Origin of the sequence: Bradyrhizobium sp. WSM2254 (genome assembly GCF_000472645.1) — a bacterium.
GTDB lineage: Bacteria > Pseudomonadota > Alphaproteobacteria > Rhizobiales > Xanthobacteraceae > Bradyrhizobium > Bradyrhizobium niftali.
On the sequence record NZ_AXAB01000032.1, the window covers coordinates 1 to 56,421 of the forward strand.

At 65.3% G+C, this 56,421-nt stretch carries 56 protein-coding genes (1 of these 56 only partly in view); 41 read left to right on the forward strand and 15 right to left on the reverse strand.

Annotated elements, in window-relative coordinates; all coding sequences use genetic code 11:
* The coding region (locus A3M7_RS50285) for a hypothetical protein (protein ID WP_210164299.1) at positions 1–203 on the forward strand (203 nt) is incomplete at its 5' end.
* A 366-nt stretch (positions 204–569) separates the two neighbouring features.
* Here the strand turns inward: A3M7_RS50285 and A3M7_RS0123370 are convergent.
* From A3M7_RS0123370 to A3M7_RS0123390, 5 genes are read right to left on the reverse strand one after another with little or no spacing between them, the layout of a single operon-like run.
* On the reverse strand, positions 570–1,799 hold the full coding sequence (locus A3M7_RS0123370) for a Gfo/Idh/MocA family protein (RefSeq protein ID WP_027546067.1): 1,230 nt from the start codon (positions 1,797–1,799) through the stop codon (positions 570–572).
* A 33-nt stretch (positions 1,800–1,832) separates the two neighbouring features.
* Entirely contained in the window at positions 1,833–3,449 is a 1,617-nt protein-coding gene (locus A3M7_RS0123375) for an ABC transporter ATP-binding protein (RefSeq protein ID WP_027546068.1), read from the reverse strand.
* Positions 3,450–3,494: 45 nt separating this feature from the next.
* Positions 3,495–5,090 (reverse strand): gamma-glutamyltransferase, encoded by a 1,596-nt coding sequence (gene ggt / locus A3M7_RS0123380; protein WP_027546069.1) that lies wholly within the window; start codon positions 5,088–5,090, stop codon positions 3,495–3,497.
* Positions 5,087–5,863 (reverse strand): glucosamine-6-phosphate deaminase, encoded by a 777-nt coding sequence (nagB, locus tag A3M7_RS0123385; protein ID WP_049823641.1) that lies wholly within the window; start codon positions 5,861–5,863, stop codon positions 5,087–5,089. Before nagB ends, ggt begins: the two co-directional genes overlap by 4 nt.
* Positions 5,860–7,068: an ROK family transcriptional regulator gene (locus A3M7_RS0123390; RefSeq protein WP_027546071.1), complete on the reverse strand. Its 1,209-nt coding sequence runs from the start codon at positions 7,066–7,068 to the stop codon at positions 5,860–5,862. Before A3M7_RS0123390 ends, nagB begins: the two co-directional genes overlap by 4 nt.
* Positions 7,069–7,304: 236 nt before the next feature.
* Here A3M7_RS0123390 and A3M7_RS0123395 point away from each other — a divergent pair, with 236 nt between their 5' ends.
* Genes A3M7_RS0123395 through A3M7_RS0123405 form a run of 3 tightly spaced genes read left to right on the forward strand, consistent with a single transcriptional unit; the run spans position 7,305 to position 10,684 of the window.
* On the forward strand, positions 7,305–8,816 hold the full coding sequence (locus tag A3M7_RS0123395) for an ABC transporter substrate-binding protein (protein WP_049823642.1): 1,512 nt from the start codon (positions 7,305–7,307) through the stop codon (positions 8,814–8,816).
* A 57-nt stretch (positions 8,817–8,873) separates the two neighbouring features.
* A complete protein-coding gene (locus A3M7_RS0123400) occupies positions 8,874–9,815 on the forward strand; it encodes an ABC transporter permease (RefSeq protein ID WP_027546073.1) in 942 nt (313 codons plus the stop codon).
* Positions 9,812–10,684 (forward strand): ABC transporter permease, encoded by an 873-nt coding sequence (locus A3M7_RS0123405; RefSeq protein WP_027546074.1) that lies wholly within the window; start codon positions 9,812–9,814, stop codon positions 10,682–10,684. The genes A3M7_RS0123400 and A3M7_RS0123405 overlap by 4 nt, the downstream gene beginning before the upstream one ends.
* A 223-nt stretch (positions 10,685–10,907) precedes the next feature.
* Here the strand turns inward: A3M7_RS0123405 and A3M7_RS0123410 are convergent, their stop codons facing one another.
* A complete protein-coding gene (locus A3M7_RS0123410) occupies positions 10,908–12,695 on the reverse strand; it encodes a peptide ABC transporter substrate-binding protein (RefSeq protein ID WP_027546075.1) in 1,788 nt (595 codons plus the stop codon).
* A gap of 189 nt (positions 12,696–12,884) precedes the next feature.
* A complete protein-coding gene (locus A3M7_RS0123415) occupies positions 12,885–13,553 on the reverse strand; it encodes a TetR/AcrR family transcriptional regulator (protein WP_027546076.1) in 669 nt (222 codons plus the stop codon).
* A 123-nt stretch (positions 13,554–13,676) separates the two neighbouring features.
* Between A3M7_RS0123415 and A3M7_RS0123420 the strand changes: the two genes are divergently transcribed.
* The 8 genes from A3M7_RS0123420 (at position 13,677) to A3M7_RS0123455 (ending at position 22,303) form a co-directional block, all read left to right on the forward strand.
* On the forward strand, positions 13,677–14,522 hold the full coding sequence (locus A3M7_RS0123420) for a sugar phosphate isomerase/epimerase (RefSeq protein WP_027546077.1): 846 nt from the start codon (positions 13,677–13,679) through the stop codon (positions 14,520–14,522).
* A 16-nt stretch (positions 14,523–14,538) separates the two neighbouring features.
* Entirely contained in the window at positions 14,539–15,639 is a 1,101-nt protein-coding gene (locus A3M7_RS44850; RefSeq protein WP_049823643.1) for a Gfo/Idh/MocA family protein, read from the forward strand.
* Between the two features lie 100 nt (positions 15,640–15,739).
* On the forward strand, positions 15,740–16,408 hold the full coding sequence (locus tag A3M7_RS0123430) for an amino acid ABC transporter permease (protein WP_027546078.1): 669 nt from the start codon (positions 15,740–15,742) through the stop codon (positions 16,406–16,408).
* A gap of 6 nt (positions 16,409–16,414) precedes the next feature.
* Positions 16,415–17,056, forward strand: a complete 642-nt coding sequence (locus tag A3M7_RS0123435) for an amino acid ABC transporter permease (RefSeq protein WP_027546079.1) — start codon at positions 16,415–16,417, stop codon at positions 17,054–17,056.
* Positions 17,057–17,101: 45 nt separating this feature from the next.
* Positions 17,102–17,944: a transporter substrate-binding domain-containing protein gene (locus A3M7_RS0123440; protein ID WP_027546080.1), complete on the forward strand. Its 843-nt coding sequence runs from the start codon at positions 17,102–17,104 to the stop codon at positions 17,942–17,944.
* 16 nt (positions 17,945–17,960) lie between these two features.
* Positions 17,961–18,731 (forward strand): amino acid ABC transporter ATP-binding protein, encoded by a 771-nt coding sequence (locus tag A3M7_RS0123445; protein ID WP_084302433.1) that lies wholly within the window; start codon positions 17,961–17,963, stop codon positions 18,729–18,731.
* A gap of 199 nt (positions 18,732–18,930) precedes the next feature.
* Positions 18,931–20,001 (forward strand): HoxN/HupN/NixA family nickel/cobalt transporter, encoded by a 1,071-nt coding sequence (locus A3M7_RS0123450; RefSeq protein ID WP_027546082.1) that lies wholly within the window; start codon positions 18,931–18,933, stop codon positions 19,999–20,001.
* On the forward strand, positions 19,982–22,303 hold the full coding sequence (locus A3M7_RS0123455; protein ID WP_027546083.1) for a TonB-dependent receptor: 2,322 nt from the start codon (positions 19,982–19,984) through the stop codon (positions 22,301–22,303). Before A3M7_RS0123450 ends, A3M7_RS0123455 begins: the two co-directional genes overlap by 20 nt.
* Positions 22,304–22,353: 50 nt before the next feature.
* On the opposite strand, the gene A3M7_RS0123460 is transcribed toward A3M7_RS0123455, so the two are convergent.
* Complete coding sequence (locus tag A3M7_RS0123460; protein ID WP_027546084.1) at positions 22,354–23,241, reverse strand: hypothetical protein; 888 nt, start codon at positions 23,239–23,241, stop codon at positions 22,354–22,356.
* A 162-nt stretch (positions 23,242–23,403) separates the two neighbouring features.
* On the opposite strand from A3M7_RS0123460, the gene A3M7_RS0123465 reads away from it, so the two are divergent.
* Complete coding sequence (locus A3M7_RS0123465; RefSeq protein WP_027546085.1) at positions 23,404–24,591, forward strand: CaiB/BaiF CoA-transferase family protein; 1,188 nt, start codon at positions 23,404–23,406, stop codon at positions 24,589–24,591.
* Between the two features lie 19 nt (positions 24,592–24,610).
* On the opposite strand, the gene A3M7_RS0123470 is transcribed toward A3M7_RS0123465, so the two are convergent.
* Complete coding sequence (locus tag A3M7_RS0123470; RefSeq protein WP_027546086.1) at positions 24,611–25,189, reverse strand: TetR family transcriptional regulator; 579 nt, start codon at positions 25,187–25,189, stop codon at positions 24,611–24,613.
* Between the two features lie 142 nt (positions 25,190–25,331).
* On the opposite strand from A3M7_RS0123470, the gene A3M7_RS0123475 reads away from it, so the two are divergent.
* From A3M7_RS0123475 to A3M7_RS0123515, 9 genes are all read left to right on the forward strand, one after another.
* The gene (locus tag A3M7_RS0123475) at positions 25,332–26,807 is read left to right on the forward strand and encodes an MATE family efflux transporter (protein WP_027546087.1); all 1,476 of its coding nucleotides are present in this window, start codon (positions 25,332–25,334) and stop codon (positions 26,805–26,807) included.
* Between the two features lie 215 nt (positions 26,808–27,022).
* Positions 27,023–27,817: a MetQ/NlpA family ABC transporter substrate-binding protein gene (locus A3M7_RS0123480; protein WP_027546088.1), complete on the forward strand. Its 795-nt coding sequence runs from the start codon at positions 27,023–27,025 to the stop codon at positions 27,815–27,817.
* Between the two features lie 126 nt (positions 27,818–27,943).
* Positions 27,944–28,981 carry a putative FMN-dependent luciferase-like monooxygenase gene (locus A3M7_RS0123485; RefSeq protein WP_027546089.1) on the forward strand — a complete coding sequence of 346 codons (1,038 nt, stop codon included), beginning with the start codon at positions 27,944–27,946 and terminating at the stop codon, positions 28,979–28,981.
* A gap of 32 nt (positions 28,982–29,013) precedes the next feature.
* A complete protein-coding gene (locus A3M7_RS0123490) occupies positions 29,014–29,613 on the forward strand; it encodes a CMD domain protein (RefSeq protein WP_049823649.1) in 600 nt (199 codons plus the stop codon).
* 11 nt (positions 29,614–29,624) lie between these two features.
* Positions 29,625–30,209: an alkylhydroperoxidase domain protein gene (locus A3M7_RS0123495; protein WP_027546091.1), complete on the forward strand. Its 585-nt coding sequence runs from the start codon at positions 29,625–29,627 to the stop codon at positions 30,207–30,209.
* A 59-nt stretch (positions 30,210–30,268) separates the two neighbouring features.
* Positions 30,269–31,426: an ABC transporter substrate-binding protein gene (locus tag A3M7_RS0123500; RefSeq protein WP_027546092.1), complete on the forward strand. Its 1,158-nt coding sequence runs from the start codon at positions 30,269–30,271 to the stop codon at positions 31,424–31,426.
* Positions 31,427–31,561: 135 nt separating this feature from the next.
* Complete coding sequence (locus tag A3M7_RS0123505; RefSeq protein WP_027546093.1) at positions 31,562–33,385, forward strand: ABC transporter permease; 1,824 nt, start codon at positions 31,562–31,564, stop codon at positions 33,383–33,385.
* Positions 33,385–34,233 (forward strand): ABC transporter ATP-binding protein, encoded by an 849-nt coding sequence (locus A3M7_RS0123510; protein WP_027546094.1) that lies wholly within the window; start codon positions 33,385–33,387, stop codon positions 34,231–34,233. Before A3M7_RS0123505 ends, A3M7_RS0123510 begins: the two co-directional genes overlap by 1 nt.
* Positions 34,230–34,970: an ABC transporter ATP-binding protein gene (locus A3M7_RS0123515; RefSeq protein ID WP_027546095.1), complete on the forward strand. Its 741-nt coding sequence runs from the start codon at positions 34,230–34,232 to the stop codon at positions 34,968–34,970. The genes A3M7_RS0123510 and A3M7_RS0123515 overlap by 4 nt, the downstream gene beginning before the upstream one ends.
* 3 nt (positions 34,971–34,973) lie before the next feature.
* On the opposite strand, the gene A3M7_RS0123520 is transcribed toward A3M7_RS0123515, so the two are convergent.
* Positions 34,974–36,485 (reverse strand): ATP-binding protein, encoded by a 1,512-nt coding sequence (locus tag A3M7_RS0123520; RefSeq protein WP_027546096.1) that lies wholly within the window; start codon positions 36,483–36,485, stop codon positions 34,974–34,976.
* A gap of 292 nt (positions 36,486–36,777) precedes the next feature.
* Complete coding sequence (locus A3M7_RS49815; protein WP_027546097.1) at positions 36,778–37,842, reverse strand: ketopantoate reductase family protein; 1,065 nt, start codon at positions 37,840–37,842, stop codon at positions 36,778–36,780.
* 806 nt (positions 37,843–38,648) lie between these two features.
* On the opposite strand from A3M7_RS49815, the gene A3M7_RS50290 reads away from it, so the two are divergent.
* Positions 38,649–38,852: a hypothetical protein gene (locus tag A3M7_RS50290; RefSeq protein WP_156936970.1), complete on the forward strand. Its 204-nt coding sequence runs from the start codon at positions 38,649–38,651 to the stop codon at positions 38,850–38,852.
* 143 nt (positions 38,853–38,995) lie between these two features.
* Here A3M7_RS50290 and A3M7_RS0123530 read toward each other — a convergent pair whose 3' ends face one another.
* The 4 genes from A3M7_RS0123530 to A3M7_RS0123545 form a co-directional block, all read right to left on the reverse strand.
* Entirely contained in the window at positions 38,996–39,643 is a 648-nt protein-coding gene (locus A3M7_RS0123530; RefSeq protein ID WP_027546098.1) for a MarR family winged helix-turn-helix transcriptional regulator, read from the reverse strand.
* A 774-nt stretch (positions 39,644–40,417) separates the two neighbouring features.
* The gene (fliI, locus tag A3M7_RS0123535) at positions 40,418–41,743 is read right to left on the reverse strand and encodes a flagellar protein export ATPase FliI (protein ID WP_027546099.1); all 1,326 of its coding nucleotides are present in this window, start codon (positions 41,741–41,743) and stop codon (positions 40,418–40,420) included.
* A gap of 36 nt (positions 41,744–41,779) precedes the next feature.
* Positions 41,780–42,508 (reverse strand): flagellar basal-body rod protein FlgF, encoded by a 729-nt coding sequence (flgF, locus tag A3M7_RS0123540; protein ID WP_027546100.1) that lies wholly within the window; start codon positions 42,506–42,508, stop codon positions 41,780–41,782.
* A 3-nt stretch (positions 42,509–42,511) separates the two neighbouring features.
* On the reverse strand, positions 42,512–43,300 hold the full coding sequence (locus A3M7_RS0123545) for a DUF1217 domain-containing protein (RefSeq protein WP_027546101.1): 789 nt from the start codon (positions 43,298–43,300) through the stop codon (positions 42,512–42,514).
* Between the two features lie 143 nt (positions 43,301–43,443).
* On the opposite strand from A3M7_RS0123545, the gene motA reads away from it, so the two are divergent.
* From motA to A3M7_RS0123640, 18 genes are all read left to right on the forward strand, one after another.
* On the forward strand, positions 43,444–44,340 hold the full coding sequence (gene motA / locus A3M7_RS0123550; RefSeq protein WP_027546102.1) for a flagellar motor stator protein MotA: 897 nt from the start codon (positions 43,444–43,446) through the stop codon (positions 44,338–44,340).
* Positions 44,337–45,278 carry a flagellar motor switch protein FliM gene (locus A3M7_RS0123555; protein WP_027546103.1) on the forward strand — a complete coding sequence of 314 codons (942 nt, stop codon included), beginning with the start codon at positions 44,337–44,339 and terminating at the stop codon, positions 45,276–45,278. The genes motA and A3M7_RS0123555 overlap by 4 nt, the downstream gene beginning before the upstream one ends.
* Complete coding sequence (locus A3M7_RS0123560) at positions 45,259–45,573, forward strand: hypothetical protein (RefSeq protein ID WP_027546104.1); 315 nt, start codon at positions 45,259–45,261, stop codon at positions 45,571–45,573. Before A3M7_RS0123555 ends, A3M7_RS0123560 begins: the two co-directional genes overlap by 20 nt.
* A gap of 76 nt (positions 45,574–45,649) precedes the next feature.
* Positions 45,650–46,024, forward strand: coding sequence for a flagellar motor switch protein FliN (gene fliN, locus A3M7_RS0123565; protein ID WP_011089617.1), 375 nt, complete (start codon positions 45,650–45,652; stop codon positions 46,022–46,024).
* Between the two features lie 2 nt (positions 46,025–46,026).
* Positions 46,027–47,067 (forward strand): flagellar motor switch protein FliG, encoded by a 1,041-nt coding sequence (locus tag A3M7_RS0123570; protein WP_027546105.1) that lies wholly within the window; start codon positions 46,027–46,029, stop codon positions 47,065–47,067.
* Between the two features lie 13 nt (positions 47,068–47,080).
* On the forward strand, positions 47,081–48,166 hold the full coding sequence (gene flhB, locus A3M7_RS0123575) for a flagellar biosynthesis protein FlhB (RefSeq protein WP_027546106.1): 1,086 nt from the start codon (positions 47,081–47,083) through the stop codon (positions 48,164–48,166).
* 65 nt (positions 48,167–48,231) lie between these two features.
* A complete protein-coding gene (gene flgB / locus A3M7_RS0123580) occupies positions 48,232–48,633 on the forward strand; it encodes a flagellar basal body rod protein FlgB (protein ID WP_049823646.1) in 402 nt (133 codons plus the stop codon).
* Between the two features lie 11 nt (positions 48,634–48,644).
* Positions 48,645–49,061 (forward strand): flagellar basal body rod protein FlgC, encoded by a 417-nt coding sequence (gene flgC / locus A3M7_RS0123585; RefSeq protein ID WP_027546108.1) that lies wholly within the window; start codon positions 48,645–48,647, stop codon positions 49,059–49,061.
* Between the two features lie 2 nt (positions 49,062–49,063).
* Positions 49,064–49,393 carry a flagellar hook-basal body complex protein FliE gene (locus A3M7_RS0123590; RefSeq protein WP_027546109.1) on the forward strand — a complete coding sequence of 110 codons (330 nt, stop codon included), beginning with the start codon at positions 49,064–49,066 and terminating at the stop codon, positions 49,391–49,393.
* Positions 49,394–49,410: 17 nt separating this feature from the next.
* Positions 49,411–50,199 (forward strand): flagellar basal-body rod protein FlgG, encoded by a 789-nt coding sequence (flgG, locus tag A3M7_RS0123595; RefSeq protein ID WP_011089611.1) that lies wholly within the window; start codon positions 49,411–49,413, stop codon positions 50,197–50,199.
* Positions 50,200–50,212: 13 nt separating this feature from the next.
* Positions 50,213–50,689, forward strand: a complete 477-nt coding sequence (gene flgA, locus A3M7_RS0123600) for a flagellar basal body P-ring formation chaperone FlgA (protein ID WP_198033806.1) — start codon at positions 50,213–50,215, stop codon at positions 50,687–50,689.
* The gene (gene flgI / locus A3M7_RS0123605) at positions 50,686–51,816 is read left to right on the forward strand and encodes a flagellar basal body P-ring protein FlgI (RefSeq protein WP_027546111.1); all 1,131 of its coding nucleotides are present in this window, start codon (positions 50,686–50,688) and stop codon (positions 51,814–51,816) included. The genes flgA and flgI overlap by 4 nt, the downstream gene beginning before the upstream one ends.
* A 67-nt stretch (positions 51,817–51,883) precedes the next feature.
* Positions 51,884–52,651 carry a MotE family protein gene (locus A3M7_RS0123610; protein WP_027546112.1) on the forward strand — a complete coding sequence of 256 codons (768 nt, stop codon included), beginning with the start codon at positions 51,884–51,886 and terminating at the stop codon, positions 52,649–52,651.
* Positions 52,652–53,347, forward strand: coding sequence for a flagellar basal body L-ring protein FlgH (gene flgH, locus A3M7_RS0123615; RefSeq protein WP_027546113.1), 696 nt, complete (start codon positions 52,652–52,654; stop codon positions 53,345–53,347). It abuts the gene before it with no gap.
* 42 nt (positions 53,348–53,389) lie between these two features.
* The gene (locus A3M7_RS0123620) at positions 53,390–53,833 is read left to right on the forward strand and encodes a flagellar basal body-associated FliL family protein (protein ID WP_027546114.1); all 444 of its coding nucleotides are present in this window, start codon (positions 53,390–53,392) and stop codon (positions 53,831–53,833) included.
* The gene (gene fliP / locus A3M7_RS0123625; RefSeq protein ID WP_027546115.1) at positions 53,830–54,570 is read left to right on the forward strand and encodes a flagellar type III secretion system pore protein FliP; all 741 of its coding nucleotides are present in this window, start codon (positions 53,830–53,832) and stop codon (positions 54,568–54,570) included. Before A3M7_RS0123620 ends, fliP begins: the two co-directional genes overlap by 4 nt.
* A gap of 265 nt (positions 54,571–54,835) precedes the next feature.
* Positions 54,836–55,777: a flagellin gene (locus A3M7_RS0123630; protein WP_027546116.1), complete on the forward strand. Its 942-nt coding sequence runs from the start codon at positions 54,836–54,838 to the stop codon at positions 55,775–55,777.
* A 278-nt stretch (positions 55,778–56,055) separates the two neighbouring features.
* Positions 56,056–56,421 carry the beginning of a flagellin gene (locus A3M7_RS0123640; RefSeq protein ID WP_027546117.1) on the forward strand. Its footprint extends 582 nt past the window's final position, so 366 of the gene's 948 nt are visible here — the first part of the coding sequence; it begins with the start codon at positions 56,056–56,058; its stop codon lies beyond the right edge, outside the window.

The window sequence follows — 56,421 nt, forward strand, 5'->3', positions numbered from 1 at the left end:
GTTTCCGGCTCCGTCGACAGGGCTGGAAAAACCGCGGCGAAATGGCGAGCCGTGCGTACGGCAAAACCGTGTGGTCCTGGCCGTCGTTGCTACGGTCAAGCTCTTGCGGAGGCGGCAGTCGCGTCAACCGGCGCGGCGTCGGTGAATTCCGCGAAGGCGAGGGAGGCCAGAAGGAACTCGGCTCCCGGGAGAGCACGGCATAAGCCGTCCAACCACTGCGCAGGGAAGGCCGAGTGATTGGCTACACCTGTATGCTGCTGTGCGGTTCTTCCTGCGTGTGCTTTTCGCGCAGCGGACCGCGGGTGCCAGGTCAGCACCCGGCCTTCCCTGCGCCCTCTTGGCTTAGAGGGTGGAGCGACGAAGCAAAGCTCGGGCGAAATGCGCCGCGAGAACGGAAAGGCGTGTCCGCTGTTTGACAGGTCGATGCTCCGCGCCACTTGCGGACCGTCGAAACAAAAAGCGAGTGGCGGGTCGGGCGCGATCCAGTTTCGCAAGCCATCCATCGTGCGACATCCGTTCGCAGAGAAGCAGCTGACGGACAGGAAAGGCGCGGACAGGGCTTCACGCCGTCAGCGCGCCACGAGAGGCACATAGTGTTCGAGTTCGGGATCCGGGAAATGGATGGTCCGGCCAAGCTCCGCCGAGCGATAGAGTCCCATGAGCATTTCCATGACGCCGACCCCGTCATCGAAGGTTTCCGCCGGGCTCAGGCCTCGCCTGAAGGCCTCCACCATATGGCGGTTCTCGTCGGTGTAGCCGTAGATGCCGGCTTCGTCCTCGACGACCGGCATCAGACCCTGCTCGGAATTCTGCTTCTCGACGAGGTCCTCGCCTTCTGATCCGCGGATCGCGCGGGAGAGAAAGACCTTGAGGCCGGTCGAGAGCGAGGAGAACTCCATCGAATATTCGGGACCGAGCAATTCAAGCTGGATGCGCAAGCCGGCGCCGACATACGCCCATGAGGTCGTCGCCTCGATCATCAATTGATGGCCGTCGGCATCTTCCAGCGTGAGCATCCCGCGCGCGAAATCTTCGACCGGACGCTTGGTGAAATCGACCCCCATTCGCGTCTTGAGATCGGCAGCGTAGCGGGGGCGCGTCCATTTGAGATTGGCCGTCGTGGCGCTGGCGCTGAGCAGCCGCAAGGAGTCGCGCTTTGCGCCGGGCGCGGTCAGCATAAAGCGTGCGACCTCGACCGAATGGCACATCATGTCGGAGAGTACGCCCCCTCCCTGTTTGTCGCCCTGCCAGAACCACGGCTCGTGCGGTCCTGAATGCTCCTCGGCGGCACGCGCGAGATAGGGGCGCCCGCTTCCGGGTACGGCTCGCCGCCAGATGATGTCCTTGCCGCGCATCACCGCGGTCGAGAACAGCTGGTTCTCCAGATAACCGTGAAGCAAGCCCGCGTCCTCGACGAGCCTGCGCATTTCCCGTGCTTCGGCCAGCGTGCGGGCGAGTGGCTTTTCGCAGGCGATGGCGCGCAGGGGAGCCCCGGCCTTGGTCACGCGGTGGATCTCGCGCATGATGTCGAGACGGCTGTCGTTCGGCGTCAGCAGCCAAAGCGCATCGACCTCGCCGGACATCGACATCGCCTCGATACTATCGAACACACGCGCCGGCCCGAGGCCGAGACTGCGCGCCTTGTCGGCGATGCGCGTGCGCCGCTCGGCAGAGCGGCTGTAGACGCCGCCGACGCTGACGTTGCGCACGCCGAGCATGGATTGCAGATGGAACGCGGCGATGAAGCCGCTGCCGACAAGGCCGATGCGCAGCTGTGGAAGTTCCGTAAGCTTCTGCATGTCAGAGACCTCCTTCAATGAGAATGCGGCGGTTCAGAGGGACGTGGGCGTTCTGCGTTGCCTGCCCGGGATCGCGGCCAGCAGGGCCTGTGTATAGGGATGCTCCGGTCGTTTCAGCAGATCCGCGGTTGGCTTGATCTCGACGATCTCGCCGAGGCGCATCACTGCGATCCGATCGCAGACCTGGGCGGCGACGTTGAGATCGTGGGTGATGAACAGCACCGCCAGCCGCAGCCGCGCTTTCAATGACTCGAGCAAGGCGAGCACCTGCGCCTGGACCGAGACGTCGAGCGCCGACACCGGTTCGTCGGCCACCAGCACCTCCGGGTCGAGCGCCAGCGCGCGCGCAATTCCGATCCGCTGGCGTTGCCCTCCCGAGAATTCATGCGGAAAGCGTCGCGCGGCGCTTGGGTCGAGACCCACGAGCTCGAGCAGTTCCTCGGCCCGCGCGTAGGCCTGCGCCTTCGGGACGCCATGCGCGATCGGTCCGTCGGCGATGATCCGCCCGACGCGGCGACGCGGATTGAGCGAGGCGAAGGGATCCTGGAACACCATCTGGACGTGCTTGCGGGCGGCGCGCAGGCGCGCCCCGCGGGCCTCGGAGAAATCCAGATCGCCGATGCGGACCACGCCCGCGTCGGCGTCGGTCAGGCGCATCACCAGCCGGCCGATCGTGCTCTTGCCCGAGCCGGACTCCCCAACCAGGCCAAGCGTCTCGCCGCGCCTGATTTCGAAGTGCACGTTCTTCACGGCCGCGACCTCAGTCCGCGAGCTGAACCAGTCGTTGCCACGATAGGTCTTCGCAAGTCCGCTCGCCGCGCAGGCGATCGGTTCGTCCGCGATCTCGGCCCGGACCGGCGGGGTCCCGCCGGGCACCGCGGCGAGCAGCCGACGCGTATAGGGATGCTGTGGGCGTTCGAGCACGTCCTCCATTGGCCCCTGTTCGACGACGCGGCCCTTCTCCATGACCGCGACGCGGTCGGCGATGTCGGCGACGACGCCGAAATCATGCGTGATGAACAGCACTGCCATGCCGCGCCGCCGCTGAATGTCCCGGATCAGCCGAAGGATCTGTGCCTGTGTCGTGACGTCGAGTGCCGTGGTTGGTTCGTCCGCGACCAGGATCGATGGTTCGAGCGCGAGTGCCATTGCGATCATGGCGCGCTGACGCTGGCCACCCGACAATTGGTGCGGGTAGCTGCGGATGATCCGCTCCAGATCGCGCATGCCGACCTCTTCGAGGAGGGCGCGCAAGTGGGCGTGCCGCTCGGTTGGCGTGAGCTGGCCGTGCGCCTCGAACGCTTCCATGATCTGGTCGCCGATCCTGATCACGGGATTGAGCGCCGTCATCGGTTCCTGAAAGATCATCGCGATGCGTCGCCCGCGCAGCGTCCGCCATTCTGCTGCCGGGAGGTTCAGCAGATCGCGTCCCTCAAAGTGAATGGCCCCTGCAACGGGACGAATGGCCTGGGGCAGCAGGCCCATCACGGCAGCGGCGCAGACCGATTTGCCGGAGCCGGATTCGCCGACGACGCAGAGGATCTGCCGCGGATACAGGGCAAGTGAAACGTCCTCGACCGCAGAGGCACGATCCGCGCCGGCGGGCAGCGCCAGCGTCAGCCGCTCGATCGTCAGGATCGCCTCTGCCATCTCGCTCATGCTGTCCGATCCGACATCACGTCTCTCTCATCCTGGTCACGCCGCCAGTGCAATGCCGTCCTTGCGATGGTCCGACGCGCCGAAGATGACGCCCCGGGAAGGATCGACGTGTACGGCTTGACAACCTCCAAGCGGTTCGTCCGCCCAGACCACGCGATGACCGCGCGCAATCAAGTCGTCGGCGACAGCCCCGGGAATCGTGGGTTCGAGCGTCAGGGCGCCATCGAACGCAAAGCTGCGCGGCACGTCCGAGGACTGCTGAATGTCGAGCCCACGATCGAGCACGCCGCCCAGGATCTGCATATGTCCCGCCGCCTGGTATTGTCCACCCATCACGCCAAAGGCCATGATCGGCTTGCCACGCTGCGCCAGCAGACCCGGAATGATGGTGTGGAAGGGACGCTTTCGCGGCGCAATGGCATTGGGATGTCCTTCGACGAGGGAGAATCCCGAACCCCGGTTGTGCAGCAGCACGCCCGAGCGAGGGGCGTAGATGCCGCTGCCGAAGGCGGAGAACAGCGAATTGATGAAAGACACCATGTTGCCGTCGCGGTCGGCGACGGCAACGTAAGCCGTGTCACGATGAACAGGCATGTCGAACTCGGCCGCTGCGCTGGCGCGCTTCCGGTCGATGGCGGCGCGCATGGCCGTGACCGACGCCTCCGAGAGCAGCGCCTCGACATCGAGCGGACGGAATGCGGGATCGGCGACCAGCGCGTCACGCTGCCGGTAGGCCGTCTTGGTTGCCTCGGCAAGGAGGTGGACGCGATCGGCCTCGCCGAGCGCCGGGTTGGCCATGTCGAAGCCGGCAAGGATGCGGGCGATCAGCAGCGCCGCGACGCCCTGTCCGTTGGGCGGGCATTGCAGGATTTGATGATCGCGGTAGTCGGCGCTGATCGGCTCAACGTACTCCGATCGGGCATTTGCCAGATCTTCAAGCTGCATCACCCCGCCCAGCGCCTTGAGTGTTGCGACGATTTCCTCGGCGACCGCCCCCTCGTAGAAAGCGGCGCGTCCCTCGCGTGCAATCCGGCGCAGCGTCGCGCCGAGCGCGGGATGACCGAGCCTGCTGCCGACGGCGGGCGCAGCGCCACCGGGCAGATAGACCGGTACGCCAGCCTGATGTCGTTCGATGCGATCGCCGTAGCGGGCCCAATCCAGCGCGGCGCGGGGCGTGACCACAAAGCCGGTCTCGGCCGCGCGGATCGCGGGCGCCAGAACCTCGTCGAGGCCTTTTGAACCATGCTCGGCAGAGAGGCGGCACCAGGCATCGACCGCTCCCGGAACCGTGACTGCATGGGGTGAGTAGTCAGGGATCGACGCTAGCCCCCGTTGCCTGAACCAGCCGAGTTCGGCCTTCGCCGGTGCTCGGCCCGAGCCGTTGACGGCGACAGGTTTGCCGGAGGCCGGAGCATAGATCGCAAAACAGTCGCCGCCGATGCCGGTCATATGCGGATCGATGACACCCTGGAGGGCGATCGCGGCAATGGCGGCATCGACTGCATTGCCGCCACCGCGCAGGATCTCGACCGCGGCGAGCGTGACGGCCGGATGAGAGGTCGCGGCCATGCCCCGGTCGCCCACCGCCAGCGAGCGTCCCGGCACCATGAAATCGCGCTGTCCCCAGCTCATGCCCTTCTCCGATTGTTGTTGTGGGGCCGCGAGGTGAGGGCTGCGGCGGCCGGTTCATCGCAAAGGATATCGACGTTGCCGTGCAGGCGGAGCGCCGAGGCAGGACAAGCTGCCGTGATCGGCCCCTCGATCGCGGCTGCGATCGCGGCTGCTTTCTCCGCTCCCCTGGCGACAAGGAGGATGTTCCGAGCCTCCAGGATTGTCGCGATGCCCATTGTGATCGCACGTTCGGGAACCGACGCCCGATCGGGAAAATTGACGGCATTCGCGATGCGGGTTGCTTCGTCGAGTCTGACCTCGCGGGTACGTGAGGCGAAGTCCGAGCCTGGCTCATTGAAGCCGATATGGCCGTTGGCGCCGATGCCGAGGATCAGCAGGTCGATGCCGCCGGCAGCCGCAATCTGCGCCTCATAGCGCGCGGCCTCGGCGGCGACGTCGTCGGCCGAACCATCGGGGATCTGTGCCCGACCGGCTTCCATATCCACATGCCTGAACAGATGCTGCTGCATATAGGCATGGAAGCTTCCGGGCGATTGGGGTGCGAGGCCCACATATTCATCGAGGTTGAAGCTCGACACCGTTCGGAACGAGATGAGGCCGGCGCGGGTCGCGGCGACAAGGCGGGCATAGAGCGGCGTCATCGTCGCTCCGGTCGCAAGACCGAGGGTAATCGGCCGCCGATCGCGCAGCCGGGCGATGACATGTGCGGCTGCGCGCTCGGCAAGGGCACTCACATTGCCTGCAACCTCAATTCTCGGCGCGTGCTCTGTCATGCCGCGACATCTGCCGCCGCGGCGGGAAGCGCCAACGGGCCGGCATCCCTGCCGATGCCGAACTGCGAGCGATGCACGAGGTCGATCGCGCTGCCGATCGCGCCGATCAGTGTGGCACGATTGCCGAGCGCGCTCAGCTCGATACGAACAGGCTCGCGCATGCAGCGTCCCAGATGTTCGTCGATCCGGAGCTTCAATTCGGGCCGTGCACCGATGCTGCCGCCCAGGATGATGATCTCCGAATCGAGGATGCTGTGCACGGCCAGGATCGCGGTCGTGAGAATCCGGCTGACCTCGTCGATCGTGATCCGTGCCGCCTCCTCGATTTCGAGCCGATCGAAGACATCGCGCACCGTGCTGCCGGGGCTGCCGCCGAGCCCGAGATAGCGTTCAACGATGCCGGCGCTGCCGATGGCGGTTTCCAGGGTGCCGAAGCGAAGGCCGCGCGCATCGTAGGGATCGCCCCCAAGCGGCAGGTAGGCGATCTCGCCGGCCGCCCCGCGTGCACCGCGCACGAGATAGCCGTCCGAAAAGATGCCCATGCCGATGCCGGTGCCGACTGCGATGAAGGCGAAACTGCGCGCCCTGCGGCTGTTGCCGCGCCAATGCTCCCCGATTGCCGCGAGATTGACGTCATTCTCGATGGTGATGTCGATCCCGAGCCGTTCGCGCAGCGCGGCCCTCACGTCCAGGCTATCCAGTCCGGGGATATTGGGCGCGATGACGATGCTGCCCGACGCCGGGTCGACCATCCCCGGACTTCCCATCACGCCGCCGCGCAAACGTTGCGCCGATACCGACGCATGCTGAAGCAGGGCATCCTTCATGCGCTCGATCTGTGCGACCACGGCAGCGCCGCCGTCGCCGGATGTAGGTTCAATGCTCTCGGCGACGATCTCTCCGTGCAGATCGGCAAGTGCGATGTGCAGTTTCGTGCCGCCAAGGTCGATGCCCAGCACGAAGGCGGCGTCCGGCCGGAGCGCATAGGTGACGGCGCTTCTCCCCACGCTGCCCTGAATTTGGCCGTCCTCGTGGACCCAGCCGTCGCGTTCGAGATCGCGCATCACTTCAGAGATGGTCTGCTTGGACAGGCCCGTGCTGCGGGCGATTTCGGCGCGCGATACCGAGCGGTCACGCAGCAGGCGCTCAACCACGAGGCGAACGGATTGCTGTCGCGCAACGGGCGATGAGGGGGCGTCTTGCATGAGCCTCGATCCAATTAGTCAATATGTCGAACTAATACATCGCTGAGCTTGCAGTCAAGGGGCGCGGTTTGTGGATTTTGCCCGTTAATGAGGCGAGATATTGTAACTTAATTGCATGTCGTAGGGAGATTTGTTCGGGATATTTACAAATTCGATTGGGCGTGCTTGTCTTGCCCTTCCACAGCAGAGCCTTGGACGAAGCTTTGGACGAAGCCTTGGGACGAAAGGAATTCCGTATGAAGCGGATCGGCACGGCGTTGGCGGCCATTCTGATGATCGCATCGGGCGTTGTCTCGGCGAGTGCCGTGACATTGCGGGTCGGTGTTCAGGACGATCCCGATGCGCTCGACCCGGCGCTCAGCGGCACTTACGCGGGCCGCTTCGTGTTTGCGGCGCTGTGCGACAAGCTCGTCGATATCTCCGCCGACCTCAAGATCGTGCCGCAGCTGGCAGAGGCATGGGAATGGGCCGCGGACGGCAAGTCGATCACCTTTACGCTGCGCAAGAACGTCACGTTCCACGATGGCACCGCGTTCGATGCGGCGGCAGTCAAGTTCAATATCGAGCGCATGAAGACGATGCCGGATTCCAAGCGCAAGGCCGAGCTGGCGCCGATCGCGAGCGTCGAAGCGCTTGCCGCGGACAAGGTGAAGTTCAACCTGTCGGAGCCGTTCGTTCCGCTGCTGGCCAATCTCAGCGATCGTGCCGGCATGATGGTCTCGCCCAAGGCCGCCACGGAGAAAGCCGGGGAATTTGCCGCCGCGCCGGTCTGTGCCGGTCCGTATCAATTTGTTGAGCGCAAGTCGCGCGACCTCATTCGCGTCAAGAAATATCCCGGCTACTGGAACGCTGCACAGGTCGGCTATGACGAGGTCGTCTACTACTACGTTCCCGACTCGACCGTGCGGTTGTCGCGTGTGCGGGCGGGCGATCTCGATCTCGCGGAGCGTATCGCGCCGACCGATCTCAAGACCGTGCGCGACGATCCCAACCTCGCCCTGCATTCCGGCCAGGGACTTGCCGTCTCGCATCTGATGTTCAATGTCGGCGCCGGCGCGAAGGCCGATACGCCACTCGGCAAGAACGCGACGCTGCGTCAGGCCTTTGAGCTGGCGATCGATCGCAATGTCATCAATCGCGTTGCCTTCAACGGCGAGTTCCTGGCGGATAACCAGATGATCCCGCCGTCATCTCCGTTCTACGATGGCGCGCGCAAGGCGCCGGCTCGCGACGTTGCCAAGGCCAAGGCAATGATTGCCGCCGCCGGGATGACTCGCGTGCCGGTCGAGCTCCAGTACGAGAATACGGCCGGCGATTCCCGGGTCGCACAGATCATACAGTCGATGGCGGGCGAGGCCGGTTTCGACGTCAAGCTGCTGCCCATGGAAACGACCACTGCTATCGAGCGCTACTTGAACGGCAATTTCGAAGCCTATATCGGCAACTGGAGCGGCCGCGCCGACCCGGACCCGACGCTGGTCGCCTTTTTCAGCTGCACGGGCTCCCAGAACGTCAACAAGTATTGCAACAAGGATCTCGATGCGATCCTGAACCAGGCCCGGGGCGAGGCTGACGAAGCCAAGCGCAAGGCGCTCTACGCCAAAGCGACGGACATTTACCTGACGGCGCTCTCGTCGATTCCCCTTCATCACCCGAACTGGTTCTTTGCGGCCCGCAAATCGGTCGGCGGTATCGTCATGGTGCCGGACGGTCTCTTGCGTCTGGTCGGTGTCAGGCCGGTGAATTGATGCGCAACGCCACGCGCCCGCCGGCGCGCTTGCCCTGGTGAGGACCAGTCTGCCCCGATGAAGACCCTGCTTCTGCGCCGGCTTGCCGTCCTGCTGCCGACCCTGTTGCTGGTGTCGATGATGGTGTTCGGTCTGCAGAAACTGCTGCCCGGCGATCCCGCGCTGGCGCTCGCCGGAGAAGAGCGTAATCCCGAAGTGGTTGAGTATCTTCGCCACAAGTATCGCTTCAACGATCCGATCCCGGTGCAGTATGCCGTCTGGCTGAAGGCCCTGGTGCACGGCGACTTCGGCACGTCGGTACGCACCCGATTGCCGATCGGCACCATGCTGGTGGAAAAATTGCCGGTGACCATTGAGCTCGCGATACTCTCGATGCTGGTCGCGCTGCTCGTCGGGTTGCCGATCGGGATCTTCGCGGCGCTGGGGCGCGGGACGCCCTTCGACTACGGCGCCAGTCTGTTCGGGCTTGCCGGACTGTCGATCCCGCATTTCTGGCTGGGGATCATGCTGATCCTTCTGTTCTCGGTGAATCTCGGCTGGCTTCCGGCCGGAGGTTTTGTTCCGCCGTCTGAAAGCGTGGGAGGCAACCTGCTTTCGATGCTGATGCCCGCTCTCGTGCTCGGCACGGGCACCGCTGCGATCATGATGCGCCATGTCCGCAGCGCGATGATCGAGGCGATGAAGCAGGACTACGTGCGCACTGCCCGCGCGAAGGGCGTCCGCGAAAGCACCATCGTGCTGCGTCATGCGTTGCCGAACGCGCTGACCCCGGTGGTCACGCTGGGTACGCTGCAATTTGGCGAATTGCTGGCCGGCGCGGTGTTGACGGAGCAGGTCTTTTCCATCCCGGGTTTCGGCAAGATGGTCGTCGACGGCGTGTTCAGCCGCGATTATGCCGTGGTTCAGGCAGTAGTACTCTGCACAGCGGCCTTATTCCTCCTGATGAGCCTGATTGCCGACGTCGCCTATGTGCTGCTCAATCCGAGGCTCAGGCCATGAGCTCGATTGAGACGGCACCGGTCGCAAGTCAGGCGCGCGCCGCCGCTCCTTCCGAAGTTCGACGCCTGTTGCGCGAACCATCCGCCGTCATCGGGGCCACGATCATTCTGTTCTTCGTCGTGCTGGCGATGTTTGCCTCGTGGATTGCGCCGTACGATCCAAACTCGCCGGACTGGATGGCGATTCGTGCGGCACCCGGTGCGGCACACTGGTTCGGCACCGACGATCTCGGTCGGGACGTGCTGTCGCGCGTGATCTTCGGCACGCAGGCCTCGCTTGCCGCCGGCATGATATCCGTGACGGTCGCGGTGCTGATCGGCCTCCCGTTTGGTCTCATCGCCGGCTATTTCGGCGGCCTCACCGACATGGTGATCTCGCGCCTCGCCGATGCGCTGCTCGCGTGCCCATTTCTGGTGCTGGCGATTGCGCTCGCCGCGTTCCTGGGCCCCAGCCTGCAAAACGCGATGATTGCTATCGGCATTTCCGCCGTGCCGGTCTTCGTGCGTGTTGCGCGCGCCGAGACGCTGGTTGTCTGCACCGAGGATTACATCGCGGCGGCCCGATCCCAGGGCCTCGGCCATCTCGCCATCCTGACCGGACAGGTGCTGCCGAACGTGCTCGCGCCGACGATCGTGCAGGCGACGCTGACCATGGCGATTGCAGTTCTCGCCGAGGCGAGCCTGGCCTTTCTGGGGCTTGGCCAGCTTCCTCCGGCCCCGTCATGGGGCGCCATGCTCGACGTTGCCAGGCAATTTCTCGGCGAGGCGCCATGGATGGCATTCTGGCCCGGGCTCGCGATCATTGCGCTCGTCATCGGCTTCAACCTGATGGGTGACAGCCTGAATGATGCTCTCAATCCCAGGCAGTAGATGGAAGGCGCGACGATGTGGGAAGAGCGTGCGCCACTCCATCACCGTCACCCTGAGGTGGCCGCCTCTTCGGCGGCCCTCGAAGGGCGACGGCCCGGCTGCATCGGGGCCGTGCATCCTTCGAGGCTCCCATTGGACGCGTTGCGTCCCGTGCTCGCACCTCAGGATGACGGATTTTAGAGCGTTGCGAACTCGCAAAGACGACGGCGAGAAGCGTCCCCCCTCAACTCCGATACCAGCTCGCCAAATTCCACGTCGTGACGTCCCAGCCCGAGATGTCGCTCATGAGGCTGTTGACGGAGCCGCCGACGATGTTGCGCGAGAGCAGCGGCACGAGCACGTTGGCTTCGCAGAAGATCTCGTTGACCTTGATCAGCAGCGCGGCGCGCTTGACCGGATCGAGCTCGCTTTGCGCGGCCTTGTAGGCCTTGTCGGCCTCGGGATCGGACCAGCGCGAGACGTTGCGGCCCAGCCACTTGTTCTCCTTGGACGAAATCTCCCAGGAGACGCACTGGTTCAGGAAGCGCTCGGGATCGGGCTGCGGCTGCGTCGTGTTGTACATCTCCATGTCGCAATACAGTTTCGAGTAGGTGTCGGGGTTGCCGACGTCGGACGAGAAGAACACCGATCCGGTGACCGACTTGATCTCGATGTCGATCCCGGCCTTCTGGCAGGCCTGCTTGATGATGGCCTGCGTCTTTTGCCGCGGGGCGTTGATCGAGGTCTGGAAGACGTATTTGAGCTTCTTGCCGTCCTTCTCGCGAATGCCGTCAGCGCCCATCTTCCAGCCGGCCTCGTCGAGGATCTTGTTCGCCTTGTCGATGCTGAATTCGTATTTCAGCTTGCTCGACTTGAACTGGCTGGGCTGGTTGACGAAGCTTGCCGTCGCGACGGCGGCGCGGCCGTAGATGAATTTCTGGACGGCCTCGCGATCGACCAGCAGGTTGAACGCCCGGCGAACGGCCGGATCGGACAGCGTCGGATGCTTGGTCTTGGCGTTCGAACGCTCGCCGTCGACCTCGGTCCACGGGTCCGTCGTGTTGAGGATGACGAACTCGACGCCGCCGGAGAGCGTGAACTCCACCTTGCCTTTCCCGCTGGCTTCCATGCGCTTGAGGACTTCGTCCTCCACCAGCAGGTTCCAGGCGTAGTCGTATTCGCCGGTCTGCAGCACGGCGCGCGCCGCGGAGACCGCATCGCCGCCGCCCTTGACCTCGAGCGTGTCGAAATGCGGCTGGTTCTTGACGTGATAGTCGGGATTGCGTTCGGCCAGGATCAGATCGCCCGGCTTGAACTCGACGAATTTGTACGGGCCGGTGCCGACCGGCTTCAGATTACCCGGCGCATCGCGCGACTTGGCGCCGGCATAGTCGCCGAAATGATGCTTTGGCAGGATCTGGCCGACCGAGCCGACGAAGGGGTCGGCCCAGAACGGGGTCGGAGCCTTGAAGATTACCTTGACGGTGTGGTCGTCGATCTTCTCGACCTTGATGTTCTGGTAGGACCCCGTGGTGTAGGCCGCGGTCGCCAGATCCGCGGCATATTGCCAGGTAAAGACGACGTCGTCGGCGGTGAAGGGCTTGCCATCATGCCACCTCACGCCCTGCTTCAGCTTCCAGGTCACGCTCGTGCCATCCGGAGAGAGGCCGCCGTTCGCCTTGGTCGGAACCTCGGCGGCGAGGCAGGGGATGAGGTTGCCCTCCTTGTCCCAGCCGGCAAGCGGCTCGAAGAAGATGCGCGAGGCGACCTGGTCCTTGGTGCCGAGCGCGAAATGCGGATTGAGCAGAGTGGGGGCCTGCCAGATCAGGATCTTGAGCGGGCCGCCGCCGCCGGCCTTGGTCGGCTTGTATGGCAAGGTGGCATCCGCCATCGCCACGTCGTTCCAGAGCAGGATCTGGCTCGCAACGGGCGCCGCGATCCCGACCGCGGCCATTGTCCGGATGAACGAGCGCCGCGACAGCGTGCCGTCCTTCACCTCCGCGATGGCCTTGCGGATTTCGTTCTCGTTCATCGGATGAGCTCCACCTTCGCGCAGAAAAGTCGTCACCGGCGGCCCATCATGTTGCATCGCGGGCAAGGCGGCAATGCCGACAAGGCGGGGAACGCCTGCGGCGAAATGACGAAGGTGCGTATGGCGCGGTCGTGCCGCAGCGACGATGCATCGAGCCCAGCCCGGCGGGGCATCGTCAATTCGCCTTCGCTAGTCGCTCCGCACGTAGCGCCAGAGCAGGTCGGCGATTTCGAGCCGCCGCTGTGCCTTCGCCTTCTGCGAGGACATGTCGGTGGCGAATTGCGCCTCGAACGTATGCCGGTTCGCAACCGAGAAGAAGCAGAGCGCGTTCAGCGACATGTGCAGTTCGATCGGATCGATGCCGGGCCGGATCGCGCCGGCGCGAATGCCCCGGTCCAGCACCGCGGCGATCTGGCTGACGATCGGCCGCGTCATCTCCTTGAGCTTCTTGCTGCCGCGGATGTGCCGGCCGCGATGGATGTTCTCGATCGTGACCAGCCGGACATATTCCGGGTTGGCCTGGTCGAAATCGAAGGTGAACTCGGCCAGCCTGCGAATCGCGGCCTCCGGCTCGAGCGCTTCGAGGTGAAGGTCCTGCTCGGCAGTGCGCATCTTGGCGTAGGCCATCTCGAGCACGGCCGTGAACAGCTCTTCCTTGGAGTTGAAGTAGTAGAAGATCAGCCGCTTGGTGATGTTGGCGCGCGCGGCGATGGCATCGGTATTGCCGCCGGCGAGGCCGTTCTCGGCGAATTCCGCAAATGCGATCTCCAGGATCTCGCGCTTGGTGCGCTCCCGGTCGCGCCGCCGCACCGGCGGCTGCTTCGCGTCGTCCGCGACGGGCTTTTCCTTGGGTCTCATCCGGCGGTTCGGTCCTTTGCATCCGGCCAGGCCTGCTTGCCCCTCCATCCATAGCGCAATCGGCGGTCCTTGACAGCAATTATCCCGTGGGTTAATTGTAATTAACCTACGGATTAATTAGCCATGACGGATACCGGCCTTGCTCATCTGACGGCACTGGACCTTGCGCCTGTCGCGCTTGTGGCCGAGGCCGCGCGTGCCGGCTTCAGCTTCATCGGCCTGCGCGTGATCCCCGTGACTGCCGGCGGACCTGCCTATCCGACGCGGGTGGGAACGGACGCGCACCGTGAGCTCAAACGGTCTCTCGCCGGCGAGGGGGTGCGCCTGAACGAGATCGAGTTCGTTCAGCTCACACCTCGCGTCGACATTCCGGCGCTCGCGGGCCTGTTCGAAGCCGCCGCCGACCTTGGCGCGGTGGCGGTCATTGCATCGGGGGATGACGACGATCCGGCCCGCCTCACTGCGCATTTCGCTGATCTCTGCGACCTCGCGCAGCAATTCGGCCTGCGTGCCGATCTGGAGTTCATGCGCTGGCGTGCGATTGGCTCGCTGCCGCAGGCCGAGGCGATCGTGCGTGGCGCCGGCAAGGCCAACGGCACCATTCTCGTCGATGCGCTGCATCTCCATCGTTCCGGCGGCAAGCCGGGCGATTTGATCTCGATACCCGCGCACCATTTGCGGGCCGTGCAGATCTGCGACGCCGTCGCGGACATGCCTGCGAGCGATGCCGCCATCATCGCTGAAGCGCGCGAAGGCCGGTTGCCGCCGGGCGAGGGCGCCTTGCCGCTCGGCGAGCTCCTCGAAGCGCTTCCCGCGGACGCCAGCCTCAGCGTCGAGATGCCGCTGCCGGCCTTGGCGGTGCGGGCCCGGCTCGCCACGGCGTTCAACGCCACGAGGCGCCTGCTCGAGCATCGGTCGCGCGGAGCGTCGCGGCCAGACCATCGCCGCGAAGCCGGAGGCCCAATCTAGATATGGACGACGTGAGATGAAGAACATCACGATAGGTGTCATCGGCGCGGGACTGATCGGACGGAAGCATCTCACGAAGCTTGCCGAGCGAGACGACTATGACCTCGTCGGCATCGCGGATGTGAACGCCGATCGGGTCGCAGCCGATTATCCCGGGACCCGTGTCTTCGCCGACTACCGGAAACTGCTCGACGAGGCGCGGCCGGAGGCCGTGATCATCGCCTCGCCCAACCAGCTTCATGCCGAGCAGGGCATCGAATGCGCCAGGCGCGGCATTCACATCCTGATCGAGAAGCCGGTCACGGATACGGTGGAGACCGCGGCAAGCCTGATCGCCGAGGTGCGCAAGGCCGGCATCCAGTCGCTGGTCGGGCATCACCGCCGCCACCATCAGCAGGTCAGGACGCTGAAAGCGGCGTTGGGGGAACGGCGGATCGGCGATGTCGTCGGGGTGTCGGCGATCTGGGCCACCCACAAGCCGGCCGCTTATTTCGAGATCGCGCCGTGGCGCTCGCAGGCCGGCGGCGGACCGATCCTGATCAACCTCATCCACGAGATCGATTTCCTGCGCTTCACCGTGGGCGAGATCGTCGCCGTGGAAGCGATTGCGTCGAACCGCCAGCGCAGCTTTGCGGTCGAAGATACCGCCGCGGCGCTGATCGAATTCGACAGCGGCGCGCTCGGCACCTTCTTCATCAGCGACAGCGCCGTCTCGCCCTGGACGTCCGAGCAGGGGCTCGGCGAGGCCCCCGAATTCCCGTTCAGCGGCGAGAGCAGTTATCGCTTCCTCGGCCGAGCCGGGTCGATCGAATTTCCGGCACTCGTGCAATGGTCGCAAGCCGGCGGCGCGCAGGACTGGAACAAGCCGATCCAGGCCCAGCGCATCCATGCCTCTTCGGTTGACCCCTACGTCGCCCAGCTCGACCATTTCCGCGACATCATTCGCGGCAACGCGCGGTCATTGCAGCCGGTCGAGGACGGCGCGCGAAGCCTGATCGCGACCCTGGCGGTCGCCGAGGCAGCCGCCGGTGGACGACGCGTCGACCTGCGCCATCGCTACGAAACGCTCGCAAGTCCGGTCGTGCCGGCAACGCCAGACAAGCAAAGGACTTCCTGAGCGCAAACACATTTGCCGCCGCTCGGCGGACCAGGATGGGCAGAGCCGCGGCGCGATCTCAACGACGCCGGCAAGACGGCCGCCCGGAGGGAGGAACGAGGTGAACTACACGTTCGATTTTAGCCCCGTGCTGGACGGACTTCCGGACCTGTTGTGGGGCTGTGTCGGCACGCTGGAGCTTGCGTTGTCCGGCATGGTGCTGGCGCTTGCGATCGGGATCGGCGGCGTCGTGCTGCGCGAATCCCGCGTCTCCGCGCTGCGCTGGCTCGTCATCGCCTTTGTCGAGGCGATCCGCAACACGCCGTTCCTCGGGCAGATCTATTTCATATTCTTCGCGCTGCCGCTGGTCGGCGTTCGCCTCGATCCGACACTGACCGCGATCATCGCGCTCGGTGTCAACGGCGGGGCCTATGCGATCGAGATCATCCGCGGTGGTGTGCAGTCGATCAACAAGGGGCAGGTGGAAGCCGGTCTCGCTCTCAGCCTGAGCCGGGCGCAGGTGTTCCGCCTGATCGTGCTGAAGCCGGCGCTGCGTGCGATCTATCCGTCGCTGACCAGTCAGTTCATCATGCTGACGCTGACGACCAGCATCGCGTCTGCGATCTCGGCCTACGAACTGACCTCGGTCGGGCAGACGATCGAGACCAATACCTTCCGCAGCTTCGAGGTCTATGGCGTCGTCACGCTGCTCTATCTCGTCATGTCGTGGATGCTGATGCAGATGTTCGCGCTGATCAACGCGCGTTACTTCAGCTATCCCGTGAAGTGAGGGGCCATGGACCGGAATCAGTTCCTGTTTCTGCTCGGCGGCCTCAAATGGACACTTGCGCTGTCCGCGATCGGCTTCGTGGTCGGTTCGATTGCCGGCCTCGGCGTGGCGCTCGCGCGCACGTCGGGCCATCGCGCGCTGGAGCGCGGCGCGGCCGGCTACATCGCCCTGTTCCAGGGCACGCCGCTCCTGATGCAATTGTTCGTGGTCTATTACGGGCTGGCGCTGGCGGGCCTCAAGCTCGATGCCTGGGTTTCGGTCTCCATCGGCTTCACACTGCATTCCGGCGCGTTCCTCGGCGAAATCTGGCGCGGCGCGATCGAGGCCGTGCCGAAAGGCCAGGTCGAGGCCGCCAAGGCGCTGAGCCTCAACTACGTCTCGCGGATGCAGGATGTCGTCCTGCCGCAGGCGATCCGCATCTCGCTGCCGGCGACGATCGGATTTCTGGTCCAGCTGATCAAGGGAACGTCGCTCGCAGCGATCATCGGCTTCACCGAATTGATGCGGGCAGGGACCATCGTGTCCAACCAGAACTTCAAGCCGCTGCTCGTCCTCGGCTTGGTGTGCGCCCTCTATTTCGCCATCTGCTGGCCGCTGTCGCTCGTTGGCGCGCAGCTCGAACGCCGGATGGCCGTCGCCGCGCGATGACGAGGGCAAACAACAGACAACAGGACGAGGACAGAGGAGGGAATGATGACCAACGCAAGGACCACAGGACTCAATCGGCGTCGTTTGCTGGCGCTCGGAGCCGCGACGATCGCCTCGCCATTCGTGCTGACGCGCGCCGCCTATGCGGTGACGCCGTCGGAGATCAAGGCCAGGGGCAAGGTTCTGATCGGCATCCAGGGCGATAACCCGCCCTGGGGATTTGTCGATGCGACGGGAAAGCAGGATGGGTACGATGCGGAGATTTCGGCGCTGTTCGCCAAGGAGCTCGGTGTGCCCGCCGAGTTCACGCAATTGGCGGTCGCCAATCGCATCCCGGCCCTGACCTCCGGTCGTGTCGATATCCTGTTCGCGACCATGGCCATGCTACCGGAGCGGGCCAAGGCCGTGCAGTTCTCAAAACCCTATGGCGCGAACATCATCACCTTCATCGCGCCGAAGGAGTTCGAGATCAAATCTCCGGCCGACATGGGCAAATACGTCATCGGCGTTGCGCGCGGCAGCGTGCAGGACAGCGACGTGACCAAGGCCGCGCCCTCGGGCACCACTATCCGCCGCTTCGACGGCGACGCGCCGACGATGCAGGCCCTGCTGTCCGGTCAGGTCCAGGCGGTCGGTGGCAACATCTTCTACGTTCCGCGCCTCGATGAATCGAAACCCGGCTATTACGAGAACAAGCTCGAATTCACCAAACTCTACAACGGCGCCTGCACCCGGCTCGGAGAGAAGGAGATCAACGCCTTCGCCAACGCCTTCATCGAGAAGATCAGGGCCAATGGCGAGCTGGCGAAGATCTATCAGAAGTGGATGAATAATCCGCTGCCGGCTTTCCCCGACAGCATTCCCGGTATTCCCTTCAACGTCAGCTAGGCAGGGAGAGAACGCCATGCCGGGTGTAGTCGCGATGGAAACTGCTCCAGAGCCGATGATCGCCATGCGCGACGTCTGCAAATGGTACGGCACCTACCAGGTCCTGACCGATATCAGCCTGACGGTCCGCCCGGGCGAAAAAATCGTTCTGTGCGGGCCGTCCGGTTCGGGCAAGTCCACCCTCATCCGCTGCATCAATGCGCTGGAAGCGTACCAGCGCGGCGAAGTCGTCGTCGCCGGCACGCGGCTGAACGACGCTGCCGGCTCGGTCGATGCGGTGCGTCGCGAGGTCGGGATGGTGTTCCAGCAATTCAACCTGTTTCCGCACATGACCGTGCTGGAGAACTGCATGCTGGCGCCGATGCGCTCCCGGGGTGTGCCGCGGGCGAAAGCCGAAGAGACCGCGCGCCGTCTGCTCGATCGGGTCAGAATAGGAAACCAGGCCGAGAAATATCCGGCTCAGTTGTCGGGCGGCCAGCAACAGCGCGTTGCGATTGCGCGCGCGCTCTGCATGGAGCCGAAGGTGATGCTGTTCGACGAGCCGACCTCCGCGCTCGACCCCGAAATGGTCAAGGAAGTCCTCGACACCATGATCGCGCTCGCGACGGATGGCATGACCATGATCTGCGTCACCCATGAAATGGGGTTTGCGCGGCAGGTCGCCGATCGCGTGATCTTCATGGCCGACGGCCGAATCGTCGAGGAGGCCGAGCCGGAAAGCTTCTTCAGGAATCCGCAGCACGATCGCACCAGGAAGTTTCTGGGAGAGATCCTGGCGGCGCATTGAGACTGGGATGGGTCCGATGGCCTGTCGCCCGCACGCCGCCCGGGCGCTCGACGCGAGCTGCGATCGCCGTGTCACGATCGCCATCGCCGATCGTGGAGACGCGCGTTCCCGGGTGACCGGCTGTGTCCCCCGAACATGGCCCCGCTCTTGCCGGCGAGTATGATGGATTGGTATAAACATCATACTCGGAGGGGGTGGCGTGGTTCAGTCAGGTGGTGTCGCGAGGCGGGCGTTCGGGCCCGGCGTGCTGTTCGGCGGGCTGATCGCCGCCAACATCGCCGCGTGGGCATTCGCCTTCGCGATGTTCGGCGACCGGCCCGCGGTGATGGCGACCGCGCTGCTCGCCTGGGTGTTCGGCCTGCGTCACGCCGTCGATGCCGACCACATCGCCGCGATCGACAATGTCGTGCGCAAGCTGATGCAGGCGGGCGACACGCCGCGAAGCGTTGGCCTGTATTTCGCGCTCGGTCATTCCACGGTCGTCCTGGCCGCGACCACGCTGCTCGCGCTCGGCGTTGTCAGCCTCGGCGGCGACAGCCTGCTGAAGGAGATCGGTGCCCTGATCGGCACCTCGGTGTCGGCGCTGTTCCTGCTGGTGATCGCGGCGATCAATCTCGCCATCTTCGTCGGCCTGTGGCGGATCCTGCGCGAGGTGCGCGAGCAAGGCATCCATGACGCCGCGCAGCTCGAGGCGCTGCTCGCGGCCCGCGGAGTCCTGGCGCGCCTGCTCGGCCCGATGTTCCGCTTGGTCACGAAGCCCTGGCACATGTATCCGCTCGGCCTGCTGTTCGGGCTCGGCTTCGACACCGCGACCGAAATCGGCCTGCTCGGCATCTCCGCCACCGAAGCCGCGCGCGGCGCCTCGCTCGCGCATGTGCTGGTGTTCCCCGCCCTGTTCGCCGCCGGCATGGCGCTGGTCGACACCGCCGATTCCGCGCTGATGGTGAGCGCCTATCGCTGGGCCTTCGTCGATCCCTATCGCAAGCTCTGGTACAACCTCACGATTACCGGCGCCTCGGTCGCGGTCGCGCTGTTCATCGGCGGCATCGAGGCGTTGGGGCTTATCGGCGACCGGCTCGGCCTGTCCGGCGGGCTGTGGTCGCTCGTCGAGGCCGTCAACGACTCGCTCGCCAATTTCGGCTTCGCGGTGATTGCGCTGTTCGCGCTCGCCTGGCTCGTCTCGGTCGTGACCTATCGCCGCATGTCTGCCGGCGACCGGCGGCGCAGGCCGGATGTGCTCCGGAGCGTCGATGCGACCGAGGTGGTCTAGACGCACGACGCTGCGGCGGCGATGCGGAGCATTGTCGGTCCTGACGAGCTGCATTCTCCTCGGCGATGGCGGCGACACCTTCGCACAGAGCAGCAGCGGCGCCTCGCAGCAATTGCCTCCGGTCCAGGTCACCGGCAACGAGGCGCCGCGCCGCAAGAAGCCGCCCGCACCACCACGCGCAAGCAGGCCGGCGGCAGCGAATATCCATGTCGTGGCTCAGCCGGCGCCGGCTCCGGACGTCCGCAGTGTCGCCTCCGGCGCAAAGGGCGCCCCAAGCATGGCCAGCGAGCTCACCGTCTCGGGCGAAGAGCTCAACGCGCGCCCTTTCGCGCGGCCGGGCGAGGCGCTCGAAGCCGTGCCGGGGCTGATCGTGACCCAGCATTCCGGCGAGGGCAAAGCCAACCAGTATTTTTTGCGCGGCTACAACCTCGACCACGGCACTGATCTGGCCATCACCGTCGACGACGTCCCGGTCAACATGCGCACCCACGCGCATGGCCAGGGCTATGCCGATCTCAACTGGCTGATCCCGGAAACCATCAGCGCGATAGACGTGCGCAAGGGCCCGTACTTCGCCGACGCGGGCGATTTCGCCTCGGTCGGCAGCATCCATATCGGCTTGATTGACCGCACCGAACAGGGCCTTGCGCAGGTGACCGCCGGCAGTTTTGGCTATCGCCGCCTGCTCGGCATGGACTCCGCCAGGGTCGGCGAGGGGGCGCTGCTCGTCGCCGGCGAGCTCGGTTCCTACAACGGCCCCTGGGACAATCCGGACAATGTACGCAAGCTCAACGGGCTCGTGCGCTACAGCCAGGGCACCGCGACCGACGGCGTCTCCGTCACCGGCATGGCCTATGCGAACAGATGGAATTCGACCGACCAGGTGCCGCAGCGCGCGATCACCGCCGGCCTGCTCGACCGCTTCGGGTCGGAGGACCCGACCGATGGCGGCAACACCAACCGCTTCGCACTCTCGGGCCGCGTGGCGCAGAGCGACGATCTCGGCTCCTGGAAGGCGAATGCCTATGTCGTGAAGAGCCAGCTCGATCTCTACAACAACTTTACCTATGACCTCGGCGATCCCGTGCGCGGCGACCAGTTCCACCAGCATGACGACCGCCTGATGGCCGGCGCCAATATCTCCCGCACGCTGAACGGCTCGTTCGCGGGCTTGCCGATGCAGACCACGGTCGGTCTGCAATCGCGCTATGACGCGATTGATCTGGCGCTGACCAACACGGTCCAACGCAGCTACCTCTCCAGCGTCCGCAGCGACAAGGTCGGCGAAGGTAGCGTCGGTGTCTACGCTGAAAACACCGTGCGCTGGACCGACTGGCTCAGGACCACCGTGGGCTGGCGCGGCGACTATTATGCTGCCAACGTCACCTCGCTGTTCAATTCAAATAATTCCGGCAGCGTCAATGCCTCGCTCGGCAGTCCGAAATTCAGGATGGTGCTCGGCCCGTTCAACCGGACCGAATTCTTCCTCGGCGCCGGTTACGGCATGCACTCGAACGACGCCCGCGGCGCGACCACGACGGAAGACCCGAGCGATCCCGCGACAAAGCTCTCGCCGTCGCCGCTGCTGGTGCGCACCAGAGGCGGCGAGATCGGCGTGCGCAGCCGGATCATTCCGGGCCTCGATTCCTCGTTCAGCGTCTTCATCCTCGACCAGGACTCCGAGATCCTGTTCTCCGGCGATGCCGGCGACACCTCAGCGACCCGCGCCAGCCGCCGCTATGGCTTCGAGTGGACCAACCATTACCGGCCGCGATCCTGGATCGACATCGATGCCGATCTGGCGATGACGCATGCGCGCTTTCGCGGCTATGACAGCGACCAGGCGGCAGTCTACGCCTCGCTCGCAGGCTATCCGGAGGCGCAGATCGGCAACGCGCCCGGCAACTACATCCCGAACGCGCCGCCGATGGTGGCCTCGGCCGGCATCACCCTCGGCGAGAAGACCGGCTGGTTCGGGACCTTGCGCTGGCGTTACCTCGCCTCCAGCCCGCTGACGGAAGACAATGCGTTCCGCTCGTCCGCGACCAGCATCTTCAACGGCCGCCTCGGTTATCGCGCCGATAATGGCTGGCGCATTCAGCTCGACGTGCTCAATCTCTTCAACGCGAGAACGAACCAGATCACCTATGCCTATGGCTCGCTGCTTAAGACCGATACGCTCTATAATCTCTGCACATCGGGCACGGCGCCGACCGCCGTCTGCCAGAACGGCGTGATGGACTACGTGCTGCACCCGGTCGAGCCGCTGACCTTCCGCCTCACCATGGCCGGGACGTTCTAGGAGAGGCGGGGCGCGCCGCGATCTGCGGCTGGATCCGAACTTGCCGCGTCCTATCCGTCGTACTGATCCGGCCCCATCGCCCACGACGTCTGATCATGGCCGAAGGCGTAGTTCCGGTTGGTGACGACGGGATTGCGATTGACCATCGGCCGCATGAACATCGGGTGGGTCGCGCTGCGCACCTCGTGCTCGACCGTGAACAGCTTTTTGCCGCTGTCGAGATCGACGATGTCGCAGAACCGGTACTGGTATTGATTGTCCTCGCGGGAGATCAGGTCGCGTGCGAGCAGCTTGCGGTACGGACCGGAGAAATCGGTGATGTACATCTGCACATGATGCCCGTCATAGTCGGGTTGCGGCCGATCGGTCTCGCGAAACAGCAGATGCTGGTCGCGGCCGGTCTTCACCGCCGCAACCTTGCCGTCGCCATTCCGCAGCTCGGCGGGCATGCCCATGATGTCAGGATAGAAGGCGCAAATCGCCGGCGCCGTTCCCATGGGCACTTCGAATTCGACATAGGGGATGCCGAGCGTGATGCGCCCGAAGCGCGTAGCGTCCGGTTCATGGACGCGCATGCGGTTGCCCCACGGACAGACGGCCTCGACATGGTCGTTGTGCTCGGCGAACGTGAATGCCGTCCCCTCGAGCTTCTTCGCGACCGACGCCAATCGCGCCAGCAACGCCTCGCGTCCCTCGATCACGAGGCCGGTATGGCCTCGCAGCACCTGCGGCCTGCCGCTCGGCAGGTGAAACTGGCTCCGCCCGGCGTTGATCCACATGTTGGTGTCGGCCACCATCAGATAGGGATCGCGGGTGAGCCCAAGTCCCGTGACGTAGAATAACGTCGCCAGGCGCTGATCCGGGACCTGGATGTTGACGTGCTCGAAATGGATGGCGTTGCCGAGGTCTTCAGCGGATCGATCGAATTGTTGCGGCATGGCTGCGGCTCTGGGTGCGGGACGGACGGGTCATACTAGAGCAGAACGTCGGCCAGTCGAACCGCCCGCCGATCACATCTGCTGATCGAGGCATGCTGCCGGCCACCTTGCCGCGGCAACCATTCCCTGTAATCTGGGCGGAAGACATCAAGGAAAGGGTCGATGGGGGGAGTTCTGGAAGGCGTGCGCGTCCTCGATTTCGGACGCTATATCGCAGGGCCCTATTGCGCGACCTTGCTGGCCGAATTCGGCGCCGAGGTCATTCGCGTTGAAAAGCGCGACGGCAGCGAGGATCGCTTCGTGGCACCGGTCGGCGCGGGCGGCGAAGGCGCGCTGTTCCTCCAGGTCAACCGCAACAAGAAGTGCATCACGCTCGATCCGATGAAGCCGGAGGGGCAGGAGGTGATGCGCCGCCTGGTTGCGACCGCGGACGTGGTCGTCGCCAACCTGCCGCCGCAGACCCTGCGCGCGATGAAGCTCGATTACGACTCGCTTCGCGCGATCAAGCCCGACATCATCCTGACGACGGCAACCGCATTCGGCGGGCCGGGGCCCTGGTCCGACCGCGTCGGCTTCGACGGTGTCGGCCAGGTCATGTCGGGTTCGGTGTACATGACCGGCGCCGGCGATCCGCCCTACCGCGCCGCGGTCAACTGGGTCGATTTCGGAACCGCGCTGCATTGTGCGTTCGGCACGCTCGCCGCGCTGATGGAACGCGCGAAATCCGGGCGCGGGCAGATCGTCGAGGGCGCGCTGCTGGCCACCGCGCTGTCCTTCACCAATGCCACGCTGATCGAACAGGCCGTCATCAACGTCAACCGCGTTCCAACAGGCAATCTCGGCCAGACCGCCGCGCCAGCCGACATCTACCGCACCAGGGACGGCTGGGTGCTGTGCCAGGTCACCGGTCATCCGCTGTTCAAGCGCTGGGCGAAGCTGATGGGCGAGGAGGACCAGTGGCTGAACGATCCGCGCTTTGCCGACGATATCAGCCGCGGCAACAACGGCCCCATCATCAGCGAGCGGATGGCGCGCTGGTGCGCCGAGCGCACCACGCAGGAGGCCGTCGACACGCTGGGCAACGCCATGATTCCGACCGGGCCCGTGCTGAGCCCGCAACAGGCGCTGGATCATCCGCACATTCGCGCCGCCGGCTTCATGCAGGACGTCGACTATCCGGGCTTGCCGAAGCCCGCGCCGGTGGCGCGAGCCGCCGTGCGGCTGTCGGAAACGCCGGGTGACATCGCGAGCCGCCCGCCGACGCTCGGCGAGCATACCGATCGTGTCCTCGCGGAGCTCGGCTATGACGCGGCCGCGATCGCGGCGCTGCGGCAAAGCGGCATCGTCTAGCGAGGCCAGCGAGCGACCATCACCGCCCATTCGCAAGCGTGAGCGCGGCCTTCACCGCGTTCTCCAGAATCTCCTCCGACAACTGCCTGTCGCTCACGGCCCGCGACAATTGCAGCGCGCCGACCATGGTCGCATAGACCGAAATCGCCCGTCGCCGGCGCTCCGCAGCCGAACCATCCGGGATCTGCGCCGCCATCAGCATGATGAGGTCGGACATCTTCCCGGTGAAGGCCTCGCGCGTCGCCTTCGGATGCCGCGCGATCTCGGACGCCAGCGCCGCGGTCGGGCAGCCGGTCCCGGCGTGGTCGCGGTGGCGCGGGGAGAGGTAGTCGCGGATCGTGGTCTCCAGCGCGATGCTGTTTTCGAGATTGTCCTTGTGCCGCTGCTCGCGCCGCTCCAGCGCATCCAGCAGCACCGCGCGCACCAGATCCTCCTTGGATTCAAAATGTGTGTAGAAGGCGCCGTTGGTCAGGCCGGCCTCGGACATGATGCCGGCGAGACCCACGGCGGCGATGCCGCTCTCGCGGAACTGCGCCGATGCGACGTCGACGATGTGCCGCCGCGTCGCGTCCCGGTGTCCCTTGTCGTACCGCGCCAATCGCGCCTCCTTGGGATGCAACCCCGGCCAACGAAATCGTGAGGAGGGGGCTATTGCATTACGATCATAATATTACATTATGGGCGTCATGCAATGGGCGGCCGATTGGCGGCGGTCCGGCAGGCGCGCAAGGACCATGGCCATGTCAGTCGAGGATGCCGCCGCCCCGGCCTTGTCCGGCGCGCAGGTCGTGGCCCATACCGCGGCTCCGCTTCGCCAGGCGGCTGCGCCAGGCGTCGCCGTCACCCCAGGCGCCGCCCGCACCCTAAGCGCGGCTGAGCAGAGGCGAGCGGCCCTGCTGACCGCGCCGATCCTGCCCACGCTGCTCAGGCTGGCCGCGCCGACCGTGACCGTGCTGGTGGCGCAAACCGCGGTGAATATCGCGGAGGCCTATTATGTCGGCTTTCTCGGCACCGATGCGCTGGCGGGCGCCGCGCTGGTGTTCCCCATCTTCATGCTGATGACCATGATGTCGAACGGCGGGTTCGGCAGCGGCGTTGCGTCCTCGGTCGCGCGCGCGGTCGGCGCGGGTCGCCGCGACGACGCCGAGTCGGCGCTGTTTCATGCCGTCGTGCTCGCCATCCTCGCCGGCGGCGTGTTCACGCTCGGCGTGATCCTGGGCGGCCCGTGGCTCTACCGGACCCTCGGCGGCCAGGGCGGTGCGCTCGCTGCGGCCACCACCTATTCCAACTATCTGTTCGCCGGCGCCATTCCGGCGTGGATCGTCAACCTCCAGGCAGCGGCACTGCGTGGTTCGGGCAACGTCAAGGTGCCCGCGCTGGTGACGCTGGTCGGCGCGATCGTGACCATCCCGGTCTCGCCGGCGCTCATCTTCGGCCTCGGGCCGATCCCGCGGCTCGGCATCGGTGGCGCCGGCGTCGCCTTCGGCCTCTATTATGGCGCGGCCATGCTGTTCCTGCTGCGCTACATGGCCTCGGGTGCGACCGGCCTGACGCTGCACATCGTGCCGCTCCGCCCAAGAATCTTCGGCGACATGCTGAAGGTCGGCATCCCGACCGCCTTCAATGCGGTGCTGACCAACCTCACCGTCATCCTCGTCACCGGCGCGGTCGGCCTGTTCGGCACCTCGGCGCTCGCCGGCTACGGCATCGCCTCGCGGCTCGACTACATCATGATCCCGCTGCTGTTCGGCATCAGCACGGCGACCCTGACCATGGTCGGCGTCAACATGGGCGCGGGCCAGACTGCGCGGGCGCGCCGGATCGGCTGGATCAGCGGCATCGTGGGCATCGTCATGACCGGGACGATCGGCCTCTTGGTCGCGATCTTCCCGACCGCCTGGCTCAATCTCTTCAGCCACGATGCCGAGGTGGTGAGCGAAGGCATGACCTATTTGCGCATCGTGGCGCCGGCCTATGCCGCGCTCGGCTTCGGCTTCGTCACGTCCTTCGCGGCCCAGGGCACCGGGCGCGCCATGGGACCGCTCGCCTCCTCGATCGCGCGGATCCTGATCGCCGCCGGCGGCGGCTGGATCGCGGTGGCAAGCTTTGGCGCGGGCATGGCGGGGCTCGCCACCATGGTCGCGGTGGCGCTCGCCGCTTATGCCGTGATCTGTGCCCTGATCATGCTGTCGCCATCGACCTGGCGGTCCGAGTAGACCGGCATCAATGGATGCTGGCGACGCCAACCGCGAGCACCGACAGCAGTAGCGCCTAGGTCAGCAACTGTAGCGCCGTCCGCGCCGCGAATTCGTTTCCTGTTTGGTACCGAATGGAGAAGGTGTGGCCCGCCCAGGCGGCCAATATGGATTTCCATTTCATTGATTTCGTCCTACGGAGAAGCGAATACGGTTCCAATCGTTGTTGCAGACGTATGGAGACCAAGATGTCGTTTCGCCTCCCCCTGATCCTCTCGACCGTGCTCGCCGCATGGTCGGCCGCAGCTAGCGCCGAGACCATCAAGATCGGCGTGACGCCGGGGCCGCACGCGCAGATCCTCGAGGCGGTGAAGCCGATCGCCGCCAAGCAGGGGCTCGATATCCAGCTGCTCGAGTTCTCCGATTATGTCGTGCCGAACGCCGCGCTCGATGCAGGCGAGATCCAGGCCAATTCGTTCCAGAACCAGCCGTACCTGGACAACCAGAAAGCCGACCGCGGCTACAAGATCGAGGCCGTCGGCCTGACCGTGAACTTCCCGATCGGTGTCTATTCGAAGAAGCACAAGGCCTTCGCCGATATCCCGGAGGGCGGCAAGGTCTCGATCCCGAACGATCCGACCAATGGCGGCCGCGTGCTGCTGCTGCTGCGCGACAAGGGCGTGATCAAGCTGAAGGATGGCACGGGCTTCAAGCCCACGGTGCTCGACATCACCGAGAATCCCAAGAAGCTGAAGTTCATCGAGGTCGACGCCGCGCAGGCGCCGCGCGCGCTCGACGACGTCGACGCAGCCGCGATCAACACCAACTATGCAACCCAGGCGGGCCTCGATCCGGTCAAGGATCCGATTCTGCGCGAGGACCCGAAGGGACCCTATGTCAACCTGATCGCGGTTCGCGCCGCCGACAAGGACAAGCCCTGGGTCAAGGTACTGGTGGACAGCTATCACACGCCTGAGGTGAAGGAGTTCGTCCTGACCAAGTTCAAGGGGGCGGTGCTGCCCAGCTGGTAGGCAGCCGGCGTCGTATCTTCGGCAGGAATGGATGGCTCCGGGGTGGCAGCCCTGCGCGGCGGCTGCTTGCCTCGCGCTGCGGCAGCGGACATCATGCGGGCTGTTGCAACGTTGGGCGCGGTTGGCATGAAACGGTTCGCAAATCTGAAAAGACTGGGCTTCTTCACGCGGCTTCTCGACGAGGCGCCGCCGGCGGACCGCTATCGCTTCGCGGCCGAGCAGATCGTGCGCGCCGAGAAGGCCGGGCTCGATTCCGCGTGGATCGCGCAGCACCATTTTCACGAGCGCGAGGGCGGCCTGCCGTCGCCCTTCACCTTCCTGGGTTACGTTGCCGCGCAGACTTCGCGCATTCGCCTCGGCACCGGCATCGTCACCCTGCCGCTTGAGAACGCGGTGAGGGTGGCGGAGGACGCCGCGGTGCTCGACCTGCTCTGCGACGGCCGGTTCGAGCTCGGCGTCGGCACCGGCGGCAATCCGTCGGCCTTTGCCGCCTTCGGTCTCGACGGCGCCCAGCGCAACGAGATCTTTGCGCGCAATCTCGCGGTCGTCCGCACCGCGCTCGCCGGCAAGCCACTCACCGGCGGCGACACGCTCTATCCGCAGCGGCCGCAACTGGACGGCCGGATCTGGCAGGCGACATTCTCGGTCGCCGGCGGCGCCCGCGCCGGCAAGGCGGGTGACGGCCTCCTGCTCTCGCGCACGCAGCCGCGGACCAAGGAGGCGCCGCGCGCAACGCTGGCCGAGATCCAGAACCCGATCATCGACGCCTATCTCGCAGCGCTGCCGCTGGGACGCGAGCCGCGCATCATGGCCTCGCGCAGCGTCTTCGTCGCCGACGACCATCGTGAGGCGATGCGCCTTGCCGACATCGGATTGCGGCGCGCGCTGCCGCAATTCATGAAGGGCGGCCATCTTCCCCCGGGCGAGACGCTGGAGGAGATGATCATTGCGTTCGACACCCATGTCGGCGCCGCCGACGAGGTCATCGCCTCGCTGCGTGGCGATGCGACGCTGGAGCGGGTGACCGACCTGGTCTTCCAGGCGCATTCGGTCGATGCCCCGCACCCCTATATCCTGCGCTCGATCGAGCTGGTCGCGGACAAGGTCGCGCCGGCGCTGGGCTGGGCCCGGACGGCGGCGGCCGATGTGGCGCTGGCGGGCTAATTGAAATGAATTGCGTTGTACGAGGCTGAATGATGGCTACGAAGGATATCATCGACACGCTCGCCGGCATTGAGCCAGGCTCCGGCCTGGACGCGATCCGCGCGCGCCGCCTGCAGGCGCGCGAGAACGCGCAGAAGAGCTATCTCTCGCTGTTCGAGCCGATCGACGCCGGCGATTTTTCGCTTGCCGAACGTGCCGCGGTTGCGGCCTTCGTGACGGGGCTTCACGGCGAGTCCCCCGTCGCCGCCTTCTATCGCGAGAAGCTCGCAGCGAATGCGGATGGAACGGCGCTGGTCGAGCCGATCCAGATCGAAATCGGGCGCGGCAAGACCTCAGGTCCCTATGGTGCCTTCCCGGCCGGACCGTTGTCGGTCGAGAACAAGGCTGGCTTGATCTACCGCGTCAGCGCGGAACGCAAACCGCAGCTTGGCGCCCGGTTGGTTGCAGCGCTCGAGCATGCGCATCTGCTGGTGTTCCGGCCGCGCGATGCCGCATCCGCCGACATGAAGGCGCTGCTCGCCGCAGGCTGGTCGACCACCGGCATCGTCACGTTCTCCCAACTCGTTGCGTTCCTGTCGTTTCAGGTCCGCGTCGTCAGCGGCTTGCGCACGCTCGCAGCGGCAAGCGCGTAGGAGGTTGCATCATGAGCGCTGCAAACACAGTCAATCCGCCCGTCGTCTTCACCCAGGACGAGCTCGGCTGGGTGTCGTGGATCGACCCGCTGCCCGAAGCGGAGTTGACCGAGCGGCACTTCGCCGGCCTCGTCGATCGCGCCCGCGTCAAGTCGGAATATTTCCGCCTGCTGGTGCGCGATCCCGAGGTGCTGGAAGCCCGCACCAAGACCGACAAGGACATCTTCTACAACGTCGCCGACGGCCTGCCGCGCGCCGAGCGCGAGCTCGCAGCCGCCGCGACCTCGCGCTACAACGGCTGCATCTATTGTGCTTCCGTGCATGCGCGATTTGCCAGCACCTATTCCAAGCGCCGCGACGACGTGCAGCGGCTGCTCGACGAGGGCGTCAAGGTCGATCTCGGCGAGCGCTGGAATGCCGTGGTCAAGGCGTCGGTGGCGCTGGCCGCGACGCCGATCGCGTTCGGCCCCGACAATGTCGAGGAGCTGCGCCGCGCCGGTCTCGATGACGCCGAGATCGTCGACGTCATCAACGGCGCCTCGTTCTTCAACTGGGCGAACCGACTGATGCTGTCGCTCGGTGAGCCCTCGAAATAGGCAATCTCACCGGCATGGAAATTGCTGCTTGTTTCAACATTGAGTGGATGGAGCCGTAGATGAGCAACATCGATCGCCGTACCCTGGTCAAGGGCTCGCTCGCCGCCATGATGGCGGGGGCGGCCTTCTCGCGCAGCGCGTTTGCGCAGTCGTCCGAGCCGATCCTGCTCGGCGTCAGCGGCCCCCTGACCGGGCCGAACGCACAATATGGCACGCAGTGGAAGCAGGGCTTTGACCTCGCGCTGGACGAGATCCAGGCGGCCGGCGGTATCAACGGCCGCAAGCTCGCCTATCAATTCGAGGACAGCCAGAGCGACCCGCGGCAGTCGGTGGCCATTGCCCAGAAGTTCGTCTCCGATCCCCGGATCGTCATGGAGCTCGGCGATTTCTCGAGTCCCGCCTCGATGGCGGCATCCCCGATCTATCAGCGCGGCGGCCTCGTGCAGTTCGGCTTCACCAATTCGCATCCCGATTTCACCAAGGGCGGTGACTTCATGTGGAGCACGTCCGTCAGCCAGGCTGACGAGCAACCGCTGCTGGCGGCCTATGCCGTCAAGCGCCTCGGTCTCAAGAAGCTCGCGATACTCCATCTCAACACCGATTGGGGCCGCACCAGCCGCGACTATTTCGTCAAGGCGGCGAAGGAATACGGCGCCGAAATCGCGGTCACCGAGGGCTACATCGCGGAGGAGCGCGACTTCCGCTCCACGCTGGTGCGCGTGCGCGACGCCAATCCGGACGGGCTGATCCTGATTTCCTATTATTCCGACGGTGCGTTGATCGCGCGCCAGGCGCGTCAGGTTGGCCTCAAGCAGACGATCTGCGCGGCAAGCTCGGTCTACTCGCCGAAATTTTTGGAGCTCGGCGGCGAGGCGGTCGAGGACGTCCATCTCGGCACGCGCTATTTCCCCGAGGATCCCAGGCCCGAGGTGAAGAAGTTCATCACCGGCTTCAAGGCCAAGTACAACGGGCAGGAGCCCGACGCCTTCAACGCCTATTCCTATGACGCGATGCACATGGCAGCCGCGGTCGTGAAGATCGGCGGCACCGATCGCCGCACCATCCGCGACGCCTTCGCGAAAGTGAAGGATGTCTCGAGCGTGATCTTCGGGACCGCGACGTTCGACGTCGAGAGCCGCCGGGTCAAGGGCGCCATGAATGCCGAGCTGGTCGTGCGCAAGGGGCAGTTCGCGCTTTGGGACGGCAAGCCGACCTGACATGATGGCCGGACGCATGATCCGGAAAAGTGCGAAGCGGTTTTCCGAAGAGATCATGCGTAAAACAAACCAAATCGCGATGATCTCATCGCGCTTGCTCGCTCCGGCCTGCTCTCTTTTCAATAGGAACGCTGCGTGTCTTCCTGGCTCGACTACACGATCAACGGGCTGATCGTCGGTAATGTCTACGCCCTCGTTGCGGTCGGGCTCGCGCTGATCTTCGGCGTCAGCCGGCTGATCAACTTCGCGCAAGGCTCGATCTATCTGGTCGGCGCCTATATCGGCTGGGTCGCGGTGGTGCAGCTGCACACGCCGCTGCCGCTCACCATCATCGTGGTCGCGGTCGCCGCCGCGCTGGTCGGGCTGGTCATCGAGCGGTTCGGCCTGCGGCCGCTCCAGAACTCGGTGCGCATCGCACCTCTGCTCGCGACCATCGGCATCAGCTTCGTGCTCGATCAGCTGGTGATGCTGACCTTCTCGCCGAATCCGCGCGCACTGCCGAGCCAGTTGCCGGACGTCCGCTTCCAGGTCGGTGGCGGCACGATCGGGCCGCTCGATCTGCTCATCGCCGGCGTCGGCATCACCAGCGCGCTCTTGCTGTTCGTGTTCCTGCGCTACAGCAAGCTCGGCTGGGCGGTGCGCGCCACCGCGCAGGACCGCGACGCCGCGATGCAGATGGGCGTGGACGTCAACCGTGTCAATCAGGCGGTGTTCGGCATTGCCGCGGCACTCGGCGGCGTCTCCGGCATGCTGGTCGGCATGTACTACAACCAGATCGACACCGCGATGAGCCTTCAGGCAACGCTCAAGGGCGTCGTCGCCGAAGTCGTCGGCGGCGCCGGCAACGTGCCGGGCGCGGTCATCGGCAGCCTGCTGCTGGGACTGGTGGAGAGCTACGGCGTCGCCGTGTTCGGCACCAGCTATCGCAACCTGTTCGCGTTCCTGCTGCTGGTCGTCGTGCTGGTGTTGCGGCCGAACGGCCTGTTCGCCAGCGCGCGGCAGGCACCGCCCGAGCCGCTCACGGGCACCTTCATCGCGCCGAGCCGGCCGGTGCGCATTCCACGCTGGGCGCTGCTGGTCGCGGCCGCTGCCTTTGCGATCCTGCCGCTGTTCCCGGTGTCCTTCTACGTGCTCCAGACCCTGATCAACGCCTGGCTGCTCGGCATGCTCGCGCTCAGCCTCACGCTCGTTGCAGGCACGATCGGGCAGGTCTCGCTCGGACACGCGGCGCTGCTGGCGATCGGCGCCTATACCTCGGCACTGCTGTCGCTGAGCTTCGCCGTTCCGGTTGGCCTTTCCATCATCGGCGGCGGCCTGATGAGCGCCGCGCTCGGCACCGCATTGATCTCGCCGTCGTTCCGCCTGCGCGGGCACTACGTGTCGATCGCAACGCTCGCCATCGGCGAGATCGTGTCGCTGGTGATCCTGAACTGGGAGAGCGTCACGCGCGGTCCGATCGGCATCTCCGGCATTCCGCCGCTGTCGCTGTTCGGCTACGACCTGATCAGTCCAAATTCGATCTACTGGTTCAGCCTTGTGGTCATGATCGTGCTGGCGCTGCTCCAGGCGCGCCTGCTCGGCTCGCATCTCGGCCGCAGCTTCCGCGCCATCAGGGACGACGACATCGCCGCGCGCGCCTATGGCCTCAGCCTGAACCGCTACAAGTCGCTGGCCTTCATCTTCGGCGGGTTTGCCGCTGGCGTCAGCGGCGGCATCGCCGCGCATCTCTATTCCTACATCAACCACGAGACCTTCAACACGCAGCAGTCCATCCTGGCGCTGACGGTCGTGATCCTTGGTGGCTTGGGGAACGTCGTCGGCGCCATCGTCGGATCGGTGGCGCTGGTCGGCCTGCCCGAATTGTTCCGGATCGCGGCGGAGTACCGCATCCTGATCTACGGCATCGTGCTCCTGCTGCTGGTGCGATTCAGGCCGCAGGGCCTGTTGGGGACGATGTGATGGCAGAGCAGCACACAACCATGCTGTCCCTGCGCGGGCTGACGCGGCGCTTCGGCGGCCTCACCGCGGTCGACGCCATCGATCTCGACCTCGCCAGGGGCGGGCTCGTCAGCATCATCGGCCCGAACGGCGCCGGCAAGACGACGTTGTTCAACCTCGTGACCGGGCTCGACCGGCCCGACGCCGGCGTGGTCCGCTTCGAAGGTCACGACATCACCGGCCTCTCGCCGGAACGGCTGGCGGCCGCTGGCATTGCCCGCACCTTCCAGCTCGGCCGCGTCTTCGGCAATCTCAGCGTCATGGACAACGTCCTGATCGGCGCGCATACGCGGCTGCGTGCGGTGAAGCCGGCCGTGCCGGTGATCGGCCCGCTGCTGGAATTGGGGCTGGCGCTGCTGCGTCCCGCCAGCGTCAAGGCCGAGGAAGAGCGGCTGCGCGAGGAAGTGAAAGCCATCCTCGCCCGCTTCGGCGAGCGGCTGCTGCCGCGGATCGACCAGCCGGCCTACAGTCTGTCCTACGCCAACCGCCGCCGCGTCGAGATCGCCCGTGCGCTCGCTCTTAGGCCGCGCCTGTTGCTGCTCGACGAGCCGACCGCCGGCATGAACCCGACCGAGACCGCGGAGATGCAGGCGCTCGTCGCCGAGCTGAAGGCGGAAGGGCTGACGATCCTGTTGATCGAGCACAAGCTGGAGATGGTGATGCGCCTCTCCGACCGTGTCATCGTCATGGACGAGGGCAAGAAGATCGCGGAAGGCCCGGGCGAAGCGGTGCGCAAGGATCCCAAGGTGATCGAGGCCTATCTCGGTCACGGCCTGTCGGGGACGGCGGAGCAGGAGAGCGCGGCATGACGACCAACGTACCCGAACCGCTTCTCGCTTTGACCGACGTCAACACCTTCTACGGCCAGGCCCAGGTGCATTTCGACCTGTCGATCAAGGTCGCGCGCGGCCACATCGTCTGCCTGCTCGGCGGCAATGCCAGCGGCAAGTCCACGACGATGAAGATCATCCTCGGCCTCGTCAAACCGCGTTCCGGTGACGTGACGTTCGACGGCGCCTCGCTGATCGGCCTCTCCACGCCGCAGATCGTCCGCCGCGGCATCGCCTCGGTGCCGGAGGCGCGGCGGTTGTTCGCGGACATGACCGTCCGCGAGAACATCCTGATGGGTGCCTTCGTGCGCAACGACCGCGATGCGGTGGCGCTGGATCTCGACAAGATGCTGACGCTGTTTCCGAAGCTCGGCCAGCGGCTGTCGCAGCGCGCAGGCTCGCTGTCCGGCGGCGAGCAGCAGATGGTGGCGATGGCGCGCGCGCTGATGAGCCGTCCCAGGATGATCGTGATGGACGAGCCGACCATGGGCCTGTCGCCGCTCTATGTCGATCGCGTGCTGGAGCTGATCCGCACCATCAACCAGGAGGGCGTGTCGGTGTTCATGGTCGAGCAGAACGCCAGCCTCGCGCTCGAGATCGCGCACGAGGCCTATGTGCTCCAGACCGGCAAGATCGTGCTCTCCGGTCCCGCGCGGGCGCTGAAGGACGATCCGCGGGTGCGCGACGCCTATCTCGGCGGTGCCGAGGCGGCCTAGCGATCAGGCCGAAGCCGCGCTCTGCGCCGGCTCCACCGGCAGATCGTCGCCATTGGGATCACCCGGCGCGGTCGCCCAGGCCAGCTCCACCAGCGTCACGATCCTGCGTCCGCCGCCGTCGAGCTGGCAGACGATGAGACCCTGCTCCTCCATGTAGCTGAGCAGGCGCTGCGCGCGGCGCAGCGAATGCGAGCCATAGGCGCGGGCGATCGCGGCGTCGCCGGGGCAGGGCCAGCCTTCCTTTGCCGCGCGGGCGATCATCATGAAGACGCCCTGCATGTCGTCGGGCAGGATCGAGGCGCGCAGCGAGACGTCCTGCCAGGCGTCGTCCCCGGCGATATCAGCGCCGAGCCCGGCGCGCGCATGCGTCAGCATGCGGCGGAATTCGTTGAGGTCAGGCACCGCCGTGCCGAGCCCCTCGATGCGGCAGCGGACCACGAACTCTTGATAGAGCACGCCGATGGCGCGGAAGCCGGCATCGGGCTCGGCGAGCACGGCACGCAAGGTCCGGTCGACGCGCTCGCGCCGCTCGGCGAGCTCCTCGGCGCTGACCGGCAGCTCGATCGCTTCGGGCCGGATCTCCGGCGCGGCGGCCTTCGCCGCGCGGAGCTGCTCGAGCAGGTCCGGCGCGGGGCGGCGCTGCGGCCGGCTGGCGTCGGGCGGCGGCGCGGCCAGGATCACGGCGCGCATATCCTCAAGTGCGGCTTCCGGCATCGGCATCAGCCGCGGCGTCGAATTGCGCGGCTGGGTGTCGGTCGCGCCGATGTTCAATCGCAGCGGACGGCGCGACAGCGCGGGTCCCAGCGCCATGAACTGCCCGCGCTCGAGATCGCGAAAGGCCTCCGCCTGCCGCCGCTCCATGCCGAGCAGGTCGGCGGCGCGTGCCATGTCGATGTCGAGGAAGGTCCGGCCCATCAGGAAGTTGGAGGCTTCCGCCGCGACGTTCTTGGCGAGCTTCGCCAGCCGCTGGGTCGCGATGATGCCGGCGAGCCCGCGCTTGCGGCCGCGGCACATCAGATTGGTCATGGCGCCGAGCGACAGTTTTCGTGCCTCGTCCGACACCTCGCCCGCGACCGCCGGTGCGAACAGCTGCGCCTCGTCCACCACCACCAGCATCGGATACCAATGGTCGCGATCGACGTCGAACAGGCCGCCGAGGAATGCGGCGGCGCGCCGCATCTGGTTCTCGGCATCGAGGCCCTCGAGATTGAGCACGGTGGAAACGCGATGCAGCCGCGCGCGCTCACCGGCGACCTGAAGGCCGCGTTCGGTGTGATCTTCGGCTTCGATCACGAGATGGCCGAAGCGCTCGGCCAGCGTGACGAAATCGCCCTCGGGGTCGATGATGGCCTGCTGCACCCAGGGCGCGCTCTGCTCCAGCAGCCGCCTCAGCAGATGCGACTTGCCGGAGCCCGAATTGCCCTGCACCAGGAGGCGGGTCGCCAGCAGTTCCTCGAGGTCCATGGCCGCCGCGGCGCCCGCCGTGGTCAGCCCCATCTCGATCGCAACCGTCATGTCCCGACTCAAGTCCCCATCATTCGCGGACAGGGGCTTATCAACCCGGCCGCGGCGCGTCGAGCGTCGCAGCGCGAATCATGCTCTGTTGCCCACGGCGGAGTTCAGGCGTGACCGGGAACCGTTCCGCCCGCGGTCATCCGATCGCCGGGATTGCGATGCGTCGCTGCTGCGGCATGAACTAGACATGCGTCGTTGCCATGCAGCCAAGGCTGCGTTCGCCGCGGTCAGAACTCAGGCGATCCCGCGTGAGCGCCGAGGATCGCGCGATCGCGACAGCGGCGGCGTGCCGCTACTGCGCGCCCGATCCGCCCTGCACGATCTTCTCGTTCAGCTTCTGGTCCACGGTCTCGACGGTGCGGTCGATCTCGGGGTTGGGCACGCCGAGCTGATGCGAGATCAGCTTCACCAGCAGGTCGACACGCTCGATGAAGGGCGCGCCGCTGGCCACCGCGCGCGCGGCCGACGACGGCTTGAGCAGGCTTTCGGCGGCCTTGGCGTACTTCGCGAACGGCACCTGGTCCTGCGGATCGGCGCCGAGGCGGCGGGCGATCGCGTCGACATGATCGTAGATCGTCTGCGAGCGTTCGAGATCACCGTGTACGGCGTCGCGGATCGACTGCGGCTCGTGCGGCGTGATGCAGCGATAGTTGCCGGTCAGCAGCATCGACCATTTCGCCAGCGGCACGAACAGGGACGAGAACACTTTCAGCTTCACCGGCACGTCGAGGCCGTCGAGCGTCACCGCGTCGATGTCGGCTTCGAGCTCGCGCAGCACCTTGTTGTGCTTGTCGTCGGCGAAGACCGATGCCTTGAAGTTGGTGGGCAGGCCGACATGAAGCACGTTCGCGGCTTCCTCCGGCGGGCGGAAGGCCTGCGGGTCGGGCGAGCACAGTGTCACCAGTCCCGGCTCGAACCGCTCCCACACCTGCGCATTGGTGTAGGCCTCCTCGAGATCCATGCCTGCGAGCGCCGGAATCCGCTTCAGATAGGGCAGCGGCGGCATGTTCATGATCGACAGGCACGGCAGCTTCGCCGCGGCGATCCTGACCATGAGCACGCGCACCGTGTGGTTGGTGTATTGCGGCTCCTGCATCGCAAGGCCGACCATGTCGTAACGGGAGACGTCGACATCGCCCGGCGTCACCGCGTCGAGCTTGCCGGGCAGGTCGAGCGAGAAGATTGCCCGGTGCACCGCCTCGTCGCGCAGCTTGATGCGTACCTCAGTACCGTCCCGATTGATCAGCTCAGCGGTCTTGGCGCGGCAGACCAGGGTGACATTGTGCCCCGCCATCAGCAGCTTCGTGCCCAGCAGGGAGCCGTAGGAAGCCCCAAGAATCAGAATATTGCGCGCCATGCTTCGTCCCTTCGACAATTTTTGCGGATTTTTGAGCCTCGGCCGTCATCCGAGGGCGAGTTGGCGGCATCTAAAGCGAAGTGCCCGGCGATGGCAACTGGGATAATGCATACAAGACTACCACACATTCCCCCAATGATCCGGAGCGACACGTCATACGAGGGTTTTTGCCCCCGATGCCGAGGCCTCAAAGCCCGACGGGCAAAACACCCGCACGGCCTGTCAATCCGTCCGTGCAGAAATATTCCACTTTACCGAAATTCGGATTTGTCGTATATGTCGCCCATCCCGGCTTGACCTTGAGGGGCGATCATGTGTCGTCATTTTTCGCGAGCCGGGTTGCGGTGGACGCGGCAGCGTCGGCACGACATGGTACGGGCAGGGCGGGTAGTCCCCGTGAGCCCGAAACCGCGTGCAGATGAGCGGCGCTGAAAGTTCGTCTCGCCAGCATTTTTCCGGCTACGTCGACAAGGCCGGAGAACCCTGCGGCGGTCAGCGAATGCGCGTACGGCAAAACCGTGTGGTCCTGGCCGTCGTTGCTACGGCCAAGCCTTTCGCGGAGGTGCACGCGAGCCCAACCGGGCGGACGGCATCGTCAATTCGCGGGGTGAGGGAGGCCAGAAGGAACTCGGCTCCCGGGAGAGCACGGCATAAGCCGTCAGGCCACTGCGCAGGGAAGGCCGAGTGTTTTGGCTGCACCTGTATGCCGCTGTGCATCTTTTCATGCGCTACACGCGCACAGCGGACCGTGGGTGCCAGCCGGCACCCGGTCTTCCCTGCGCCCTCTTGGCTTAGAGGGTGGAGCGATGAAGCAAAGCTCGGGCGAAATCCGCCGCGAGAGCGCGAAGGCGTGTCTGAACGTCGAGATGCGTGTTGGAGAACGACGCCGATGCACCTTGCTCCGTCATTGCGAGCGCAGCGAAGCAATCCAGACTGCCGCCGCGGAAAGATCCTGGATTGCTTCCGCCTTCGCTAAAGCTTCGGCGGACAAGTCGCTGCGCTCGCAATGACGATGTGGAAACTACGGGGTTCTTCGCCGTTGCGCGGGGATGACGGTGCTGATGGTGCCCTCATTGCGAGCGCCGCGAAATCTTCCACAAGCTTTGGCCGCGCGATCCGTGCGGATGTTGCGCTCAGGCTGCGGGCTTTCGCCTCATCCCTGGCTCGCCACGCGCGCGCGGTCGAGATGCTCCTCGATCTTCGGGCGGTCGCGGGTACGCTCGAAACTGGTGCAGAGCAGCTCGGTCTCCTCGAGCGAGACGGGGGCGCGATACAGCCGGCACATGAATTCGGCGGTTGCGCGTCCCTTCGCGGCGGGCTGGCCGATGCCAGGGCTGCGTTCGGCGAGAAACATGCAGTCCCGGCAGATGCTGGCGTCGAGCCGTTGGTGAGCTGCGTCGAGGTGATTGAGGATCTCCCGCAGCGAGTCGCGCAGCCTGAGACACTCGTCGGTTCCGAGCGCCGTGACCGCATTCAACACGTGGTTGATCGGGTCGTGCTGGTTCAGGCACTTCTCGCCCTGCGTGGTGACGTGGAGCACCACGGAACGCTTGTCCTCGTGCGAAGGCTTTCGCACCAGGAAGGACTTGCTCTCCAGCGTCTTCACGATCTGCGATGCAGTCGCCCTGGTGGCGCCGATGAAGCCGGCGAGCGCGGACGGTGTGCGCGAAAACCTGTTGGCGCGGCTGAGAAAGCGCAGCGCCATCCATTCCCGATCGCGCAATCCATGCTGATTGCCTTCGAAATACCAAGCCCTCGCCGCCTGGACCAGCAGCTCGACGGCTTCTCGTGCCAATGGCATGGATTTTACCTCGTCCCCGGAACTTCGTCTGCGGTCGTGCCCGATTCCTGCTCTACGGCATGGACTGCAACGCGCCCGACCTGGATCAGCGTGCGTCGCGTCGTCCGGAGCGAGAGGCCGGTTCGCGGAGGGCATGCCAATCGCGTCGTCGTCGCGCGGGAGCCCGAGTTGCCGCCACGAACGGACGATGGACCGGAATTGTTCAACCGAAGCCTCTGAGTACAAGTCACGAGAAGACGTTTCTTGATATTCCACCGAAACGATGAATGACCTTCTCAACAAAATCAAGTAGAGACACTCACGGAGACTGGATGTCGTTGCAGGTGAATGTAACGTTCAAGACAATCTCGCTCTTAGGGACACATGATAGTGAACGCAATACGGAGTCCTACGAGCATGCCCGCAGTTATACGACGGTTTGATTGCAGGGCACGTAGTTGTCCGCCGTCGATGCAAGTTGATCGAAGCTTGTGCATGACAAGTGTGATGTGCGTTGATGAGTCATCCACAACTTGTGCGATGAGTCCGGAGAATCGCCGAGGGAATTTGAAGGGATTACACGCGGCGGTTGTTGCGGCCGCGGTCGCGGAGTCAACCCTCAGCCGCTTCCATCGCGGCCGCCCGATCATTCATCCGAACGGTTGATACGCTGACGACGGACCGCGGTGGCGGCGATGGGTGTGCATGCGCCGGCAGCGTGACTGCATGCGCGGACCGGCTGTCGAAATAATGAGCAGGGCGAGATCGCGGGCGCGTCCTGCGCCGTCTTACCTGCTAATCGCCCTTGAGCATGTCCCTCAGCTCGCGGAACGGATCGGCGCTCGGCTGAGCCGATGCGTCTTGCCGCATGGCGCTGTAGATCCTCGGAACCAGGTCGATCGCCTGGTCGAGGCCCGAATCGCGTCCCGACTGGTATCCGCCCATCAGGCGAAGATCGCGCGTGTCCTCGTATTTGGCGATCATGGTGCGCAGCTTGCTCACCAATTCGCGCTCTTCGGGGTCCCAGACGTTGTGGGCGAGGCGGGAGACCGAGGCCAGAACGTCCACGGCCGGATAGCGCGCCTGGTCGGCGATGTGCCTGGAGAGCACGATGTGCCCGTCGAGCGTGCTGCGGATGGTGTCGGCAATCGGCTCGTTGTGATCGTCGCCGTCGACCAGCACGGAGAAGATCCCGGTGATGGTGCCGGATCCCTCCTCGCCGGGGCCGGCACGCTCCAGAAGGCGCGGCAGGTCGGTGAAGACCGTCGGCGCGTAGCCGCGCGCGACCGCGGGCTCGCCGGCGGCGAGCGCGACCTCGCGGGCGGCGTGGGCGAAACGGGTGATCGAATCGACCACCAGCAGGACCGATTCGCCCCGATCGCGGAAATATTCGGCGACCGCCATGGCCGTCTTCGGCGCCAGGCGCCGCATCATCGGGCTTTCGTCGCCCGTCGATACGATGGTGACCGCACGATTGCGGTTGGCGCCCAGCACGTCCTCGATGAATTCGCGCACCTCGCGGCCGCGTTCGCCGACGAGCGCCAGCACGACGGTGTCGAAGCCCTGGCTGCGGGCGAGCATCGCCAGCAACGTCGATTTGCCGACGCCCGAGCCGGCAAAGATGCCGACGCGCTGGCCGGCGCAGATCGGGGCGAACAGGTCGATGACGCGCACGCCGGTGCGCAGCGGCTTGTGGACGCGTGCGCGCTTCATGGCCGAGGGCGCCTCGGCCTCCGCCGAGACGGGGCGCGATCCCGGCGTCAGCGGACCCTGTCCGTCCAGCGGGGCCCCGAGCGCGTTGATGACGCGGCCCTTCCAGCTCGGATCGGGCGCGAAAGACAGTGGAGGCATCCGGTAGGCGACGGAGCCGAGGCCACCGGCAAATTGCCGGTCGAACGGCTTGGCGATGATGCCCTCGCTGTCGATCCGCACCACCTCGCCGATCTGCGGCTTGCCGCCGGAGTTGACGCCGATGAGTTCACCGAGCCTGACGAAGCGCGACAGGCCGGAGACACGGAAATGCGTCGGCGCGATCTCGGAGATCGCGCCGCTGACGCTTGCCAGGGGAGTGCTCTGCTGAAGCTCCAGCAGCGCCCACTCGAGTTGCCGAAGAGCGTTCAAGGAAACCGTCCACCCTCATTGCGCGCGAGGCGCACTCTACTTGCCGGGCTCGCCCAGCGTCCGGATTGCATTCTGGAGCGAGCTCTCGGTGCCCTCGATCATCGAATTGGTGCCGTCGAAGGCGCGCGAGGCCGCCATCAGCTTGGTCAATTCCATCATCGGATTGGCGCCGGAACCCTCGACATAGCCTTGCTTGAAGCCGTCGCGGGAGAAATCGGCGATGGCGGTCGCGGGCCGGTCGGGCGTGACGCCCGAATTGCCGTAGCGCTCGAGACTGGCGTCAGCGGGAATGTTGAACAGGCCGATGGTGCCGATCTCGTTGTTGTCCTGGGTGATCGCGCCGCTGCGGGCGATCGAGACCGGCCCGCCGTTCGGGTCGAGCGTGATCTGCGCGCCGCCGGCATCGATGACGGGGAAGCCGGCCACCGTCTGAAGGTCGCCGTTGGCGGCGATCTGGAGGCGGCCGTCGCGCGTATAGACGGTGCCGTTCGGGCCGGCGAAGGCGAGCCAGCCCTGACCGACCACGGCGACGTCGAGCGGATTGCCGCTCTCGGTGATGCTGCCGGTCTCGCGCGAGATGATGTTGTCGCCGGGCGAGGAGAACGCGACCGGGTTCGCGCCGGCCTTGGACAGCACGGTCTCGAACTTCACCACGTCGGTGCGGAACGCCGCCGTGTTGACGTTGGCGACGTTGTTGGCGATCGTCTGGAGGCGCTTTTCGAGGGCGACCTGGGCCGACAATCCCACATAGAGAGCCGATTGCATGATTTACCTGTTGAACTTGATGTTCTGAAGTGTCGTGAGCATGTCGGTATCCAGGCTGGCCGACGTCGCCGCGCTGCCGATCAGGACCAGCGCGGGGTTGCTCGAGTTGTCACTTTGGGCCTGGGTCGCGTCCCACATCGCCGCAAAGCGCTGCACGAATTTGGTGACCTTGGTCGGGTCCTGGAAATCGGTGAGGTCGAACTTGTCCGTGATCATCTTGGCCTGGGCGTCGATGTCGGACGAACTGATCGTCGGCGACCAGCCCATCGCAGTCTGGACCACCTGGGTCAGCGCCTTGTCGGCGAGGATCTGGTAGGCGCTCGTGATCGTGGAAGCCTTGCGGGTGAAATAGAGCGCCAGCCGCAGGCCCTCGTTCTGGTCGCCGGCCTTCTGCTCCATCGTCTGCGTGACGTATTGGGTGGCCGTGCCGGTCGTGGCTGCGGTGGTCGAGGTCGCGTTGGCGCCGAGGGCGGCGAAATTGAAGGCCGTGGCGAACTCGCGGTAACGGGTGTCGGTGAGCTTGTTGGCGAAGGCGTCCTTGTCCGAGACCCCCTCGGTCAGCACCTTGCGCATGAACGCCTTGGCGTAGGCCATGTCGCTGAGGCCATAGGCCTTCATCGCATAGGTGTAGAGGCGATAGTCCTTCAGGAAGTCGTCGATCGTCTTCACGTTGCCGATATGGCCGAGGAAGTAATCGGTCTCGCGGCTGACATCCGGCTGCTTCGCGACCTGCGTCATCGACTTGCCCAGGTCCTGGGTCAATCTGGTGTAGTCCGCGATGGTGGATAGCATGACCCGCGCCTCTTTGGCCGCAATTGCGACTGCGTCCCAAGCTGCCGCGAATTGCTTGCGTGAGGCTGGCGATGCGGGAAGCCAGCTTCGCGCAAGCGTCGCCGACTAGATATTCCCGGTGGGATCGGCGATGGAGTTGCGCGTTGCTCAGTTTCGTGGGGATTTTCATCACGGTGGCGGCGCTGCTCGGCGGATTTGCCGCCATGGGCGGGCATCTGGCTGTGCTCATGCAACCGTGGGAGTTCGTGATCATCGTGGGCACCGCGGTGGGCACCTTCATCGTGGCCAATCCGTGGAAGACGGTCGTGGATACCGGGGTCGCCTGCATGCAGGCCATCACCGGCGCGGTGCCGGGGCAGCGCTACTATCTCGACCTGCTCGGGGCGCTGCATGCCCTGATGCGCGAGCTGCGGGGCAAGGGCCGCAACGAGGTCGAGGCGCATATCGACGATCCCGCGTCCTCCGAGATCTTCAAGGCGTTCCCGAGCGTGCTCGGCGACCCGTCGCTGCTCCAGTTCATCTGCGACTATGTGCGTCTCATCATCATGGGCAATGCGCGCACGCACGAGATCGAAGCGCTGATGGACGAGGAGATCCACACCATCGTGAAGGGCAAGCTGGCGCCCTACCATTCGCTGGTGACGGTCTCCGAGGCGCTGCCGGCGCTCGGCATCGTCGCCGCGGTGCTCGGCGTCATCAAGGCGATGGGCGCGCTCGACCAGTCGCCGAAGCTGCTGGGCGGCTTCATCGGTGCGGCCTTGGTCGGCACTTTCGCCGGCATCTTCCTGTCCTACGGCATCATTTCGCCCTTCGCGATGAAGATCAAGATGACGCGCGAGAAGAAGTGCCGGCCCTACATCATCGTCAAGCAGACGCTGCTGGCATTCATGAACGGCGCCATGCCGCAGATCGCGGTCGAGCACGGCCGCAAGATGATCTCGAGCGGCGAGCGGCCCTCGATCGACGTGGTCGAGAACGAGACGATCGCGGGTCCGAAAGCCGTCGTGGCCGACGTCGAACCGAAGGCGGCACGCGCATGACGATGGAAGACGTCGAAGTCGATCAGCGGAAGCAGCTGCCGAACTACCTGCTGGACGCGGCCGGCATATCGATCGATCGTATGCCGATGCTCAATGTGATCTTCGATCGCATGGCGGCATCCTGCACCGACAGCCTGCAGCCGATGGCGGGAACGCCCTGCTATTTCTCGGTCAACGGCATCACCAATGATCGGGTCGGCGACATCATCAAGGACTACGAGGCCAATGCGGTCGCCGCCGTGCTCTATGCCGAGCAGTGGGACTCCCGCATCATCATCATGCTCGACCGCGACTTCGTGTTCACGATGGTCGAGGCGATGTTCGGCTCCGATGGCGCCGAACCGCCGCTCGACGTCGAGCGCTCGTTCTCGAACATCGAGATCCGCCTGGTCCAGGCGCTGTTCGACCGTTTCGCCAAGGCGCTGCAATCCGCCTTCGCCGGCACCTCCAACGTCACCTTCCGTGTCGAGCGGGTCGAAACCGCGATGGCCTCGCTGGCGATCGGGCGGAGCGGCAACATGTCGATCTGCGCGAACATCATGCTGCAGGCGCTCTACCGCGGCGGCCAGATGTTCCTCATCATTCCGCACTCCGCGCTCAACCCGCTGCGCCAGAAGCTCGCCCATGTCGTCGTCAGCGACGGCCGTGCGTCCGATCCGCGCTGGCGCGAGCAGATGGAGAGCGAGGTCCACCGCACCGAAGTGACGTTGAGCGCGGTGCTCGACGAGAAAATGGTGACCCTCGGCGACGTCGTGAAGTTCGAGGTCGGGCAGGTGCTCGAGCTCGAAGCCACGCCGCGCACGCTGGCCCGCCTCGAAAGCAACAACCAGGTGCTGTTCTGGTGTCAGATCGGCCAGCTCGATGGCTATTACGCCATGCAGGTGGCAGATCCCGTGGATCAGAAACGGGAGTTCGTCGATGATATCCTATCTCGTTGATGCAGTGCTGCTGATTGCGCTTGCCTTCACCAGCATGCGGGTGACGCGGATGCACCGCGAGCTGGCGCGGTTGCGCAGCTACCAGGGCGAATTCTCGACCATCGTCCACGAGACGGCGGGCGCCTTCGATACGGTCATCACCGCAGCGCACGACTCGACCGCGAATCTCGGACGGCTCGCCAACGTGCTGAGCACGAAGATCGACCAGGCCAATGAGGCGATCGCGGCGCTCGACGCCAGGAGCGGACTTGCATCCGCAGCGACCGCGGGCGGCGCCGACGTGAACAAGCATTGAAGCCGAGGCCGGCGAACCAAAAACGACCGGAACGCCGCGGCGCGCCGGGAGCGGAAATACCAAGAGGCGATACCACATGGCGCAATCCTTCGACTATGAGTCTGCATCTGCATCGGAAGAGACCGAGACGTCTCCGCTGGAGCGGCTGGCCGAGATCGCCGCGCGCACGGCCGAGGAGAGCGGCAAGTTCGCCAATGTCGATGCCATCCTGCGCATTCCCGTCACCATGCAGGTGGTGCTGGGTTCGGCGACCATTCCGGTGGCGAACCTGATGAAGCTCGGGCGCGGCGCGGTGGTTCCGCTCGATCACCGGGTCGGCGAGCCCGTCGACGTCGTCGTCAACGGCCGTATCGTCGCCCGCGGCGAGGTGGTCGTCGTCGAAGAGGACAATTCCCGCTTCGGTGTCTCGCTCACGGAGATCGTTGGACCGCTGGGGCAGGGTGATACCTGACCATGGCGGCACAGGTGGGCATCGCTCCCGTCAAGCAGCGAGGCGTTGCCGCGCTGGGTGGTACGGAAAAGGTCGCGGCGCTCTTGCTGGCGATGGGCCGGCAGGCGGCCGCGAGCGTGCTCGCGCAGTTCGAGCCGCAGGATATCCGCATCGTGACCAAGGCCGCGGCCGAGCTGCGGCCGATCACCGCGCAGGAGCTTGAGTCGATCGTCGAGGAGTTCGCCCAGCAGTTCTCGATGGGGGCCAACATTCTCGGCACGCTCGGCGGCCTCGAGGCCGTGCTTGGCGACGTGCTTCCCGCCGACCAGGTCTCGGCGATCATGTCGGACCTGCTTGGCAATTCGAGCCGGTCGGTGTGGGACCGCGTCTCGTCGGTGTCGGAAAACTCGCTCGCGAGCTACCTCTCCAAGGAGCATCCACAGACCGCGGCCCTCATCCTGTCCAAGGTCAAGCCGGCCTGCGCCGCGAAGGTCATGAGTCAGCTTCCCTCGAGCCTGCGCAACGAGCTGATGCGGCGCGTTCTCAGCCTCAAGCCGATCGCCGACGATGCGATGAGGGTCCTCGAGAAGACGCTGCACGAGGATCTGACGCTGAACTTCGCCCGCAACCTCGGTGCGGACACCTATGCCCGCGTCGCCGACATCATCAACAAGATGGAGCGCGGCCACATCGAGGACATGCTGAAGAGCCTGTCGGAGAAGCGGCCGAAGTCGGCCGAAGTGCTGAAGGAGCTGCTGTTCACCTTCGACGACGTGATCCACCTGACGCCGAAGGCGCGCACCATGATCTTCGATCAGGTGCCGACCGATCGCATCGTCGTCGCACTGAAGGGGACCGACAAGCATTTCCGCGAGCTGATCCTGTCCTCGGTCGCATCGCGCGTCCGCCGCGTCGTCGAGCACGAGCTCGCCATCGGCGAGCCGTCGAACCAGCGCGACGTGCTGGAGGCGCGGCGCGTGATCACCGATCTCGCGCTCGACCTCGCGGAGAAGGGCGAAATCGAGCTCAACCCCGAGCAGGAGGATGAGCTGGTCTTCCGCTGACCGCTGAACGGGCATGGCAGAAACATCCGATCAGGACAGCAAGACAGAAGAGCCGACCGAGAAGAAAGTCCGCGATGCGCTCGAAGAGGGCAAAATCCCGGTCTCTCGGGAGGCTTCCATCTTCGCGTCGATGGCGGCGCTGATGGTGATTCAGATGTTCCTGATCGGTCAGGGCGTGCAGCGACTGACGCCGACCCTGAAGAACCTCCTCGACGATCCGGAGGGCTTCCCGCTCAGCACCGGGGCGGACGCCCAGAACCTCCTCACCGTGGTGGGACTCGAGGCGCTGCGATTCCTGGTGCCGCTGGTGGTCATCCTGCTCGTGTTCGGGCTGGCATCGTCGCTGCTGCAAAACGCGCCCAGCCTGGTGCTCCAGCGCATCATGCCGGACCTTTCGCGAATCTCCCCGATCAGCGGCTGGAACCGGCTGTTCGGAACGCAGGGCCTCGTCGAGTTCGCCAAGTCGCTGTTCAAGCTCGCCTCGGTGACCGCCGTTGTCGCCTTCGTGCTGCGCTCGTCCGAAGCAAGGGCGTTCGAGGCGATGTACACCGATCCGGTCGCGCTGCCGGAGATGATTCTCAGCATCGCGATGCGGATCGTCTCGGCGATCTGCATCGCGACCATCGTGCTGGTCGCGATCGATCTCGCCTGGGCGCGCTTCCACTGGCGGCGCCAGCTGCGTATGACCAAGCAGGAAATCAAGGACGAGCACAAGCAGGCCGAAGGCGATCCGCTGATCAAGGCGCGCCTGCGCTCGCTGGCGCGCGACCGCTCGCGACAGCGGATGATCGCCTCCGCATCGCGCGCGACGCTGGTGATCGCGAACCCGACGCACTTTGCGATCGCGCTGCGCTATAACCGCGAGGAAAACCCGGCGCCGCTCGTGGTGGCCAAGGGCATGGACGTGATCGCGCTGAAGATCCGCGAAGTCGCCGAGAAGAACAGGATCCCCGTGATCGAGAACAAGGCGCTGGCGCGCGCGCTCTACGAGGCCGTTCAGGTCGATCAGGTGATTCCGGCCGAATTCTTCCGGCCCGTCGCCGAGATCATCTACTTCCTGCAGTCGAAGCAGACGACGCGGCCCGAGAAGGTCCAGTAGATTTCCGAGGATGGTGCTTCGCCCAACAGCTTGACGAAAGCTTAACGCCCTAGGGTCCTTCTCGAATGGACCAGAATGGGGCTGTCGTGGGACCGCTTTATCTCTTCGAACTCGCATCATCGCAAGCGCGGCATCTCGAACTCCGCCAGTCGACCATCGCCACCAACGTTGCCAACGCCAATACGCCGGGCTTCAAGGCGCGCGACGTCGAGCCGTTCAACAAGGTGCTCGACGGAATGCCGGTCCGGCTCGCGACGACGTCGCCGACGCACATGCAGCTTTCCCCGGCCGAGACCGACACGCGCGCGACCGCCAAGAAGGACAGCTGGGAAGTGGTCCACTCCGGCAATTCCGTCAGCCTCGAGCAGGAAATGATCAAGGGCAGCGACGTCAATCGCGACTACTCGATGAACTCGGCGGTCGTGCGGTCGTTCCACCGCATGCTGCTGTCGAGCACGAAGACCTGAGGTGAATTGACATGCTGGACTCACTGAGCGCCTCTCTGACGGTCGCGAGCTCGGGGCTCGAAGCGCAGTCGACGCGCATGCGCATCGTCTCGGAAAACCTCGCCAACGCGACCTCGACGGGGCGGACCGCCGGCGCCGATCCGTATCAGCGCAAGACGATCACCTTCGACGCCGCGCTGGACCGTGCCTCGGGCGCGCAGCTCGCGAAAGTCAAGGAGGTCGGCGTCGACACCACGCCGTACCGCGTCGAGTACGATCCGGGGCATCCCGCCGCCGACAAGTCCGGCTACGTCAAGCTGCCGAACGTCAACATGATGATCGAGATGGCCGACATGCGGGAAGTCAACCGGTCCTATGAGGCCAATCTCCAGGTCGTGAAACAGGTGAGGTCGATGCTGGGCATGACCATCGACCTTCTGAGGAGTTGACAATGCTTGAGGCAATTTCGTCCACGGCGATCTCCGCAGGCCAGGCGGCGAGCCGCGCAACCGAGACGCAGGCGATCTCGCCCGCGGCGCCGACCGCGATCCAGTCCGGCGGCGACGTCGGTTTCGATTCGGTGATGAAGCAGGTGACGACGGACGCGATCGGCACGCTGAAGGCGGGCGAGGCGGCGTCGATCTCGGCGATGCAGGGCAAGGAATCGACGCGGCGCGTCGTCGAGGCGCTGATGTCGGCCGAGCAGGCCTTGCAGACGGCGGTCGCGGTTCGCGACAAGGTCGTGCAGGCCTACCAAGAAGTCGTTCGTATGTCGATTTGATCTGAAGGAGTCACATTGTGAAATCGCTTGCCATTGCGGCCACGGGCATGAATGCCCAGCAGACCAATATCGAAGTCATCGCCAACAACATCGCCAACATCAACTCGACGTCGTACAAGCGGGCGCGGGCGGAGTTCACCGATCTGTTCTACCAGATGGACCGCATGCAGGGCGTCGCGAACGTCAACGGCTCGTCGCCGATCCCGGAAGGCGCCAATCTCGGCCTCGGCGTCAAGTCGGCGGCGATCCGCAAGCTGCATATCCAGGGCGCGCTCACCCAGACCGGCAATCCCTACGACCTCGCGATCAACGGGCGCGGCTGGTTCCAGGTGCTGGGCCCGAACAACGAGGTGCAATACACCCGCGCGGGTTCGTTCAATACCAATGCCAACAGTCAACTCGTCACCACCGACGGCTACCTGCTGGATCCCGCAATCACGATCCCGCAGGGCACGGTCGAGGTCACGGTCAACCAGACCGGACAGGTATTCGCCAAGCTGGACACGGAAGTTAACCCGCGGCAGATCGGCCAGCTCAACCTCGCCAACTTCGCCAACGAGGCGGGCCTCGAGCCGCTCGGCAGCAATCTCTATCGCGAGACCACGGCGTCCGGCACGCCCGTCGTCGGCCTGCCGGGCGATGCCGGCTACGGCAAGATCAACCAGAAATACCTCGAGGCCTCGAACGTCGATCCCGTCAAGGAAATTACCGAGCTGATATCGGCGCAGCGCGCCTACGAAATGAATGCCAAGGTCATTCAGGCCTCGGATGAAATGGCCTCGACCGTATCGAAGGGCCTTCGCTAGTTCCGGTGTGTCCATGTTGAACAGGGTGGGCCTGATCGTGCGCGGGTTGGCCGCCGTGCTGCTGGTTCTCGTCTCGGCGCGCGTCGCTGCGGCCGAGGAGAAGCGGCTTCCCGTGCCGGCCGTGTCGATCCGCGCCGGCGAGCTGATCCGGGACGACATGATCACGGAGCGCGCCTTCGCGCCGAACCTGCTCGGCGTCGCCATGTTCATCGAGGGACGACAGGTCCTCGTCGGCCGCATGGCCCGGCGCGCGCTGCTGCCGGGCCAGCCCATCCCGACCAACTCGGTCGAAGACCCCTGGACCGTCGCCCGCGGCGCCATGGTCAAGGTCGTCGTCGAAGACAGCGGCCTGTCGATCGTCACCTACGGCTCGGCGATGCAATCGGGCGCCGCCGGCGCGCTGATTCCAGTGCGAAACACCGACACCGGCGTGATCATCAGGGGCGTCGTCCAGCCGGACGGCACCGTCAAGGTCGTGGACGGATCATGACCAGGCTCCTGCTTGCGCTCGTCCTTATCGTTTCCGCCGCCAGCGCCCAGGCCGCCGTCCGCATCAAGGACATCGCGGACATCAAGGGACTGCGCGAAAACCAGATCGTCGGCTATGGCCTCGTCATCGGTCTGAACGGCACCGGCGACACGCTTCGCAACGCTCCGTTCACGGAGCAGTCCCTGCAATCGATGCTCGAGAACATGGGCATCAATGTCAGGAACGAGACCACGAGCACCACCAACCCGGCGCGTCCGACCACCCTGCGCACGCGCAACGTCGCGGCCGTGATGGTGACCGCGGACCTGCAACCTTCGATCGGGGCGGGCGAGCGGATGGACGTGACGGTGTCGTCGCTCGGCGATGCGACCTCGCTGCTCGGCGGCACGCTCGTGATGACGTCGCTGCGCGCGGCGGACGGTGCGGTCTATGCGGTGGCACAAGGCGCGGTCACGGTCGCCGGCTACAGCGTGGGAGGTCAGGCGCAGAACGTCAGCCAGGGCACCCCGACCGCGGGCCGCATTCCGAACGGCGCGCTGGTCGAGCGAGAGGTGCAGGGAAGCCTCCATGAGATGGAATTCCTGGTGCTGGAGCTCAAGAACCCGGACTTCGTCACCGCAACGCGCATCCTCGATGCGATCAACCGCTACGCCGGCGGCCGCTATCGCGCGCAGATCGCCTTCGAGCGCGACTACCGCACCATCGTCTTGTCGAAGCCGCGCCATATCGGCCCGGTGCGCTTCCTCGCCGAAATCGGCGAGCTGACGGTCGAGCCGGACACGCCGGCGCGGGTGGTGATCAACGAGCGCACCGGCACGGTGGTGATCGGACGGGACGTGCGGATATCGACGGTCGCGGTGACGCACGGCAATCTGACGGTCCGCGTCACGGAGATGCCCGTGGTGTCGCAGCCGGCGCCGTTCTCGCGCGGGCAGACCGTGGTCGTTCCGCAGACCGTGGTCGAGGCCAACGAGGCCGGCTCGCAGGTGGCGATCCTGAGCGGTGTCGATCTCCAGCGCCTGGTGCGCGGGCTGAACCAGATCGGCCTCAAGCCATCAGGCATCATCGCGATCCTCCAGGCGATCAAGACGGCCGGCGCGCTCCAGGCCGATGTCATCGTCCAATGATGCATAAGCGTCGTGCAAGCTTGGTCGCTCAATGCTGAGGTCTCGACCGAGAATCGCACGCGGCCCGATGCTGAAGCTGGATCACAAAGCCAAACTCCTCCTCCTGGTCGCGGCCGCGGCGCTCGCGGGCGCCTCGCCCGTGCTGGCGCTGGATGAGGCCAAGTCGTCGAAGCCGCTCAACCTGCTCTCCTTCGCGCGCGCGCGGGCGCCGGGACCTCAGAAGCCACGTAACGTCACTTCGTTCCCGAGCGACAACGCCGCGATGCGGGCGACGGCCTGGGCCGCTGAAGACGGCGGACCCGCGATCACCGGCGCAGTGCCGGCTACCGAAACACCTCCGCCAGCGCCTGCACCCGCGCCCGTACGTCCGGCCAAGCCCGGCAGCGTCACGGCGCCGCCAAAGCCCGCACCGCCGCAGGCCGCTGCGACCGCGGACAACGAGATCGCCCTGTTCTGCAGCAACGTGGCCGATCCCGCCGTCGATGCGAGATTGGCCTGGCAGCTCAAGGAGCTGGAAAAGGCCGAGAACCAGCTCCGCGAGCGCATCGCCGAGGTCGAGGCCAAACGCGCCGAATACGAGAAATGGATGGCGCTGCGCGACGACTTCCTGAAGAAGGCCGAGGCGCAGGTCGTCGAGATCTATTCGCGCATGAAGCCGGATGCTGCCGCCACCCAGATCGCCGGCATGGCGGACGAGACCGCCGCCGCCGTGCTCGCCAAGCTCAGCCCGAGGAGTTCGAGCGCGATCTTCAACGAGATGGATACGGCGCGCGCCGCGCACCTCGCCGACCTGCTCGGCGGAATGCGCCGCGTGGATGACGGAAAGACGAAGTAGATGAAGAATCTGATCCTCATCCTGCCGCTCTTGATGCTTGCCGGATGCGTCGGTGATCCGGCGGAAGTCCTGACCGGTCCGCGATTGTCGCCCGTCGGCAGCGGCCTGCGGAGCCAGGCCGACCCGATCCCGGTGACGCCCCGCGTCCGTACGCCGGTCAGCTATCGCTCGACCTGGGACGACGGCACCGATCTCTATCGCGATCCCCGTGCCCGGCGCACCGGCGACGTCGTGACGGTGATCATCTCGATGCAGGACAAGGCCAAGCTCGACAACAAGACCGACCGCTCGCGCGATTCGCAGATCAAGTTCGGGCTCGACTGGCTGATGGACGTCGCCGGATGGGCCGACAAGGGCCAGGCCACCGCCAACCTCAGCACCAACACGCAGGTCAAGGGCAATGGCCAGATCGACCGCACCGAGGACATCAAGCTGTCCATCGCCGCGATCGTCACCGACGTGTTGCCGAACGGCAATATGATGATCAGCGGCTCGCAGGAGTTCCGCGTCAACACCGAGATGCGCGTGCTCAATGTCGGCGGCATCGTGCGTCCGCGCGACATCTCGCGAACCAACACGATCTCCTACGAGAAGATCGCGGAGGCGCGCGTATCCTATGGTGGTCGCGGAAATCTGTCGGACGTGCAGCAGCCTGGATGGGGACATCGGATCTATGACGCCGTGGCACCGTTCTGAGGTTCGCGCCGGCCGGGCCGCGTCGCGAGGGCAGGGGACGTGATGCGCCTGATTGCCGCCATTGTGGCGCTGACCCTGGTCGCGATCGGTGCCGGTGCCCTTGCCGGCCTGCATCTGTTTGCGGCCGCCGAGCGCGTCGCCGACGCGAAGAAGAGCGCCACGCCGCCGCCGCTTGCGTCGAGCTACGCCGGCAGCGCGCGGCTTCGAAAACTGTCCCCGATCGTGACCAATCTCGGCGCGCCGGCCAACAACTGGGCCCGTGTCGAGGCCTCCATGGTGACCGAGAGCATGAGCGACGAGGACGCCGGCATCCTGGCCGCCCATATCAGCGAGGACATCGTCACCTATCTGCGGTCGGCCTCGGTCGCGCAGTTCGAGGGATCGCGCGGGCTCCAGCATCTGCGCGACGACCTCGCCGAACGCGCCAATGTCCGCTCTTCGGGTAAGGTGCGCGAATTGATCATTGAGACGTTGGTGATTCAGTGAAATTGAGAGTCCTGCTGCTCGCGTTGATTCTGGCGGTGCTGCCCGAGATGGCGTTCGCCCAGATTCCGGACCTCAACTCGCTGCTGCCGCCCGGAAACGGCTCGACCAGCGGCCGCATCATCCAGCTGATGGCGCTGATCACGGTGCTGTCGGTGGCGCCGGGACTGCTCATCATGGTGACGAGCTTCACGCGGTTTGCGGTGGCGCTGTCGTTCCTGCGCTCCGGCCTCGGCCTCCAGACCACGCCGGCCAATCTGGTTCTGGTCAGCCTCGCGCTATTCATGACGTTCTACGTGATGGCACCGACCTTCGACCGCGCCTGGGAGACCGGCGTCCAGCCTCTCATGAAGAACGAGATCTCGGAGGAAGAGGCTTATCTGAAGATCACCGATCCGTTCCGCGAGTTCATGCTGGCTCATGTCCGCGACAAGGATCTCCAGACCTTCGAGGCGCTCGCCGCGGAGAGCTTCCGCAAGAAGTTCGACGACAAGCGCATCGATTTGCGCGTCATCATTCCGGCCTTCATGATCTCCGAGCTCAGGCGCTCGTTCGAGATCGGATTCCTCATCATGCTGCCGTTCCTCGTCATCGACATGATCGTGGCGACGCTGACCATGTCGATGGGCATGATGATGCTGCCGCCGACGATTATCGCATTGCCGTTCAAGATGCTGTTCTTCGTGCTGATCGACGGCTGGAACCTGCTGGCCTCCGGACTGGTGCGGTCGTTCTCGTAGCAGCGGCGATCGCCGGCCGGCCGGTTATGGTTAGCGAGAAGTACCCGCTTATGGTTAGCAGCGGGTAATGTTAACCATATGATTTTACAGCAGAATTCAGGCCGATCTTAATCCGCAAGCAAGATTCGGCGTGCTAGCAATGCGTCACGGCGGGTTGGACCCCCACCCACATCAGTCCAAAGGCATGATGCCGCCCCTCCGTACCGGTGAAAGCCCGGTATGTCCCCTCGTGAAAATGTAACGCGTACATAAAGGGACATTCGCAATGTCAAGCCTGCTTACGAACTCGACCGCCATGACCGCGCTCCAGACCCTCCGGTCTGTCAGCTCGCAGCTCTCCACCACGCAGAACCGCATCTCGACCGGCCAGCGCGTCTCGACCGCTTCGGACAACGCCGCCTACTGGTCGATCGCGACGTCGATGCGCTCCGACAACGCCGCGCTCGCTGCGGTCTCCGACTCGCTCGGTCTGTCGGCCGCGACCGTCGACACCGAATATACCGCTCTGACCACGGCCATCGGCGATAGCACCTCCGGTCTGACCAAGCTCCAGGCGCTGCTGGTCGAAGCCAAGACCGCCGGTGTCGATCGCACCAAGATCCAGGCAGACGTCACGCAGATCCAGCAGCAGCTGAAGTCTACAGCCGGTGCGGCGACCTTCAACGGCATCAACTGGCTGAGCATCGACACCTCGAGCGGTTCCACGGCCACGCCGACGAGCTTCAACCTCGTGTCGTCGTACTCGCGCGTCGGCGGTACGCCCACCATCGGCTCCATCACCGTGACGACCGCCAACTACGCGCTCTACACCACCGGCGGCGCAACCAAGACCGGCATCCTGGACACGGTGACCGGCACCGGCTCGACCGCTGCGTCGGTCGACACGATCGCCATCGGCGCGCTGACCGACTCGGCGGCTGACCAGACCACGCTCGATGGCTACATCAAGCAGGTCACGACTGCGATCAACACGGTGGCATCGGCCGCCGCCAATCTCGGTGCCGTCAAGAACCGCCTCTCGACCAACACGGAATTCGTCCAGTCCCTGATGGACTCCGTGGACCGCGGTATCGGCCAGCTCGTCGACGCCGACATGAACAAGGAGTCCACCCGCCTTGCGGCCCTCCAGGTCCAGCAGCAGCTCGGTGTGCAGGCGCTCTCGATCGCCAACAACAGCAGCCAGAGCATCCTGTCGCTGTTCCGCTAAACCTCAACTCGTCTGGGGGAGGGCCGCGCTTCTCGTGAAGCGCGGCCCTTTTCTTGTCTGGCGTGACGCCGCGTCCACGCCATGATCCTGCCCCGCTGTTGCAGCCGGGTCACAGAGCCACAAGCCTCGCACAAGCTTCGGCGGGTAACCTCTCCGCTACGACAGGTTGGGCCCTTCACCGCATTTCCGCGCGCCCAAAGGCATGACGCCGCCCTGTCGTACCGGTGCAAGCCCGGTATGTCCCCCAAACACAATTCAATCTTCAAAGGGACATCAAAATGGGTTCTAGTCTGCTCACCAACTCGTCTGCAATGACCGCGCTGCAGACCCTCCGCAACGTCAGCTCGCAGCTCGCGACCACGCAGAACCGGATCTCGACCGGCCAGCGTGTCTCGACCGCTTCGGACAACGCTGCCTACTGGTCGATCGCGACGTCGATGCGTTCCGACAACGCCGCGCTCTCCGCCATCTCCGACTCGCTCGGTCTGTCGTCCGCGACCGTCGATACCGAATATACCGCTCTGACCTCGGTTATCGGCGACAAGACCGGCGGTCTGACCAAGCTCCAGGCGCTGCTGGTCGAAGCCAAGACCGCCGGCATCGACCGCACCAAGATCCAGGCTGACATCACCCAGATCCAGCAG

Bases quoted from the DNA above. Each gene is read 5' to 3' on its own strand.
- A3M7_RS49815 (WP_027546097.1), bottom strand. From the start codon at position 37,842: ATGGCGCGCAATATTCTGATTCTTGGGGCTTCCTACGGCTCCCTGCTG.
- ggt (WP_027546069.1), bottom strand. From the start codon at position 5,090: ATGAGCTGGGGACAGCGCGATTTCATGGTGCCGGGACGCTCGCTGGCG.
- flgI (WP_027546111.1), top strand. From the start codon at position 50,686: ATGACCAGGCTCCTGCTTGCGCTCGTCCTTATCGTTTCCGCCGCCAGC.
- A3M7_RS0123475 (WP_027546087.1), top strand. From the start codon at position 25,332: ATGTCAGTCGAGGATGCCGCCGCCCCGGCCTTGTCCGGCGCGCAGGTC.
- A3M7_RS0123555 (WP_027546103.1), top strand. From the start codon at position 44,337: ATGACGATGGAAGACGTCGAAGTCGATCAGCGGAAGCAGCTGCCGAAC.
- flgF (WP_027546100.1), bottom strand. From the start codon at position 42,508: ATGCAATCGGCTCTCTATGTGGGATTGTCGGCCCAGGTCGCCCTCGAA.
- A3M7_RS0123510 (WP_027546094.1), top strand. From the start codon at position 33,385: ATGGCAGAGCAGCACACAACCATGCTGTCCCTGCGCGGGCTGACGCGG.
- A3M7_RS0123375 (WP_027546068.1), bottom strand. From the start codon at position 3,449: ATGGCAGAGGCGATCCTGACGATCGAGCGGCTGACGCTGGCGCTGCCC.
- A3M7_RS0123445 (WP_084302433.1), top strand. From the start codon at position 17,961: ATGCCGGGTGTAGTCGCGATGGAAACTGCTCCAGAGCCGATGATCGCC.
- A3M7_RS0123435 (WP_027546079.1), top strand. From the start codon at position 16,415: ATGGACCGGAATCAGTTCCTGTTTCTGCTCGGCGGCCTCAAATGGACA.
- A3M7_RS0123520 (WP_027546096.1), bottom strand. From the start codon at position 36,485: ATGACGGTTGCGATCGAGATGGGGCTGACCACGGCGGGCGCCGCGGCG.
- flgH (WP_027546113.1), top strand. From the start codon at position 52,652: ATGAAGAATCTGATCCTCATCCTGCCGCTCTTGATGCTTGCCGGATGC.
- A3M7_RS0123560 (WP_027546104.1), top strand. From the start codon at position 45,259: ATGATATCCTATCTCGTTGATGCAGTGCTGCTGATTGCGCTTGCCTTC.
- A3M7_RS0123395 (WP_049823642.1), top strand. From the start codon at position 7,305: ATGAAGCGGATCGGCACGGCGTTGGCGGCCATTCTGATGATCGCATCG.
- A3M7_RS0123490 (WP_049823649.1), top strand. From the start codon at position 29,014: ATGGCTACGAAGGATATCATCGACACGCTCGCCGGCATTGAGCCAGGC.
- A3M7_RS0123570 (WP_027546105.1), top strand. From the start codon at position 46,027: ATGGCGGCACAGGTGGGCATCGCTCCCGTCAAGCAGCGAGGCGTTGCC.
- A3M7_RS0123440 (WP_027546080.1), top strand. From the start codon at position 17,102: ATGACCAACGCAAGGACCACAGGACTCAATCGGCGTCGTTTGCTGGCG.
- flgB (WP_049823646.1), top strand. From the start codon at position 48,232: ATGGACCAGAATGGGGCTGTCGTGGGACCGCTTTATCTCTTCGAACTC.
- A3M7_RS0123630 (WP_027546116.1), top strand. From the start codon at position 54,836: ATGTCAAGCCTGCTTACGAACTCGACCGCCATGACCGCGCTCCAGACC.
- nagB (WP_049823641.1), bottom strand. From the start codon at position 5,863: ATGACAGAGCACGCGCCGAGAATTGAGGTTGCAGGCAATGTGAGTGCC.
- flgC (WP_027546108.1), top strand. From the start codon at position 48,645: ATGCTGGACTCACTGAGCGCCTCTCTGACGGTCGCGAGCTCGGGGCTC.
- A3M7_RS0123480 (WP_027546088.1), top strand. From the start codon at position 27,023: ATGGAGACCAAGATGTCGTTTCGCCTCCCCCTGATCCTCTCGACCGTG.
- A3M7_RS0123455 (WP_027546083.1), top strand. From the start codon at position 19,982: ATGCGACCGAGGTGGTCTAGACGCACGACGCTGCGGCGGCGATGCGGA.
- A3M7_RS44850 (WP_049823643.1), top strand. From the start codon at position 14,539: ATGAAGAACATCACGATAGGTGTCATCGGCGCGGGACTGATCGGACGG.
- A3M7_RS0123370 (WP_027546067.1), bottom strand. From the start codon at position 1,799: ATGCAGAAGCTTACGGAACTTCCACAGCTGCGCATCGGCCTTGTCGGC.
- A3M7_RS0123390 (WP_027546071.1), bottom strand. From the start codon at position 7,068: ATGCAAGACGCCCCCTCATCGCCCGTTGCGCGACAGCAATCCGTTCGC.
- A3M7_RS0123530 (WP_027546098.1), bottom strand. From the start codon at position 39,643: ATGCCATTGGCACGAGAAGCCGTCGAGCTGCTGGTCCAGGCGGCGAGG.
- flhB (WP_027546106.1), top strand. From the start codon at position 47,081: ATGGCAGAAACATCCGATCAGGACAGCAAGACAGAAGAGCCGACCGAG.
- A3M7_RS0123465 (WP_027546085.1), top strand. From the start codon at position 23,404: ATGGGGGGAGTTCTGGAAGGCGTGCGCGTCCTCGATTTCGGACGCTAT.
- A3M7_RS0123590 (WP_027546109.1), top strand. From the start codon at position 49,064: ATGCTTGAGGCAATTTCGTCCACGGCGATCTCCGCAGGCCAGGCGGCG.
- A3M7_RS0123410 (WP_027546075.1), bottom strand. From the start codon at position 12,695: ATGAACGAGAACGAAATCCGCAAGGCCATCGCGGAGGTGAAGGACGGC.
- A3M7_RS0123460 (WP_027546084.1), bottom strand. From the start codon at position 23,241: ATGCCGCAACAATTCGATCGATCCGCTGAAGACCTCGGCAACGCCATC.
- A3M7_RS0123500 (WP_027546092.1), top strand. From the start codon at position 30,269: ATGAGCAACATCGATCGCCGTACCCTGGTCAAGGGCTCGCTCGCCGCC.
- A3M7_RS0123420 (WP_027546077.1), top strand. From the start codon at position 13,677: ATGACGGATACCGGCCTTGCTCATCTGACGGCACTGGACCTTGCGCCT.
- A3M7_RS0123405 (WP_027546074.1), top strand. From the start codon at position 9,812: ATGAGCTCGATTGAGACGGCACCGGTCGCAAGTCAGGCGCGCGCCGCC.
- fliN (WP_011089617.1), top strand. From the start codon at position 45,650: ATGGCGCAATCCTTCGACTATGAGTCTGCATCTGCATCGGAAGAGACC.
- A3M7_RS50290 (WP_156936970.1), top strand. From the start codon at position 38,649: ATGAAGCAAAGCTCGGGCGAAATCCGCCGCGAGAGCGCGAAGGCGTGT.
- A3M7_RS0123400 (WP_027546073.1), top strand. From the start codon at position 8,874: ATGAAGACCCTGCTTCTGCGCCGGCTTGCCGTCCTGCTGCCGACCCTG.
- A3M7_RS0123610 (WP_027546112.1), top strand. From the start codon at position 51,884: ATGCTGAAGCTGGATCACAAAGCCAAACTCCTCCTCCTGGTCGCGGCC.
- flgA (WP_198033806.1), top strand. From the start codon at position 50,213: ATGTTGAACAGGGTGGGCCTGATCGTGCGCGGGTTGGCCGCCGTGCTG.
- A3M7_RS0123620 (WP_027546114.1), top strand. From the start codon at position 53,390: ATGCGCCTGATTGCCGCCATTGTGGCGCTGACCCTGGTCGCGATCGGT.
- A3M7_RS0123415 (WP_027546076.1), bottom strand. From the start codon at position 13,553: ATGAGACCCAAGGAAAAGCCCGTCGCGGACGACGCGAAGCAGCCGCCG.
- A3M7_RS0123515 (WP_027546095.1), top strand. From the start codon at position 34,230: ATGACGACCAACGTACCCGAACCGCTTCTCGCTTTGACCGACGTCAAC.
- A3M7_RS0123545 (WP_027546101.1), bottom strand. From the start codon at position 43,300: ATGCTATCCACCATCGCGGACTACACCAGATTGACCCAGGACCTGGGC.
- A3M7_RS0123485 (WP_027546089.1), top strand. From the start codon at position 27,944: ATGAAACGGTTCGCAAATCTGAAAAGACTGGGCTTCTTCACGCGGCTT.
- A3M7_RS0123495 (WP_027546091.1), top strand. From the start codon at position 29,625: ATGAGCGCTGCAAACACAGTCAATCCGCCCGTCGTCTTCACCCAGGAC.